The organism is Huintestinicola sp., from assembly GCF_051882455.1.
Lineage (GTDB): Bacteria > Bacillota > Clostridia > Oscillospirales > Ruminococcaceae > Huintestinicola.
In genome coordinates, this window is record NZ_JBJERV010000029.1 from 1 (window position 1) to 47,544 (window position 47,544).

Sequence of the window (47,544 nt, forward strand, 5' to 3'; positions counted from 1 at the left end):
TTGCTGAGGCTAAGGCAGGTAAGATCGAGTACCGTCTCGACAAGACCAACATCATCCACTGCCCCATCGGTAAGGTTTCCTTCGGCGCTGAGAAGCTGGGCGAGAACTTTGAGACTCTTCTCGAGGCTATCGTTAAGGCTAAGCCCGCTGCTGCAAAGGGTACTTACATCAAGTCCTGCACAGTTGCTTCCACTATGGGCGTTGGTATCCCCGTTTCCACTACAAAGTACGGTGTTTGATAACTGATACTGATAGATTTAAAAGGACGGTTCATCTGAGCCGTCCTTTTTTGCGGGTGACGACCCGCGGCGCTCTCGCTTAGATATTTCTCGCGTATTATTTCATTTGCGGCACGGTAACTTATACTAATAACCAATTAACCTATGGACAAAATACGGCGGCTATAATACGCCAACTCTGCGTCAAACTCCCTTGCCGGGCGACAGCCCGCCTGCGGTCGTTTTCCTTGATTTGTCGTATTCTATCCACCGTCTTTATCCATAGAACAATTGGTTATTAGTATTATATCGGGCTGAAAGAGAAAAAATGTCTCCCTCTGCCGCAGGCGGAGTGAGACATTTTTATTATTTACGTGATTTGATGTAGCTGTCAATAAGGTCTGCGGCAGCTTCAAAGGGCAGCCTGTCGCTTTGTATGCACAGCTCATAGCTGTCGGAGGAGCCCCATTTTGTCTCGGCATGGTAATTGTGATAGGAGGCTCTTGCCTTGTCAACTCGTGCAAGCTTTGCGTATGCGTCCTTTTCGGAACAGCCGTCCATCTCCATCACTCTTGCGGCTCTGAATTCCTTTGAGGCGGTGATGAACACGCTTACCACATCGTAATCGTCCTTGAGGATATAATCGGCGCAGCGTCCCACGATAACGCAGGGACCCTTGGCGGCTGCGGCTCTTACGGCGTTTATCTGCGCCTCGTATGCCACCAGCTCAATGGGCTTTCCCATATAAAAGCCGCCCTGCTGAGCGTTCATTACAAGGGAATACAGCAGGCTGGCGGTGGGAGTTTCCTCGAAATTTTCCATAAATTTGTCGCACAGTCCGCTCTGCTTTGCGGCTTCGGTGATAAGCTCCTTGTCGTAAAAGGGCAGTCCCAGCTTCTGGGCAAGGGTTTTTCCTATTATCCTGCCGCCGCTTCCGCAGCGTCTGCCGATGGTGATTATCTGTGTTTTTTCCATATGATATGCCTCCTCCCCGAAAGGTAAAACGGGTCTTACTATTTTGATTATAGCATATTATTTCGGAAAAATCAATAAGAAAAAGATAATTTTGCTTTGATTTTTGTTGCTATTATACATACAGGCGGCTATTTCCTTTTAATGGTAATGTTCCCCAGAGAAAATCCCGATGAATCGGAGGTGTTGTAGGTGACGTGAGAGCGGCTGCGGAATGCCTGCATTTTTTCTCCATCGCTCATATACCGCATTATTTCGGCGGTGTTTCGTGCATCGGCAAGGGCGCCGTGCTCGGTGCCGTCAAAGTAGATGTTAAGCGTTCCCAGAGCGTTTGTGAGACCCATTGACTTGAAAAAGCCCATCTGCCGCTGATATATCCGCTGCAGGTCTATCCAGCGGACGAAAAACATATCATAGCTTTCGTCTTCGGGGCATTTGTAGTCTATCTCGTCAAGCATTACGTTCATATCCGTAAGGCTCCAGGAATAAAAGGAGCAGGGCTCGTCTCCTATCCAGTCCATAAAGCTGTGCATTACCTCGTCAAAGCCCCCGCAGGGCATAAGCCGGTCGTTTGTGATGCCCGTAAGGCTTGATATCTTGTCCTCGACCGTATTGAACTCGGGCTTGATGTATTCGTCAAAGGAGCTTATCTCCCGAAGGTCATCATCAAGCTTTACGGCGCCTATCTCGATTATTTCGTGGCGCATTTTTTCCCGTATCTCGGGAACTCTGACGGGGTTAAATTCCAGATCAAGTATAATTTTGCTGTGATTTTTCGGCACTTATCTCATCTCTTTTCTGTGGTTTATCCGAAAGCAGGCTGTCAAGTTTTTCCTTGAAAAGCTTTGTGAAAAATTTAACGCATACCCCCGTGAATAGAGCCGCTATCACCGTGCCCTCTCTCAGTCCCACTATCTTGAGATCAAACAGAAGCAGAGACAGCACTGCCGCAAATGTCACGTTGGATATGTCGAAAATTATCTTCACGTTTCCGAAATCCTTTCGCGAAACGTCCGAAACTGCCTTCACAAATGCCTCTCCCGAGTTCATTATGACGTTTGCCGCAACCGAGAGGGATATGCCGAAGCCCAGTATCACCGTACCGCAGACTACAGCCCCCAGCCTTGAGATGTATCCCGACACGGGGAGCAGGCGGGCAATGCACATTCCTATATCCGTGAACCACCCGAACAGGAAGGACAAGGGCACCTGCAAAAGCTGTATGAGCTTGAAATTTTTCCTGAGAAGGGCTATCTGTCCTGCTATAAGGATACAGTTCCAGACAATGAGCCAGCTGCCCAGGGACAGGACGGTAAACCTCATACTCATTACGTTGGGCGCAGAGGATATGGGGGACACTCCCAGCTCTCCTCTTTTGGTAACGGCGACCCCCAGCGCCGAGATGAACAGGCTTATCACAAACAGGGCATAACGCCTTATTAGCTCCCTGCGGCTCATTTTTTCTTCCATAAAAACCTCGCAAAAAGGGCGGACAGAAAAAACTGACCGCCCGTTATATCATTTTGTATTGGTGAACTTCCATCTGAATGTGGATATGCGCTGAGCCTTGGTATTATCGTAGGAAATGTTGCTGCAGGCAATGCTCAGGTCGTTGTATCGGTAATCGGTTTTCGCTGCCTTGGAGCCAAACAATGCGGCAGCGCCCTTAACTGCGTCCGAACCGTAATTCCGGGACATTACTGCGCCGATCTTATGGTCATTGCGGAGAGTTTCCACGATCTCCTTTGCCTGTATGGGCTTGGAGTCGCAGACGTTATATACTCCCGGATAGGAGATACCCGCAGGGCAGGTAAGTATGCCGTTTATGAAATCAACGATATTGTAAAGGCAGGTAAATGTATAGCCGTAGTCGCCGTAGCCGTAGACAAATGCACAGCCGTCCTTGGGGTCATATATCTTAGCCTTGAGATTATCGGTGAAATCCTTTGTATATATAGGGCAGACGCGCATTATTACGCCCTTGACGGAAGACTTCTTCAAAGCGGCTGCAAGCGCCTTTTCGGAGTCTGCCTTTAGCTTTGCGTATATGGTGGAGGGCTTCTCCGTCATAGACTCTCTTATAGGCTCTCTTGTTTTCTGAGGAGCGTAAATCTGGTGGGTGCTCATCACTATGATATCCGATACGTTGGCGGTAACTGCCGCTTTGTACAGATATTTATCCACAGCGGCGCTTTCTTTTTCCTCATCGGAGGAAAGCACTGACGGGAAATCGTTGTCAACGGTACAAGCCAGATGTACCAGAACGTCCACCTTGCTGCCGTTTAATATCCCTGTTATTTTATCCTTATCGGTAACGGGACATTGGATATAGCTGAGATTATCATTTCCGCCGAAAGGATCGGGAGCTTTATCCGTTGCTATTACGTTATAACCTTTGGACAGCAGCATTTCCACAACTGCTTTGCCGATCATACCTGCGGCGCCGGTTACAAGTATAGTTTTCATCAAAATTCTCCTTTCCGACGCGTTTTTTTGAAGCAGGCAAATGTGCATACTTCGATACTTATAATAATTATACCATATCCTCAAAAAAAATCAATAGTTTTTTTCATTTCATTTATTAAATTTATACTAACAGAGTGATAATGCATTTGCGCGATCTTTCAGCATCTGCCGTAATGCATTTTTTAAGTTATCCGAAATATTGCTTTTATTTTCGGAATATTTCATCAAAAAAACAATTGACATTTTGTAAAAAATGTTATAAAATAAAATATGTAATGCTTTTCTGCCATTTAATTTCTGGGGATAGTCTTTTGGCGGGGGCATTAAGCGTGATATCAGAAAGGAAAGATATTTGATGAATAAGCTTTTTAAAGCTCTGACAGCTTCGGCGGCAGGCTTGTTTGCGGCGGCGGCTTTGTCCATCACCGTTTGTGCGGAGGATTACGTCTTCGACATTGCCGAGCCTGTACAGTCAAACGGCTCCTGGGGGCAGTCGTTTACCTATTACACCTGCAACGACCAGGGTCACCCCGGCAATTTTGACGCCACATGGATGACCTCGGAGTCGGAGGTGATCGTGGAATATACATACGAGGGCGACAGCTCCTCGAGGGCGCCTCTGGAGCTTATCTGGCAGACCTGGGACGGTCCTATTGAGCCTGACCCCGATGTTAAGAGCACTTGGAACAAGATCTCGCCTTACGAATACGATGAGACCACTGCGAAATTCTCCTTTGAGGATATTGCGGCTGCGTACGGCACGGAGAATTTCGAAACTGTTTATGCCATAAACGTCGGCGACACGGGCGTTAAGCTTACCGTTACGGGAGTTACCATCACAAACTGCAATATAACCGAGGATGAGCCTGAGACGGAAGCAGAGACTGAGGAAGAGACCGAGGCAGAGACCGAGGAGGAAGCTGAGGAGGAGACTGAGGAGGCTGAGGAAGATACCGAAGCCGAGACCGAGGAGGAAGCTGCCGAAGCCGAGACCGAGGAGTCTGAGACGGAAAAAGTGACCGAGAAGGAAACCGAAGCCACGACTACCGTCAAGGAGACAGAAGCTCCCGAGACCGAAGCGGTCACAACCGAGGCAACCACAAACATTGCCGACAATGCACCCAAGGAGGGCGGCGGCGGAGCGGTCGCTTTAACGGTGATAATCATTGTTGTCGTTGTTGCGGCAATTGCTGTGGGCGTTTACTTCATGATAAAAAATAATAAGGGCAAGTATTATTGATACTGCCCCTGCAAAAACAAGACCCGTTCTCAACCGCGAGAACGGGTCTTGCTTTTTTATTCGCTGTCCGTTTCCTTTGTGAGACGGACTCTTTTTTTCTTGAACTCCTGTCTGAGCTGGCGGGGAAGGAAAAGCTCCATGCCGTCGAGTATTTTTTCATTGGGTGTGAAAATAAGGCGGACATTGCCTTCGCTCTTATGGACGAAATCCGCATAGTAATCCTCTCCCGAGCCGCTTGAGGCGAGAACGGTGGTGCCGTCAAAGTCGGGTGCTTCGCTTAATAGTCCGAAGGAGGTGAAATCGGCTATGGAAGCGCTTACGAGACGCTTTCTCTTTCGCTTGCCGATTATCTTGTCGATGTCGAAATCGCCGTTTGTGAGGATATACTCGTATTCGGCATCAATGCCTGTCATAAGGTAATATGCCCCGTAGAATATGCCTGCGATGAGAAACAGGCTTATGGGGAAGAATATAAACCAGAACGCCCCTGCCGCAAGAACTGCGGTGCCAAGCCCTATAAGCACTCGTTTCACCGTATCGCCCCCTGTGGGCGCCTTGCTTACGAGATATTCTGCATAAAAATCATTGTTCATTTTTTTACGTTCCTTTCAGATGATTTGCCCCTTAAATTTAATTATAGCACATTCATCGGGGCTTTTCAAGCGGAATTTGAAAATAGTGATGGGGCGGCTTTTTTTGACATTACTATGCTTGACTTATGCGCATAAATATGCTATAATAACAGCATAATAATCAGATCCTGTCTTCACAAGCATATACGCACGTCTTTTCGGAAAATTTTGCCTTAGACAAAATTATGCTCGAAAATCCGCACACATTTCTTGTGAAGACAGGTTTTCAAATCAGAAAGGGGATATATTATGCCTGCTATCCGTCCTATTACCGAGCTGCGTAATACAAGCGCCATTTCCGAGCTTTGCCACAGGCTCAACGAACCTGTTTTTATTACCAAAAACGGCTGTGAAGATCTGGTTATCATGAGCAGCGAGGCTTACGATAGGAGCCTTTCGGCTGTGAATGCCGCCGAGATATGTCGTGAGCTTCTTTTTTCAATGCGTGAGCTGAGCGAGAGCAAGGGGATCGACGGTATGGAAGTCCTTGAGGAGATGAGGAAGAAATATAATTATGATGTATAGTATTATTTTTGCTCCTCAGTTTAAAAGTGACCTTGAGGAGACCTTTGGATACATCAGCAGTTCTCTCGCTTCTCCGCAGGCGGCAAAAAAGCTGATGGCGGAAATTGACTCAAGCATTGTAAGGACTGCCGATGAACCGTATCTATATCCGCTTTGCCCCGAGCCGTTGAACATTCTCGGACTGAGAAAGATAGTTATAAAGAATTACATAGCGGTTTACTATGTTGATGAAAACAAAAAGTCGGTGAATTTTTTAAGGCTGTTTTACGGCAGACAGAATTATCTTACGTTTTTTAAATAATACTAACTATGGACAAAATACGGCGGCTATAATACGCCAACTCTGCGTCAAACTCCCTTGCCGGTGTCAAGCTTCGCTTGACATATGCCTGCGGTCGTTTTCCTTGATTTGTCGTATTCTATCCACCGTCTTTATACATAGAACAATTGCTATAGTATAATTTTACTCGCTGCTTGAAAGGGCGGCGTTTTTTTATCGATTTGAAAAAATGTTCCGAAAAGCACTTGACAAATCGGTACAAATGTGCTATAATATATACAAAGAAAAACCCGAAAGCTTTTTACTTTCGGGCAGGCTTTTCTTTTCGGGGGGCTTATCACTGATTGTCCTCGATGTACTTAACGATATCGCCCACAGTCTTGATATCCTTAACTGCTTCATCGGGGATCTCTACATCGAACTCTTCCTCGAGGGACATTACCAGGTCAACAACGTCCAGAGAATCTGCACCCAGATCGTCCTGAATGTTTGCCTCTGCTACTACCTTCTCAGCGTCAACGTCGAGCTGATCTGCGATGAGCTCCTTTACCTTATCAAATACCATTTGATTTTCCTCCTTGTGATTGTGTATAATAAAGACTATTGTCCTTACTTTGTGGTTATTATCGGCGGTTTATTCCTCCGGGGATATATTTTCCGCGAACACGCCGATTTTTCTAAATTTATTATATCGTTCATTCAGCAAAACGTCAATATCTTTTTTCATTTTACTGTTCAGCGATTTTACCAAAAAATCAGAGATATTTTCGGCAGCCGCTTCGGGATCGTTATGCGCGCCCCCCTCAGGCTCGGGAATTATGGCTTCTGCAATGCCTAAGCTTACGGCGTCCTCGGCGGTCACACGCATTATATTGCAGGCTTCACGCTCCTTTGATGCGTCCTTCCACAGAATGGATGCAAAGCCTCTTGGTGAAATTACCGAATAAATTGAGTTCTCAAGCATTGCAAGCTCGTCGCACACACCCAGGGCAAGTGCGCCGCCGCTGCCGCCTTCGCCTAAGACCACCGATATGACAGGAGTTTTTAAGACCATAAACTCCGCAAGATTTCTGGCGATGGCTTCGCCCTGTCCTCTTTTTTCAGCCGCCACTCCGCAGAATGCGCCGGGCGTATCTATAAAGCATATTACGGGGCGGTGGAATTTCTCCGCCTGTCGGGCAAGTCTCAAAGCCTTGCGGTAGCCCTCGGGGTGGGGCATTGCAAAGTTTGATGCCTTGTTCTCAAAGATATCCCTGCCCTTGACCTCGGCTATGACCGTTACGGGGATATTGCCCAGTCTGCCTATCCCGCCGAGTATGGCTCCGTCGTCGCCGAAAAGACGGTCGCCGTGAAGCTCGAAGAAGTCGTTGAAGATAAGGGGGAGATAGTCCCTGATAGTGGGGCGCTTCTTGTTCCTGATTATCTCAAGGCGCTCATAGGGCGTGATGCCGGTTGCGATATTTTCCTCAGACACGGATATCCACCTCCTTATAGGGCTTATGGAGACGGATAAGGTGGGCTATAGTGCGGCGGAGATTTTTCCGCTCCACTATCATATCCGCAAATCCGTTTTCAAGCGTAAATTCCGCAGACTGGAAGTCCTCGGGGAGCCTTTGCTTGATGGTTCCCTCGATGACACGTCTGCCTGCAAAGCCCACAAGCACCTTGGGCTCGGCGATTATGATATCGCCAAGGGAGGCAAAGGACGCTGTTACGCCGCCTGTGGTGGGGTCGGTGAGGACGGTTATGTAAAGTCCTCCCGCCTGGGAAAGCTTGGCTGCTGCGCCGCCGGTTTTCGCCATCTGCATAAGGGAGACAAGTCCCTCCTGCATTCTGGCTCCTCCCGACGCGGTGAAAAGCACCAGCGGGAGCTTCTTTTCTGCGGCTGCTTCAAAGGCTCTTGTGACCTTCTCGCCTACCACGCTGCCCATTGACGCCATCATAAAGTGGGAGTCCATTACGCCGATGATACAGCGCTCCCCCTTGATGGTACATTCGCCTGTGACAATGGCTTCGGTAAGTCCCGTCTTTTCCCTGAGACCTGCGATCTTTTCCTCGTAGTCGGGGAAATCTATGGGATTAAGGCTTGTCATATCCTTGTCGTACTCAACGAAGCTGCCCTTATCCACGGTTATGGAAAGGCGTTCCCTGGCGCTTATCCTGCTGTGATAGCCGCAGGAGGGGCATACCCATTTGTTGTCCTCAAGCTCGTCGGCTGTGCAGCTCTCGGAGCAGCGGGGGCATTTGAACTGCTTCTCGGCAGGGGTATCGGGTGCTTTTTCGCTGTCGTCCACGTTAAAGCGGGCGGTGACGACCTTGAACAGATCCTCTAACAATCTTTTCGCCTCAATTCATTTGCTTATTTTCTCTTGACAGCTTTCTGCCCAGATAGCCGATATCGTATGTTCCGCTTTCAAATACGCTGTCTCTTATCAGGGAGAGCTGGAAATCTATGTTGGTATCCACTCCCTCTACGATGAACTCCGCCAGCGCCCATTTCATCTTGGCGATGGCTTCCTCTCTTGTGGGAGCGTGGACTATGAGCTTGGCTATCATACTGTCATAGTAGGGGGGGATGGTGTAGCCCTGATATACGGAGCTGTCCACACGTATGCCGGGACCTCCGGGAATGTGAAGGGCGGTTATCTGTCCGGGACTCGGACGGAAGTTATAATCGGGGTTTTCCGCATTTATACGGCACTCGATGGAATGTCCTGTGAGAGAAATATCCTTCTGGGTGAAGGGAAGTCTCTCACCATAGGCTATCTTTATCTGGTGCTTTACTAGGTCTATGCCTGTTACGGCTTCGGTTATGGGGTGCTCCACCTGGATACGGGTGTTCATTTCCATAAAATAGAAGCGTCTTCCCGAGTCTACCAGGAACTCGATGGTGCCTGCGTTGGTGTAGCCGCATACTCTTGCCGCTGTGACCGCTGCACGTCCCATTTTTTCGCGAAGCTCGGGGGTCATAATGGGGGAGGGGGTCTCCTCCAATACCTTCTGATTTCTCCTTTGCATCGAGCAGTCGCGCTCGCCTAAGTACACGGTATTTCCGAATTTATCCGCCAGTATCTGCACTTCGATATGCTTGGGATTTACGATAAATTTCTCCATATAGACGCTGTCGTCTCCGAAGAAATTCTTCGCCTCCTGCTTTGCGGCGATAATGGCGTCCTCAAGGTCCTCGGGGCGCTCGACCAGACGTATGCCACGTCCGCCGCCGCCTGCGGAAGCCTTTACCATAAGGGGGCAGCCTATCTCGGCGCAGAGCCTTTTGGCGGTCTCCATATCGGGCACCGCTCCGTCGGAGCCGGGAATAACGGGTACGCCTGCCGCCTTCATTGCCTTTTTGGCAGCTGCCTTATCGCCCAGCATACTGATAGACTTGGGTCGGGGGCCTATGAAAACGATATTATTTTCTTCGCACAGACGGGCAAAATCCGCATTCTCGGAGAGAAAGCCGAAGCCCGGGTGGATAGCCTCCGCTCCTGTCATCTTGCAGGCTTCGATGAGAGCTGCGGCGTTTAAATAGCTGTCCTTGGTGGCGGGAGGTCCTATGCATACGCTTTCGTCGGCGATCTGAGCGTGGAGAGCGTGCCTGTCGGCGGTGGAATAGACGGTTACGGTGTGTATCCCAAGCTCCCTGCAAGCTCTGATTATTCTGACGGCGATCTCGCCTCGGTTAGCTATAAGAACTTTTTTAAACATTTTTACTCAGAGCCTTTCGGGTTTACTTTATGGCAAAGGTTATCTCGGCGGTAACTGCTTTTTCGCCGTCAACGGTGCATATGCCCTTTCCTACGCCGATGGGTCCCTTGACCTTGATTATCTCGACTTCTATTTTAAGTCTGTCTCCGGGTACTACCTGTCTGCGGAATTTCGCTTCCTTTATGCCGCCGAAAAAGCCTATCTTGCCCTTGTTTTCGGGGAGGGTGAGCATTGCCGCGCAGCCTGCCTGAGCCATCATCTCAACCATGAGCACGCCGGGCACTACGGGATAATCGGGGAAATGTCCCTTGAACCAGAATTCCTCGGGGGTCATATTCTTATATGCCACCACCCGCTTCCCCGGCTCCAACTCCTCGATCTCGTCAATGAGGAGGAAGGGGTCGCGGTGGGGGATCATTTCCTTTATCTGTTCCTTGTTGTAAAGCATTTGCAGCGTCCTCCTTAACCGATTATCATTATAGGCTGGTCAAATTCCACAGCCTCGCCGTTTTTCACCAGAAGCTTCTTGACGGTGCCGTCAACGGGGCAGGGTATCTCGTTCATTATCTTCATTGACTCGATTATCATTACGATATCGCCCCGCTTTACCTTCTGTCCCACCTGTACGAAGGGGGGCTTGTCGGGTGCGGGTGCGGAGTAGTAGGTGCCTACTACGGGAGCCTTTACGGTCTCGCCCTCGGGAGCCTGCTCAGCGGGCTTTGTCTCAGCTTTTGCAGGGGCTGCTTCGGCTGCCTGTGCTGCCATGGGGGCAGAGATAACGGGCTGCATGGGGGGAGGGGGAGGAACGGGACGTCCCTTGATAACTATCTTTGCGCCGATATCCTCGTCCTCAAGGCGTATCTCGCCCAGGTCTTTTTCGTTTATGATGTCCGCAAGAGCGGAAATATCCTCTATTTCAAGGTCAAAGGGTAATCTGCCCATTTATTTTCAGTCCTTTCGGGTCACGCTTATTCGGCGTATTTCTTGAAGCAAAGTGTGGCGTTATGACCGCCGAAGCCTAAGTTATTGGTGAGGGCGGCGTTTACCGTCATATTTCTGTTGCCGTCGGTGCAGTTATCCAGGTCGCACTCGGGGTCGGGCACCTTGAAGCCTACAGTCTTATGCACAAGGTCATTCTTGCAGGAGAGGGCGGTGACGATCGCTTCTACTGCGCCTGCTGCTCCCAGGAGATGACCTGTCATGGACTTGGTGGAGTTGACCACAACATTCTTTGCTGCGTCGCCCAGAGCAAGCTTTATTGCGGTGGTCTCGCAGAGGTCGTTGAGGTGGGTGGAGGTGCCGTGAGCGTTGATGTAGTTTATCTCCTCGGGGGCAAGTCCTGCTTCCTCATATGCCATTTTTATTGCTGCTGCGGCTGCTTCGCCTGCAGGGTCGGGGGAGGTCATATGGAATGCGTCACAGGTAGCGCCGTAGCCTGCTATCTCGGCGTATATCTTTGCTCCTCTTGCCTTGGCGTGCTCCATTTCCTCGAGAATGAGCATTCCGCTGCCCTCGCCGAGAACAAAGCCGTTTCTTTCGGCGTCAAAGGGTATGGAACATCTCTCAAGGTCGGTGGAACGGGAGAGGGCTTTCATATTATTGAAGCCTGCAAGGGCAAATTCGTTTACGCAGGCTTCCGCTCCGCCTGCTATGCAGACATCGAGATAGCCGTCCTTGATGCGTCTGAAGGCTTCGCCCACTGCGTGGGTGGAGGAGGCGCAGGCGGTGGTGGTGCAGTAGTTTGCGCCCTTGAACTTTGTTTTCATTGAAATTGTGCCTGCTGCCATATTTGCGATCATTGCGGGGATATAGAACACGGAAACTCTTCCGGGTCCTTTTTCCATATATTTTGCATATTCCTGCATTGTGAGGTCAAGTCCGCCTATGCCTACGCCTGCGATAACGCCTGCTCTGTAGGGGTCGATATCCTCAAACTTGGTGCCTGCGTCTGCCATTGCCTCAAGTGCGGCATAGACTGCAAACTGGGTAAATCTGTCAAGCCTTTTGGCTTCCTTCTTGTCAACGTATTTCTCGATGGAAAATTCCTTTACGGGAGCGCCGATACGTACCTCGAAGTCCTCGCTTACCATATCGTCAAGAAAGCTGAAGCCAAGCTTGTTTGCCTTGATATTGCTCCAGAACTCTTCAAGGGAGTTTCCTAAGGGGGATACGACTCCCATTCCTGTAACTGCAACTCTTCTCATATATCCTATCCTTTCATAGTCGGTTTTTCGGGAAAACGGGCAGCGGCGCTGTTACATTGAAATGCCGCCGGAAATTTCGATCACCTGTCCCGTTACATAGGAGGCGTCGTCGGAGGCAAGGAAGGATACCACGCCTGCTATCTCCTCGGGCTCGCCGTAACGCTTCATTGCGATCTGGGCAAGCATTGCCGCTTTCTGCTCCTCGGTGAGCTTGTCGGTCATGGGGGTGTGGATAAAGCCCGGTGCTACGGCGTTGCAGGTAATGTTTCTTGAGCCCAGCTCCTTGGCTACGGTCTTTGTCATGCCGATGATGGCTGCCTTGGAGGCGCTGTAGTTTATCTGTCCGGGATTGCCGTAAAGTCCTGCTACGGAGGCAAGGTTGATGATATGGCCGCTTCTCTGGCGCATCATTACGTTGCCTACGAATTTGGTCATATTGAACACGCTCTTCTGGTTTACGGCGATGACCATATCGTACTGCTCCTCGGGCATTCTTGCCATAAGTCCGTCTCTGGTGATGCCTGCGTTGTTAACAAGGACGTCGATGGTGCCGAAACGCTCCTTGACTGCCTTTACCATTGCTTCGCACTGGTCGTGCTTGGAAACGTCTGCGCAGAAAATCTCCGCTTCAACGCCCATTGCCTTTACCTTGTCCACGATATCGTTGTTTTCAAACATTGTCATATTCAGGTCGTTGAATGCGATGTTCATTCCGTCCTTGGCAAGTCTCAGAGCGATGGCGGCGCCTATTCCTCTGGACGAGCCTGTGATTATTGCTGTTTTTGCCATGGTTCATTCCTCCGTAAATAGAATGTTATTATTTATATATTGACAGAAAATGGGTGTGTCAATCAGAAATCTATGCCCAGAAGCTTGCCTGCCTGCTCGGAAAGCTCGTCCATTATCTGCTTTACGGGCTTTACCTCGTTTATCATTCCTGCGATAAGTCCGCAGAGCATGGAGCCTTCGTCGGTGTTGCCGTCAACTACCGCTTTTCTCAGTGAGCCTACGGTGAGCGCCTCGAAATCCTCGGGGGGAGCGGCTTTCTTTTCCATATCCTGGAGCTGCTTTGTGTACTTGCTCTTTATGCAGCGGCAGGGGCTGCCCGAATAGAAGCCTGTGATGGCGTTGTCGGTGTCCTTTGCCTTGATAACGGCGTTTTTGTAGTTTTCGTGTATCTGACATTCGTCGGAGGCGAGGAAGCGTGTGCCTATCTGAACGCCCTCTGCGCCAAGCATAAAGGACGCGGCTATTCCTCTTCCGTCCGCAATTCCGCCTGCTGCGATGACCGGCACGCTTACTGCGTCAACTACCTGGGGAACGAGGCACATTGTGGTGTTCTGTCCGATGTGTCCGCCTGACTCGGTGCCTTCTGCGATAACTGCGTCTGCGCCGATGCGCTCAAGTCTCTTTGCAAGAGCCACGGAGGGCACTACGGGAATTACCTTGATGCCCGCTTCCTTCCATGCGGCGATGTACTGTCCGGGGTTTCCTGCGCCTGTGGTGACGAAGGACACGCCCTCTTCAATTACCAGCTTTGCAAGCTCCTCTGCGTTGGGGGACATAAGCATTATGTTTACGCCGAAGGGCTTGTCTGTAAGCTCCTTGCACTTTCTTATCTCGCTTCTGAGGTAGTCAATGGGTGCACTGCCGCCTGCGATTATGCCTGCACCGCCTGCATTGGATACTGCGGAGGCAAGCTTGCTTTCTGCTATCCATGCCATACCGCCCTGGATAATGGGTCTTTCAATTCCGAGAAGCTCGGTCACTCTGTTTTTCATATGTGATGTTCCTTTCTGAGTTTATTTCTTCTTTCCTTTAAAATGCCGTATCAGCAAAACTGCGGCGGTTATAACTCCAATAACAAGAATTATGGGCAGGAGAGATCCCGAATCGTTCATTACAGGTGCGTCTACAACGTCCGCAAATCGTGTAAAATATAGTCCGTTCATAGCGCTTCCTTTATCAATACTCGATTATTACCGAGCCGAGCGTCAGTCCTGCGCCGAAGCCTACGAGGCATACCTTCATTCCGCGTTTCAGCACGCCCTTTTCAACAGCTTCGTTGAGGGCGATGGGAATGGAGGCGCTGGAGGTGTTGCCGTGCATATCGATATTGGTGAAGAATTTATCCATTGAGACGCCCAGATTTTTTGCGGCGGTCTCGATGATCCTGATATTCGCCTGGTGGGGAATGAAAAGGTCGATATCCGAAACATCAAGGCTTATCTTGTCCGCTGCGTTCTTTGCGGCGGTGGGGAGAGCCTTGGTGGCAAATTTATATACTTCCTTGCCGTCCTGGATAAGCAGTCTGTGGTCAACGGAGGGGTCGGTCTCGTCGTCGACGGTAAAAGGCTCCTCGGCGGTGAAGGGGCTGTGGGGGTACTGGTTCTTGGCATAGAGGAACTTTGCTCCCGTGCCGTCTGCACCCAGCCAGCTTGTGAAAAGCTTGTCCGATCTTTCGAGTATCACTGCCGCTGCTCCGTCTCCGAAAAGCACGCAGGAGGAACGGTCGGCAAAGTTTGTTATATAGGAAAGGTTCTCGTTTGCACAAACAAGAACATATTTAAGGCTTTCGTCCGTTGCCAGAAAGCGGCAGGCGGTATCTACCGCATACACAAAGCCCGAGCAGGCTGCGCCAAGGTCGAAGGCTGCTGCATTTACCGCGCCTGTCTCACGCTGGATAAGGCAGGCTGCGGAGGGGGTCACAAAATCGTTGGTGATGGTGGAGGAGATTATAAGACCGATATCCTTCGGGTCTATCCCTGCTCTCTCTATCGCCTGCTTTGACGCCATCGCTCCCATATACCAGGTAGGCTCGCCGCCTGACATTCTTCTCTGGCTGATGCCTGTTCGTGTTCTGATCCACTCGTCGTTGGTCTCCACGATCTTTGCCATATCATCATTCGTTACCGCAAGCAGGGGAGCGTAGCCGCCTGTTGACACAATATTTATTCCGCTCATTTGACTTTTATCAATCCTTTCGGGGCTTTCGTCCGAAAAATCGGGAAAGTTTGATTTTCCGGGCGTTATACTATTGTAATTTACGAGAAAATATGTTATTATAATTAGTGTGGCGAATTTGTCCCCACACACAGTACAATACATTATATATTGTAATATATTTTAACGGCTCTTGTCAACTGATATTTTGGTAATTTTGAAAAAATTTACTGATGAATGTTCAAGTGGTACAAAGAATTGACCTGAAATTTGTCACTATCGGCAATTTTTATACGTAGCGTAAAATTATATTATAATAATACTTATTGTGATATCAATTAAAATTTTCGGAGGTTTTGCAGATGACAGCGGAAAAAACAGTATTTTTATTTTCGGGACAGGGTTCTCAGTATGCGGGTATGGGCGTTTCTCTGGTTGAGAAATACCCCGAGCTTAAAGGCATTTTTGACGAGGCAAGCGAGATCTTAGGCTTTGACCTTTTTGACAAGTGCGCAAATGCTCCCGAGGAGGAGCTTGGCAAGACGGTGATCTCCCAGCCTGCTATCATGGCGGTGTCCCTCTGTGCTGCCGAGGCTCTTAAATTAAACGGCATTACCGCTTCTGCGGCGGCGGGCCATTCGCTGGGTGAGTATGCGGCTATGGTATACACGGGAATGGTCTCCCGCGCCGACGGCTTCAGGCTCATCAAGGCGAGAAGCGAGGCTATGCAGAAGGCTGCTGAGGCTAACAAGGGCGCTATGTACGCCATCATCGGCAAGAGCGTTGAGGAGATAGAAAAGGTATGTTCCGAGACTGAGGGCTATGTTCTTCCCGTTAACTACAACTCCTCCGTTCAGACGGTAATTGCGGGAGAAGAGGAGGCTGCAAAGGCGGCTGCGGACGCTCTGGCGGCTATGGGCGCAAGGGCTGTTAAGCTGAACGTTGCTTCCGCATTCCACTCTAAGCTTATGCAGAGCGCGGCTGACGAGTTCAAGCCTGCGGCGGAGAAGATAGTTTTCTCCGAGCCGAAAATAAAGATGTTCTCCAATATTACCGGAAAGGTGCTTGAGGATATTTCCGATATGCCGGAGAGACTTGCTAAGCACATTGTTTCTCCCGTGAGATTTACGGACGAGCTTGCAGCACTCAGCGAGATGGGTTATGATACCTTTATCGAGTGCGGTCCCAACAAGGTGCTGGCGGGTCTTGTGAAGAAAACTCTCAAGGGCGTTGATATTTATAATGTGCAGGACGCTGAGAGCCTGGCGAAAATTTTAGGTTAAATACCATATATAGAAAAAATTTACAGCTATACTATTATATATAGTATTTCATTGAAAGGAATGAAAAATATGAAGCATTACGGTCTGCTGGGATTTCCTTTGAAGCACACCATGTCGCCCCCCATTCATCAGAGGCTTTTTGAGCTTGAGGGCGTTTCCGATTTTGATTACACTTTAAAGGAATACTCTCCCGAGGAGCTTGAGGGCAAAATTTCCGACGTTCTGGCACTTGACGGCTTTAACATCACCATTCCCCACAAGGTGGAGATAATCAAGTATATTGACGAGCTTGCTGACTCTGCGAAGAGATATGATTCCGTTAACTGTGTTGTGAAAAAGGACGGAAAATACATCGGCTACAACACCGACTGCGACGGCTTCCTGCGCTCCCTTGAGGCGGCGGGGGCAAGGCTTGACGGAAAGGTGCTCCAGTGCGGCTGCGGCGGCGTGGGCAGAATGATAGCTATTGAGGCTGTGCGGCATGGGGCTGAGCTTACTGTGTCCGTTCCCGAGGGCTTTGAGGACACGGTGGGGCCTGTTAAGGAATATGCAAGGGCTAACGGCTTTTCCGATGATATCAAGGTAGTCCACCCCAATGAGATAAGCGGTAAGTTTGATCTGCTCATAAACGCTTCACCTGTGGGAATGTTCCCCAAGGTGGAGAATTGTCCCGTTTCGGAGGAGGTCATCAAGGGCTGCGGCTTTGTTTTCGATGTTATCTATAATCCCGAGCGGACAAAGCTTATGCAGACTGCCGAAAGCTATGGCATAAAGACCTGCGGCGGCATGGCTATGCTGGTATGGCAGGCAGTTGTTGCTCATGAGATATGGAGCGGCGCAAAATACAACGACAGCGATATTGCAAGGCTTATTTCCGATATGCATAAGCTGATGGCGGAAAAGGAATGATATGGGCAGGAGATTTTTCAAGGGGGGAGCGCTTATTGCTCCCGTTCCTGCGGCTCTTGTGACCTGCGGCAGCGAGGACGGGAAGAGAAATGTTCTCACCGCTGCCTGGACGGGCATTGTGAATACCCGTCCCCCTATGGCTTATGTTTCAATTCGTCCCGAGAGGCATTCCCACGGCATAATTATGGAGACAGGGGAATTTGTCATAAATCTCACCACCTCCAAAATGGCGAAAGAAGTTGACTTCTGCGGAATGAAAAGCGGAAGCAAGTCGGATAAGTTCGCAAAATGCGGCTTTGAGACTGTGAAGGGGGAGACGGTAAGCTGTCCCGTTATCCTTGCCTCTCCCTTATCCCTTGAGTGCAGAGTCAGGAGCTTTGAGGAGCTGGGCAGCCACACCATGTTCATTGCGGACATTACGGGTGTCACTGCGGACGAGAGGTACATTGACAGCAAGGGGAAGATAAATCTCCAGCAGGCAGGGCTTATGGCTTATTCTCACGGGGAATATTTCGCTCTTGGGCGAAAGCTGGGCGATTTCGGCTTTTCGGTCAGAAAGAAGGGGGCCGGAAAATGAGGATAGTCGACTCTCACGCTCATTATGATGACAGCGCATTTGACAATGACCGGTATGAGCTTCTTGACGAGCTGTTTTCGGGGGATATATGCAAGATAGTCAATGTGGGCTGTTCGGTGAAAAGCTCTTATTCGTCAATTGCCCTTGCGGAGAAATATCCCGGGATATATGCGGCTGTGGGGCTTCACCCCGACTCGGCTGACGAGATCGAACACATTGACGAGATACGGGGATTATGCAGCCATGAAAAGGCTGTGGCTGTGGGTGAGATCGGTCTCGATTACCACTATGAAAACCACAGCAGAGAGGTCCAGAAGCGTGCCTTTGAGGAACAGCTGAAGCTTGCTTCGGAGCTTCAATTGCCCGTTATAATCCATTCCCGTGACGCATGGGAGGATACCCTCGATATACTGAGAAGATACCGTCCCACAGGCGTTATGCACTGCTTTTCGGGGTCTGCCGAAATTGCGCGGGAGATAGCCCGCATGGGTATGTACGTGGGCTTTACGGGAGTGGTCACATTTAAAAATGCGAAAAAGGCGCTGAAAGCCCTTGAAGTCATTCCCGCGGACAGGCTCCTTGCCGAGACGGACTGCCCCTACATGGCTCCCGAGCCGAACAGGGGAAAACGGAATTTCAGCGGATATATGCCATATACGATAGCGGCTATGGCGGCGGCAAAGGGAATATCTCCCGAGGAAATGGCTGAGATAACGGCGGAAAATGCCGAAAGGCTTTTCAGAATATAATTATTTTAGAAAGGAATATATATAATGGTAAAATATCATATTGCGGAATCGGAAAAAAGCGTCAGCCTCAATCTTGCTGTGGCGGACATATTCAGGACAAGACCTGAATTATTCAGAGATGATATCCGGATCGCCTCCTTCTTCGGCAGCCCTGCGGTAATGTGGAACGGCGGAAGAATGCTGCTGGGACCCTATAATCTCAATAAGACCAAGGCTATCCTGGACGGCTACAATTCCAGAGGGATACCCTACAGATTTACATTTACAAATCCCTGTCTTACGGAGGAGAGCCTGAAGGACAAGGACTGCAATGAGCTCCTTAATGTGGCGGACAACGGCATCAACGAGGTCATTGTCAACTCGCCGCTTCTGGAGGATCACATCAGAAAGACCCACCCCAATATGAAGATAACCTCTTCGACCTGCAAATGCATCACGGATATCGACGAGCTGAAGGCAGAGCTTGCAAAGCCCTACAGCCTTGTTGTGGCGGATTTCAATTTCAACAATAATTTTGAGCTGCTTGAAAAGCTGACTCCCGAGGAGCGCAAGCGCTGTGAGCTGCTTATAAACGCCCACTGCGTTCCCGGCTGTCCCAGGAGAAAGGAGCATTATCAGTACATCGGCGAGGTAATGCTCAGAGTTGACGAGATAAGAAAGATGACAAACGAGGAGAGGGCAAGAGCGGGCATTGAAGAATGGGAATGCAAGTACAGAGCCTTCAATCCCTTCTCCGAAACAAAAACAAAGCTGGAGATAGCTCCCGACGATGTTACGGGAAAATACGCCGAAATGGGCTTTGAAAACTTCAAGATCGAAGGCAGAGCTACCAATATAATGATACTCTGCGAGCAGATCGTGCAGTATATGGCTAAGCCCGAGAAAAAGGACGAGCTGAGATATGCGCTTATGATATCGGCGATAGAGTTCATTTATCTGAATTTCTGATAGATAATGATCTGCCGCACGGCTTTTACACAAGTCGTGCGGCAGCACTCGTTTACAAAAACGATGTGAAAATCATATGAAAATTTGTGCATAAAATCAATTGAAATTAAAATCAAAATGCTGTATAGTTATAGCATACCACGAAAACAACGCTGACAGGAGCGCAAAAAACTCCCGAAAACGAGGTTTTTGGGCAAAAAGTGTGCATAAAGGATAAAAACTGTGATTTAAATTTGTTGTTTATGTACATTGACATATCTGCCCGCAGGTGGTACAATAATATCGTGATACAACGTGAGCAGAAGCACGGTATCACAGCTATATTTGATTTCCATACATATTTGGAAATAAATAAAGAAAACCAAAACAAAACAAGGAGGAATTTTTCATGAACATGAAAAAGTCAATTGCCGGCGTAATGGCTGGCGCAATGGCCGTATCTGCAATGGCTGCTGTTGTATCCGCTGACCAGGATGCAATTTCTCTCACCTATGACCTCAAGACCTATGTAAACAATCCTAACCAGGACTCTGCTAAGGTTACTGTTGTAGCTAACTACGAGGGTTCTACAATCTCTGATGAGTCTGTAGCTGACGGTTACGTTACATTCGGTGTAAACAACGGTTTCATCACCGGCGATCCCCTTTACAACAAGAACGGCGTTAAGATCGGCGAAATGCACCTCGTTGGTCTCATGAAGGAGTTCGAGTTCACAGCTCGTCCTTACGCTGACGTTCACGATGAGAACAAGATCCTCGAAGAGAAGTACCAGACATATAAGGCAACAGGTTATGCTGATAATGTTGACGGCGCTTACTACAGAAAGGACCTCGATGACGGCGTTGCAGCATTCAACATGCCTATCGGCACAGGCGATGCTGTATACGGCAAGTTCGATCTCAGCAAGTATGACCTCTTCACTCTCGGTTACTCCGTTCCTGCAAACGCAGATGCTGCAGGTCTCGCACCAGTAACTAAGACTACTTACGGCGTAAGAGATGCAGTTGCTAAGATGACTTACACACTTCCTCACACTGTTTCCATCAACCAGGCTAACGGCTGGGGCTGGGGCGGTGACTACATGAACTGGAGCGTATGGCCCGCAGTTGGCGTAGTTACTGAGGAGCAGATCGACAAGATCGCACTTGAGTACTTCGGCATTTCCACATACGGCGACGTTACAATGACAGCTGACCTCTTCGTAAAGGGCTTCTGGACTGACGTTGCAGGCGTTAAGAAGGGTCTTATCTGGAACGATCACACCCTCGTTTCCGCTCCTACAACAGTTTCTGTTGGCGCTTTCAAGGAGGGCGGCGCTGCTGAGGCAGTTATCCCCTTCAAGACAACTCTCAAGCCCGGTTCTTCCACTTGGACTGTAAACAATGCAAAGGGCGAGGAAGAGAAGTATGTTACTAAGGAGAACGATGTAATCTGGGCTCTCCAGTCCCGCAAGGCTGGCGGTAACTACTACACAAGACCTCTCGCAGTTATCAACGACGCTATCGCTAACCACGACAACGTTGTATTCACATTCACTTCCTACAATGGTTATGTTGGTACTGAGAAGTCCCACATCATGAACCAGTGGGTAAACATCGACCAGGGTTACACATACCAGACTTCTTCCTATGACTGGTACAATCCTACCTTCGGTCAGCACCTCTACACAAACGTTGCTGACGGCTACAGCCTCTTCGACTCCAACGAGTACGATATGTACGGTTCTTACAGCTCTGCTTGGGGCATCAACCTCTTCACAGGCGCTGTTGTAGTTAACAAGGACCTCACAATGCAGCTTTCTGATACCGATACCTTCAACTGGGGCAACAACACCCTCTCCTTCGACTGGTTCGATATCATTGACGAGGGCAAGATCACTGACGCTAAGACATTCCTCAACACTATGCTCCTCTACACACCTGTTGACTGGTACTGGGATAGCCTCACAGTAGTAGTTTCCGATGATGAGGAAGAGGATATCGATGCTGGCGAGGGTCTCGACGGTGAAGGCGATGTAATCGAGGACGAAGAGCCCGAGGTAATCGAGGAAGAGCCCGAGATCGAGGAAGAGCCCGAGGACGTAGAGCCCGAGCCCGCTCCTGTTGAGCCTGCTCCCTCTCCTGCAACCGGCAACGCTCCTGTAGCTCTCGCAGTTATCCCTGTAGCTCTTGCTGCAGCTGCTGTAGTAGCTAAGAAGAGAGGCTAATCTCTTATCGAGATAAACCGAACTTCGGCGTAAGCTAAATAAGTTCAGCCGCCATCTGAGTTTTCAGATGGCGGCTTTTTATCTTGTGGGGTTATATTGCTGTCCTCTGCAAAAAATGCGGAGGATATTTTTTTATACAGTTTGAATAATTTCATATACACATATATGAGCAAAAAAATATACTAAAAGTAAATTTGACCAATAACTTAATCGTTTAACTGTACGAAATGACTAAAAAATCACAGCCAAATTATATACAAAAATCTGCATACTGACTTGACAACAGTTAGTGAAATTGTTATAATTATTATACGGGTCCATAGTTTTTCATTGTTCTCACTGAATATTTTTGTAAAATTACCATAAAGCTGTCACTTTGGGTAAGATAGCAAGTCCGTCAGAAGTCGTTTACATAACGGCCTGTGCTCTCGGTGATGATATGATAAAAATATCAAGAGTCCCTATTCTATACGAAAGGTGGTCAATCTTTTGTCAAGGAAATCAAGTCTAAAAAGGCTGCTGTCCGGTCTCACGGCTCTGATCATGTGCGCAACGGCGTTCCCTGCAACCGTTTTTGCAGAAAACGATGTGCTTACAAAAGCATCCGAAGCCTATGAAAATCCCGTTATCTCCTATGAGAAACAGACGACCTACAGCGAGTATTTCAACGAGTATTCCGACAAGGCCAGACCCAGAGACGAGATACCTCTCGAATATGTCTCCTGCGCAGACGGTGCTGAGGTCGAAGTCGGCAGCTACGAGGGCAAAGACGACGTAATTATCTGGTCAAATGAGGACGGCTCCCTTGATTTCAGCGTTAATGTTGAAAAAGCGGGAGCATATAATGTGGAGGTGTGCTACTATCCAATCACGGGCGGCAATACTACCTCCGAGATGTCCGTTCTTATCGACGGCGTGAGCCCCTTTGACACTGCAACGCGAATAAGCTTCCCCAGAACCTGGAAGTCTGCGTATCCTATAACGCCAAACGAGCGTGACAACGAAACACGTCCTCCTCAGATCGAGACTCCCATGTGGATAACCACTCCCTTCAATGATGCGGACGGTCTGTTCAATGAGCCTCTTTATTTCTATTTCGATGAGGGCGAGCATAAGGTAACTCTCAGCTCCGAAAAGGCTTCTGTGGCTATTGCCTACATCAAGCTCTATCAGTATGAGCCTGCTCCCGCATACACAGCTCCCTCCGACGACGAGCTTCGTGCAAATGCTGGTGCTGAGCCTATCCGTCTTCAGGGCGAGAATTATGCTTATACCAATTCTCAGACTATCTTCCCAACCTATGACAGAGGTACATATCTCACCGAGGACCATACCGGCAATCAGTCCCACCCCGTTAAGGAGCGCTATAATACCGTTGGCGACGGCACCTGGGATACTGCGGGACAGAAGGTCACCTGGGAGATGGACGTGCCTGCTGACGGATATTACAAGATCGGCATCAAGGGCAGACAGGACGTTATGAGAGGTCTGTACTCCAACCGCCGCATTTATATTGACGGTGAAGTGCCCTCTGAGCCCTTTGAGCAGGTAAAGTTCCCCTATGATACCAACTGGATAATGGTTTCGCCTACTGACAGCACAGGCGAGGACGCTTATGTTTACCTCACCGCGGGCAAGCATACCATTACTCTTGAGGCTATACCCGGAGAGATCGGTGACTCTATGCGCCGTCTCGACGATATTGTTTACGAAGCAAACCAGTACTATATGAAGATACTTATGATAACGGGCCCCAATCCCGATAAGTATACGGATTATTATGTACATAAGGAGATCCCCGAGCTTCTCGGAGTATGCGCAGAGCTTTCCGAAAAGCTCAAGGAGGAGCAGGAAACTATCGAGACACTTTCTCAGCAGAAAGGCTCCGAGGCTACCGCTCTTGCAAGACTTGCAGACGTTTTTGACCGCTGCATCGAAAAGCCCAATAAGATCCCTACCTATATTTCCAACTCCTCCATCAAGGATAACATCACATCTGTTTCCTCCTGGATGAGAGAGTACAGAGACCAGCCCCTTGAGATCGACTACATCGAGCTTATCCCCAAGTATGACGCTAAGGGCAAGGAAAGCAAGTTCACCACAGTCAAGGAGAATTTCTTCAAGGCTATGGGCTTCGGAATAAGAGGCTTTGTAGGTTCCTTCTTCGAGGATTATACCGTTCTTTCCGACTCCACCTCCGAGTCCATCGTTGTATGGTGCGGTCTCGGACGTGACCAGACTACTGTTGTAAAGCAGCTCACCGAGTCCGAATTTACTCCCGAAACAGGCGTTGATGTTTCCATCAACCTGGTTCAGGGTACCATTATGGAGGCAGTTCTTGCAGGAAAGGGCCCCGACGTTGCAATGTTTGTCGGCGGTGAGTTCCCCGTTAACCTTGCTATCAGAGGACTTCTCGTATCGCTTGACGATATGGAGGGCTTTGACGAGGTAGCAAGCCGCTTCCAGGATACCGCTCTCGTTCATTATCAGTATGACGGCAAGACCTATGGTATCCCCATTCAGCGTACATTCCCCATGATGTTCTACAGAAAGGACACCCTTTCCGAGCTTGGCATCGAAAATCCCCCCGAGACATGGCAGGATCTTATCGACATCCTTCCCGCTCTCCAGCGTAAGTATATGCAGCCCGGTCTTATCCTTCCCGGAAACGTAAACGGTACTGCCGTTGCGCCTTCCACCGAGGTAGGTCACACATTCGCAATGCTTATGCTCCAGTCCGGTCTCAACTACTATACTCCCGACCAGACCTCCACAAATTTCGATACCGTTGCAGCAGTTGACGCATTCGATATGTGGACAAGGTTCTATACTACCTATAATTTCGACCAGCAGTATGACGCATTCACCCGTTTCAGAACAGGCGAGGCTCCTATCGTTATCCAGAACTACTGCTCCTTCTACAATCAGCTGAATGTAGCCGCACCCGAGATCAAGGGCGCATGGGATTTCTGCCCCGTTCCCGGAACAAGACGTGAGGACGGCACCGTTTCCCACGCTGCAAACTCCTCAGGCTCAGGCTTTATCGTCCTCAAGGACTGCAAAAACGTTGAAGGCGCATGGAAGTACATCGACTGGTTCACCTCCACCGATACAATGGTTGAGTACGGTCAGAACGTTGAGGGCGTAATGGGTCCCCTCGGAAGATTTGAGTCCGCAAACGTTGAGGCTCTCCAGAAGCTCAACTGGGCAAAGTCCGACCTTGCAAAGATCAACGCTCAGCTTGCAGAGCTTGACGAGATCCCCATCATTCCCTCGTCCTACGTTGTTACACGAAGCATTATGAACGCATTCCGTTCAGTTGTTAACGACAACGACAATGCCCGTGAGACCCTGCGCTGGTACAACAAGGACATCAACGCCGAGATCACACGTAAGCGCAAAAATCTCGGTCTTGACGATTAAAATGAAGGAGGGCAATTACTTTGGCTGAAAATACCGTTAAAAAAGAAATTCTGCTCCCTTCGGAGAGAAAAATGTCAAGAAAGGAAAAGTGGGATTATACCCTTCACGAGATGAAGCGCAACTATATGTGCTACATAATGCTTGCGCCCTTTATGCTCCTTTTCCTGGTATTTACCGTTGTACCTGTTGTAATGTCGCTGCCTATGGGCTTTACCGACTTCAATATGGCAAGTCTCCCCAAGTGGGTAGGCTTTCAGAATTTCTACACAATGTTCCTTGAGGACGATGTTTTCATTCAGTCCATCAGAACAACACTTATCTTCGCAATATTCACAGGTCCCCTCAGCTATGCAATGAGCTTCCTGCTCGCGTGGCTCATCAACGAGCTTCATCCAACGCTGAAGACCATTTTCACACTTATATTCTACGCTCCCTCAATGGCAGGAAACATCTACTTCGTATGGCAGCTCATCTTCTCGGGCGACCAGTACGGATATCTGAACGCTTTCCTTACAGAGCTCGGAATTACCTCCAGCGCTATCCAGTGGCTCACCGACGGCAACTACGTTCTTCCCTGTGTTATCATCGTACAGCTCTGGGTATCCATGGGTGCAGGCTTCCTTGCAATGCGTGCCGGCTTCCAGGGCATCGACAAGTCCATGTATGAGGCAGGCGCTATCGAGGGTATCAAGAACCGCTGGCAGGAGCTTATCTACATCACCATTCCCTCAATGGGACCCTCCCTTATGTTCGCGGCTGTAATGCAGATCGTATCCGCATTCACTGTTGATATCGTGGGACGTATGCTGGCAGGCTTCCCCTCCACAGACTATAAGGTACATACCATTATGACTCACGCCTTTGACTACGGCTGGGTAAGATACGAAATGGGTTATTCGTCCGCCGTATGTTTTGTTTTGTTCGTTGTAATGCTTGTCTGCAATAAGCTCGTCGGCAAGCTGCTCGGCAAATATGTAGACTGAGTAAAGGGGTGAGCTAAAGTTGAAGAAAAACAAGAAAAATCTCAAGCCCTCAGAGCTTGCCGCTTTGCAGGCGGAGGAAAATGCAGCCGCCCTTGAAGCGCTGAGAAAAAGACGTGAAAAAGAGCATAAGAAAATGCTCAAGTCCAAAGGCTCCAACAAGCGAGTAGGCAAATCCTGGAAAAACGATATCGGAATTTTCCTTCTGCTTACCTTTATGGGACTGTTTATGATATTCCCCATCTATCTGGCAGTCGTAAACTCCATCAAGCCCGTTCAGGAAGTATTCCTTATGCCTCCTAAGCTCTATGCAATGGATCCTACCCTCAATAACTTCCAGGATCTGTTCAAGATCGCGAACAATTCCTGGGTACCCTTCTCAAGAAACGTATTCAACAGTATTATGGTAACAGTAGTCGCTACCGTTTTCCACGTGCTGTTTGCGTCCACAGCGGCATTTGTGCTTTCCAAGTGCAGATTTCCCGGAAATGCGCTTCTCAATGAGATAGTTGTCGTAGCCCTGCTGTTCAACTCTACCGTACTCTACATCATGCAGTACATGGTAATGGCATCACTGGGCATGATCAACACCTATTCCGCACTTATCCTGCCCATAATCGCAACGTCAATGGGTCTCTACCTTATGCGTCAGAGCATGACCACCATTCCCGACGCAATGATAGAAGCAGCCAAGGTTGACGGCGCGGGACTTATGCGTATATGCTGGGGCATAGTAATGCCTAACTGTAAGCCTGCTCTTATGACCATCATCATCTTTGAGTTCCAGACCTCCTGGAACCAGGCGGGAGGCGGTCTTGTATACGACGAGGCTCTCAAGACTATCCCTGTCGTAGTTCAGCAGATCGCCGCAGCGGGTATCGCTCGTCAGGGCGCAATAGCGGCTTCCGCAGTCGTACTGATGATCCCTCCCCTGCTGGTATTCGTTCTGGCACAGAGAAACGTTATGGAAACAATGGCACACGCAGGTATGAAGGACTAATTTCATACTGCCACAACTTAAAGAAAAGGGTGATGATATGAAAAGCTTGAAAAAGCTGATCGCCGCAGCAGGCGCAGGACTTATGCTTGCGTCAACACTTGCGGCAAATGTGACCGCTATGGAAAGCTATGACCCTTACAGCTATGACAGATGGGGCGACGCAGTCGCTTCACAGGTTGGATATGCCGCAGAGAAATTTGTGGACGGACAGTCCATAAAGGGTCTTACCGACTACGTGTCCTCAATGGAGGGCTACGAAGCGGCAAAAGCGGAATGGAAGGATAAAATGGGCCTTAAAGAGCCTGCTGACCTTTATCTTGCAGAGGATACAGGATATCTTTTCAAGGAAAATTCCGAAAAGAACCCCGGTACCTATATGTTCATAGCCGACAAGGGCAATGACAGAATAATCGTGACAGACCTTGAGTTCAATATGATAAAATATTTCGACAGATTTACCTACAACGGCGAGGAGCTTACCCTGAAAAAGCCCGAGGGCGTTTTCGTGGATAAGTATACAGGCTTCATCTATGTCTGCGATACCGAAAACAGCCGTGTATTAAAGACCGACATCGACGGAAACGTGGACTACATCTTTGAAAAGCCCACCTCAGAGGTTTATTCCCAGGACCTTACCTACAATCCCCGCAAGGTGGCTGTGGATAAGGCAGGAAATGTTTATGTGGTAGTAAAATCCGTAACAAAGGGTGCGGTAATGTATGATATAAACGGCGATTTCCTCGGCTTCTACGGTGCGAACCGAGTTGAGGCGACCTCCGAGATCATTATGAACGCTTTCTGGAACACCATCGCAACCGAGGAGCAGAGAGCACGTTCAACAAAAACCACCCCTATCGGCTTCTCAAACTTCGATATCGACGATGACGGCTTTATCTATACCGTTACAGAGTCCACCGAGGTAAGAACGGATACCGTCAAGAAGCTGAACCCCAGAGGCTCCAATATCCTTGCCTCCATCACCGCAAATGAAGTTACCTTCGGTGATATTTCCCCCGCATACTACTCCATCTACACCAAGCAGTCCACCCTCACCGACATCGACATCGGACCCAACGGCGAGCTGAATATCCTGGACTTTGCTCACGGCAGAATATTCCAGTACGATAAGCTTGCAAACCTGATGTTCGTAATGGGCGGCACAGGCGAGCAGCTTGGAACCTTCCGAAGCGCAGTTGCTATCGAGAGCTATGACAATATGCTTTATGTTCTCGATTCCAGAAAGAACAGCATTACCGTGTTCAGACGCACTGCATTCGGCGAGATCGTTACCGAGGCTACAAACCTCTATAACTCAGGCTACTACGAGGAATCCGAGGAGCCCTGGAGAAACGTTATCAAGTATGACGGCAACTACCGCCGCGCATACATCGGTATAGGCAACGCACTTCTCAATAAGGAGGAGTACAAGGAGGCAATGAAGTACTTCAAGATCTCCATCAGCCGAAACCGCTACAACAAGGCATACGAGGGCTACAGAGACCAGATCCTTCAGAAATATTTCACTCCTGCGATCATCATTATCCTTGTAGTGATAATTGCGTGGACGGTTCTCAAAAAGCTTAATCAGAAGGGAATAATCACATTCCCCTGGCAGAGAAGGAGAGGTGCGTAAAGTATGTTGGATCTTACCCAGGGACAGTTTGTCAAGCACGTAGTTATGCACCCCTTTGAGGGCTTCGAGGATCTGAGATGGAAAAAAGCAGGCTCTATGAAGATAGCCATCGGCATCGTCTGCCTGCTGTTTATCCAGTCGCTGGCATACAGCAGACTGTACGGCTTCCAGTATTATTCGGATTATGACAAGATTTTCAACATTGTTCCTTATATATTCCAGAGCTTCGGAATATTCCTGCTCTATGTGGTCTGCAACTGGGCGATGTGTACCCTGTTCGACGGCGAAGGCTCTATGAAAAATATTTTCATAGTCACAGCATATTCGCTGATACCGTACATAGCAGGCTATCTGATAGGAACGGTCCTTTCCCATTTTCTCATCAGAGACGAGTATATTTTCATACAGTGCTTTGAGATAATCGGAACGGCATGGACGGTGGTGCTGTTTGTTTCGGCAATGAAAGCCGTTCATCAGTTCACATTCGGAAAGACTCTGGCGCTTATCCTGCTCACATTGGTGGCAATGGTGCTGGTAATATTCCTGCTGGTTCTTCTTCTTACTCTTTTCCAGCAGGTGCTCATATTCCTCTTTACCATCTATACTGAGCTTTCCTACAGATTGAGAGTATAAAATTCATAAGGAAAAGTGGTGAAAACAATGCATTCAAAGCTTAAAAGATCTCTTTCGTTTCTTCTCTGTTTATCAATGCTCCTGACAACGGGAGCCGCAAGCGTGTTCTGTGAGGACGCTCCCGAGGAAAGCGCAGCTTCCGAGGAGGCAGAGTCTGCTGAAGAAGCTGACAGCTCCGACAAAGAGGACAAGGAGGAAAAAACTCCCCGAACAGAGGATGAAGCATTCGAGCTCATGGAGGAGGTTGACTCCAACGAAAACCTGAAGCTCTATATGAACACGAAAGAGAATACAATAATGCTGGAGGACCTTAATACAGGAGAAAAATGGTGGTCAAACCCCGTCGATCTCCAGACCTCCAACGCAAAGAAGGGTCAGAAGGACGAGCTTGCTTCGGGAATGACCCTGATATACGCATCCCCTGCCGACCGAGCAACTACCATTCTTAACAGCAAGGGCAAGGGCAAGACAAAAATGAAAAAGTCGGGCAAGACTATCGAGATAACCTACACCTTCTCCGACCCCGGCATAACCGTTCCCGTTACCATATCCCTTGAAAAGGATCATATGAAGCTGTATGTGGACACTGCCGCAATTGAGGAGCAGAATCCCTCCACCGTCAGCGGAAAGCTTACAACAGACCTTGCTTTTATGACCACCTTCGGCGCAGCAGGCCTCGAGGAAGACGGATACTTTGTAGTACCCGACGGAAGCGGTGCCATAATCAACTTCAATAACGGCAAAACAGGTCTCAAGACCTATACAGGCAAGGTATACGGCAGAGACATCACCGCCGTAAAGACTCAGAAGCAGGCTACCGTTCAGAAGGTAAGCCTCCCGATGTACGGCATTGTTAAAGGAAACAGCGCAATGATGGTAGTAGCCGATAAGGGCGACGCCTGCGCAAGCATCAACAGCTATGTTTCCAACCAGAACAATACCGACTATAACTCCACCTACTTCGATTTCGAGCTCAGAACTCAGGACGAGTACCTGATGGGCGGCGAATCCAGCCCCCTGAAGGTTTTCGAGAAGAGAGGAATACGTATCCCCGAGATCGAGCTTCGCTACTATCCCGTATCCAGAGAGGACAAGAGCGATGTGGACTATACCGATATCGCAGCCCGTTTCAGAAAATATCTTATTGATGAGAAGGGCGTAGAGGATAAGGATCTTACCGATAAGAACTCCCTTTACCTGGATATCTACGGCGCAACACTGAAAAAGGAGTCTGTAGCAGGTCTCCCCGTTACAGTAAAGCAGCCCGTTACCACATTTGCAACAGCCAAGTACATACTTGAGTGCCTCAACGGTATGGGCGTTGACGATATGGTCGTTGCATACAACAACTACAACAATGACAATATCGGCGAGAAGATAGCGGATTCCTTCAATCCCTCCTCAAAGCTGGGCGGCAAGAGCAAGTACAATGCTCTGAGCGAATATGCGTCCGCAAATAACATCGCCCTCTTCCCCGTTGTGGACAATCAGCAGTTCAAAACAGGAAACGGCTACTGGAATATGACCAACACCTCCATCAGAGTGTCCAACGCATACGCTCAGATACCCGTTTTCGACCTTGCTCACGGCATCGAGAACAAGTATTACAAGTCACTTTCCCTCTTTACCCCCGCTTCCTATGACAGAGCCTTCGGTAAGCTCATCAAGAGCTATAACAAGAAGAATGTGACAAACTTCTCCTTCGGCTCCCTGGCAAATACGATCTACGGCGATTACGGCAAAAAGGCTGTTTCCCGTGAAAATGCAAAGGAGATCGTTCAGGGAATTTACAGCAGCGCAAAGCAGTCAGGCTCCGTTCTTTCGGATAATCCCGCGGCATACGTTCTGCCCTACACCGATTACATCACGAACGTTCCTCTCTGCTCCAGCAAATTCGACATTTTCGATGCAGATATCCCCCTCTATCAGATGGTGCTTCACGGCGTGACTCCTTACTCCTGCACCGCAGTAAACGGCGACGCAGACCTTGATATCGCTTCCCTTATGGCAATAGCTTCGGGCAGCAATATCGGCTTCGATATGGTTGGAACGGAAGCCAGCGAGTTGAAGGACACCAAGCTTGACAAATACTTCTACGGCTACTACGCAAACTGGGTAAACGAAGCCGCAGGACTTTACAAGCTGGCAGACGATGTGCTTTCACCCGCAGCGGACAGCACCATTTCCTCCTACACTGTTTCGGAGGACGGCAGCGAGATCACAACGGTCTACGATAACGGCTATACCACCGTTGTTGACCTTGATGAGCGCACCGTAAAGGCAGACGGCAAGACCTATAAGCTTACCGACTATATCGGAGAGGAGGTAATCGGCGAATGAGACTGAATTTATCCTATGAGAAGAAAAAGGGACTTTACGGCTACGGCTTCATAGCACTGTGGTTCATCGGTTCCCTGATGTTCTTCATCATTCCCGTTATCAAGTCCTTTATCTACTCGTTCTTTGACGTAAAGCCCGATGTAGGAGCTCTTGTAATGAGCCCTGTGGGTCTTGACAACTACAAGAGAGCCTTTATGGTAGACCCCGACTTCCGCAAAAACCTTATGGAAGTGCTGGGAGCCACCCTCTGGCAGACACCTATCATCATCATATTCTCCCTCTTCGTTGCGATAATCATCAACCAGAAGTTCAGAGGACGTACCTTCGCAAGAGCGGTATTCTTCCTCCCCGTAATCATTGCAACAGGTCCCGTATACGCTATCATCACCAATAACCTGGACACCAGCGGAACAGCGGACGCGGACCAGTTCTCCACAATGTTCTCCGCAGATATGGTAGACCAGCTGCTTGAGTTCGTGGGAATTTACGGCTTCAACGATAAGCTGACGGAAATGCTCTCCACAATGACCTCGGATATCCTGAACCTTGTATGGAAGTGCGGTATCCAGATAATCATCTTCCTTTCAGCCCTCCAGGGAATACCCACATCGGCAAAGGAAGCCGCAGCCATCGAGGGAGCTACCTCCTGGGAATTTTTCTGGAAGATAACACTTCCCTATGTATCCCCTATGATCCTTGTAAACCTTGTTTATACCATCATCGACACCTTCACAGACCCCACCAACGTGGTAATGGAGCAGGTGCTTTCGGTACAGGACGACTGGAAATACGGTTTCTCGGCGGCAATGGCATGGAGCTACTTCGCCATAGTGCTTGCGGCAGTAGGAATTATCTTCCTCATTATGAACAAGATCGTTTACTACGATGACTAAGTTAAGGAGTTGGAAAAAATGGCAGAAAACACAATAAAAGCAACAGCTTCCGACTTCCTTAAAAAGGTCAAGCCGGAGAAGCCTCCCAAGGAGGTAAAGCGTTCCCGCAAGGAGGAGCGTGAACGCTTCAAGAAGCGTCTTTCCACCCTCACCCCCGCAGAGCAGAAGTATCTCAAAAGGAAAAGAGCCTTTGAGACCCTCTGGCCCATCTGCCGAGGACTGCTGGTGTTCGGACTCTGCTTCGTAATCATCTATCCTCTCATCTATATGATAACAGCGGCATTCCGTCCCCGTTCGGAGATGAATGACCCCACCATCATCTGGATATCAAGGACCTACACTCTCCAGAACATCAAGGACGTTATCCGAGTAATGGACTTCTGGAAGACCTTAGGAAACACCCTGTTCATCAACATCGGCTGTTCCATAGTACAGGTAATAACCTGCGCCATCACAGGCTACGGCTTCGGAAGATTTAACTTCAAGGGCAAGAACATTCTCTTCGGCGTGGTCATTCTTATGATCCTCATGCCTGCGCAGATCATTCTTATCCCCCAGTATATGTTCTTCCGTTACTTCAACCCCCTTGGCATATGGCACGCCGTAACAGGCAACTACATCAACCTCATCGACAACGCCCTGACAATGTATATGCCTGCCCTCATGGCAAACGGACTTCGTGCAGGTCTGTTCATCTTCCTCTTCCGTCAGTCCTTCCGCGGACTGCCCAAGGAGCTGGAGGACGCCGCATATCTGGACGGCTGCTCACCTCTGGGCACATTCGTAAAGGTAATGATACCCAACGCAGGCTCCACCTTCCTCACCGTATTCCTTCTTTCCGTTGTATGGTACTGGAACGACTACTACATCTCCACCTCGTTCTTCACCAACAACAGCACCATCGCTCTCCAGCTCAAAAACCTGAACGCTTCTCTTACAAGAGTGCTGTTCAACAACGGTACCATAAAGGTAAACGCAAGAGAGCTTATCGTGTGGATGGAGTCGGGCTGTCTGCTTTCCATCACGCCTATCCTTGTAATGTACATCTTCCTGCAGAAGAACTTTACCGAGGGTATCGCCCGTTCGGGTCTCACAGGTATGTAATACTCCCCGAGTTGAAAACGGCGTAAAGAAAATTTGCTTCAAGATATCCTGCGGCAGGAGTTGCTGCCGCAGGGTAAATATAAAAGTGAATAAAAAAGAAGTGCCGATTTAACCGTTATTTAATTATGCGATTAAACCGGCAGTTCCTTTTTATTCAAAAAAAGAATACATCGGAGGATAAATTATATGAACTCTCAGAATAATAAATTTGACCCATCAAAGGATCTCTGGTACACCCGCCCCGCCGCAAATTGGGACGAAGCATTGCCCGTAGGAAACGGACGAATGGGCGCAATGATATTCGGAAAGCCCGAAGACGAGCTGCTGCAGCTCAACGAAGACTCCATATGGTCGGGAAGCTTCCGAAACAGAAACAACCCCAAAGCATATGATAACCTTGAGAAAATACGTGAGCTGATAAGCGAGGGAAAAACCGAGGAAGCGGAAGCAGTCTGCTCAGATGCATTTTACGGTACCAATGACCAGCAGCGCCACTACCAGCCCTTAGGCGACCTGCACATCTGGCAGAATGCCCCCGAATACAGCGGATACAAAAGAGGACTTTCCCTTGATAAGGCAGTTTCCGGGACTTGCTTTACATCTGAAGGCGTGACCTATACCCGTGAAGTTTTCGCCTCCCACCCCGATGAATGTATGATCGTCCGTTTCACCGCCGATAAAAAGGGCAGTATATCCTTTACCGCAGCCATCGACGGCAGAGACGACAATTACGATAAAAACGAAGCCTATGACGATAAGACTGTCCTCTTCACCGTTTCCGACGGCATACCCTATGCCTGCGCCATTACGGTAGCATCGGTGGGCGGCGAATGCGGCACCGACGCAAACCGCCTTGTCTGCAAAAATGCCGACGAAGCAATGCTTATAATAGCCGCTCAGACCGCATTTCGCACAGGCGAATACGAAAAGCTCTGCGTATCTCAGGCAAAAAGAGCCGCAAGAATGACCTCCGAACGCCTCTTAAAGCGGCATATCGAGGATTACTCCGCCCTTTTTGACCGCTGCTCATTTTTCCTTTACCCCGGGGACGGAGTAAATTCCGACCTCCCCACCGACGAGCGCCTCAAAGCCGTAAAAGAGGAAAATGCAATTGACAACGAGCTTGTTGCTCTCTATTTCAACTTCTCCCGCTATCTGATGATATCAGGCTCAAGAGAGGGCACCCTTCCCCTTAATCTCCAGGGACTCTGGAACAAGGATATGTGGCCTGCCTGGGGCGGAAAATACACCGTCAACATCAATACCGAGATGAACTACTGGGGAGCCGAGCTTCAGAACCTTTCCGAATGTCATACCCCTCTCTTTGACCACATCGAGCGAATGAGAGAAAACGGCAGAGTGACCGCCCGAACAATGTATCACTGCGGCGGAACTGTCTGCCACCACAATACCGACATCTGGGGCGACACCGCCCCCCAGGACAAATGGCTTCCCGCAACTCTCTGGCCCATGGGAATGGCATGGCTCTGCACACACATATGGGAGCATTACCTTTTCACAGGCGACAAGGACTTCCTTTCGGAGAAATTCGACACCCTCTGCGAAGCCGCAGAATTTTTCGCAGATTTCCTCACCGAGGACGAGAAGGGCAGACTGGTAACAAACCCCTCCGTCTCCCCCGAGAACACCTACTACGTAAATAACGGCAGCGGCAAAACGGGAACTCTCTGCAAAGGTCCCTCAATGGACAGTGAGATACTCTATGTGCTTTTCACCGCCGTAATATCCTCCTCAGCAATTCTGGGCGAAAGAAAAGACTTTGCGGATAAGCTTTGCGGTATGAGAGACCGTCTCCCCAAGCCCGAGATAGGCAAGTACGGTCAGATAATGGAATGGGCGGAGGACTATGACGAGGTAGAGCCGGGACACCGCCATATCTCCCAGCTGTACGCCCTCTATCCCGCCGATATGATAACCCCTACCGATACCCCCGACCTTGCGAAGGCAGCAAGAGCGACCCTTGAGCGCAGGCTTTCCCACGGCGGCGGACATACAGGCTGGTCGAGAGCATGGATAATCAATATGTGGGCAAGACTTCTTGACGGCGAAAAGGTGGGAGAAAACGTTCATGCGCTCCTGGCTCACTCTACAAGCATAAATATGTTCGATATGCACCCCCCCTTCCAGATAGACGGAAATTTCGGCGGCGGCGCAGGCATTGCCGAAGCGGTAATGCAGAGCCGATATGATGCCGTATCGGGCATTGCTAAAATAAGCCTGCTCCCCGCACTTCCCCCCGATTGGAAGCACGGCAGCGTGAGAGGAATGAAAGCCCGCGGCGGCTTCACAGTCCATTTTGACTGGTCAGATGGCAGGATCACAAAAGCCGAGCTGATTTCCCACTGCGCAAACAGGGTATCCCTGCGTGTAAAGGGCGATATCCTCGTCACCTGCGGCGGAGAAGAGGTACAGCTTACTGAAAATAAAGGCGCATTTGAATTTGATACAGAGGTCGGAAAGCGCTACAGCATTTCGGCAAGATGATTTTCGGAGAATGATATGATAGAATTTTACAAGCCCGACAGGCATACAAATCCTGCTCCCCAAGAGGAGCGTGAAACCCGAACAGCCTATGCGGAACCCGAGAATATCCGCATAGTTGTGGATAATGATACCCCCCCGAGAGAAGCGGATACCATCGGTCAGACAGCGCCGACCCGACAGGGCAGCATACCCTCGCCCGCATCGGCGCAGCAGACCTATTCCCCTCTCGACGACATAGCCGACACCGCCAGAGCATACGGCGAGCGGATAATGGAGGAGATAAACCCCGGGGCAGGTGGCTTCAGCACCAAGCTCAAGAATAAAAACATATCCATCCTGCTCTGTGTCCTGTTCGGCATTTTCGGAGCCCACAGATTTTACGAGGGAAAGATCGCCACGGGAATACTCTGGGCTTGTACGGGAGGCGGCTTTGGCATCGGCTGGATAATCGACCTTATAATCCTTATCAACAAGCCGAAGTATTACGAGCCCTGAAAAACTCAAGGAAAGGACGGTTAAAAAAATGGCTCTTAACAGCTTTGCGGATTTCGGCGAAATGCAAAGATCCGTTTTACAGGAAATATGCAATATGGGAGCAGGCAATGCCGCTACCGCCCTGTCCGAGATGATATCCGCAGCAACGGATATCTCCACCCCCCAGGTAAAGGTGCTTCCCACAGCGGAGGCAGGAAAAATAGCCGACCTTCTCAGCAGAGGAACGGAAGCTTTTCTGATAAAGCTCAGCTGCGATATGCAGGGAGCGGTGCTTTTCATATTTCCCTATGCATTTATCGAGCGGCTTGCAGGTACATTTTTTCCGGGAGCGTCGGTAAAGGGGAAGGGGGACGTTGATGAGATGGTCTCCTCGGTGGTGAGGGAAACGGTGAACATCTGCGCCGCCTCATACGCCAACAATTTCTCCATAATGTCGGGAATGACGGTGGACATATCCGTCCCACAGAGCGTGACCGCCCCCTCGGCTGAGATAACGGCGGTAAATCCGGGAGCGGTAAATTCCTGCTTTGTGAACAACTCCATAACCATAAACGACAGCGGCAAGTCCTTCAATATCCTCTTTTTCCCCGAGCTGAAAACCATACAGGATTTTATGGGCAGGATAGGAGTAGAGTGCTAAACGGCTTTGCGGGCTTAGATTTATTATAGCACAAACGTGTCAAAATGTCAATAAACAAATTGTAAACATTTGTGCGAATGTGCCGAACAGCTTAACATAAAAAATCTGAGGGAATAAAAAATATGAAGAACAACAATGAAATTCTTGAAGCCCTGCTTGAAGAAAGCATAAAAATATTTCCCGAGCATTATGCTCGTATCGAAGAAAAAGCCCGTACGCTTTACCTTGAATTCAGTAACCGGGAAGAGGGAAAGCCAAAAGAGATAACAATGCATACAGTAAGGCAGATATACCCCTGCATTGCATTTTATAAAGCTGTTATCGACCAAACGGGTCAGCAGGAAACGGCATATAATATAATAGACGGATATTTTAAAAAACGCGCCGGAGCGTCCGCAAAATTTTTGCAAAAAATTTTAAAGATACCTTTTGTGTATAATATTGTCCCGAATATTATGACCGTAGTTATCCGCAAAATATTCGGCAGAAAATCGGGATTTGAAATGACGGAGCATAAAACAGAGGGAAAAGTGTGCCATATCGATATGCTCATATGTCCTTATTATTCGGCTTGTTCTGCCTGTGGGTGTGCCGAGCTTACTGTGGCATTTTGCAATTCGGACGACGTGGCATACGGAAATTTACACCCAAAGCTTTCATGGGAGCGCAGGAAAACTCTCGGAAGAGGCGATGACTGCTGTGATTTTATATTAAGGGTCAAGTGACAGCAGGCTGAGCCTGCTGCCGCTCGTTCTATAATTTATCCGGGCGGCAAACGGGCGGCTCGGTAACGTTAGTATGAGTAAAGCTATGGAGGTCGTTCAGATGAATGAGCAGGTAAAAGAATATATAGAAAAATATCCAAGTGAGATAATTGAAATGTTCAATAATTTAAGAAAGACCATTTTTGACAGCATTTCAAATGAACCGCAGGAAAGCTTATGGGCGAAACTGCCAAGCTATTATGTCGGTGAAGCGTTCGTGAGACTTATTCCCTTTAAAGACCATATCAACATTGAGGCACAGGCGGCAGCCGGTCATAAGGAAGAATTGGCAGGCTATAAAATGACTCCAAAGGGAATGGTGCAGATATATTTAAAACAGGATATACCATATGAAGCCCTGAAACAGATATTTGCAGAAACCTTAGAGCAGCAAACTTCGGTTTTATCAAGCAAATGATCGTTACCGAGCCACAAACTTAAAAAATTTATCAATACTTACTAACGCAGTCGCCGCGGGGCGTCCCCCGCCGTCGCGGGTCGTCACCCGCATATTCCGATTTATGTTGCCAACAAATAAAAGTTACCGAGCCACAAATTAAAAATTTTTATCAATACTTACCAACGAGGTCGCCGCGGGGCGTCCCCCGCCGCTGCGGGGCGTCACCCGCATATTCCGATTTATGTTGCCAACAAATAAAAGTAACCGAGCCACAAATTAAAAATTTTTTTCAATACTTACCAACGAGGTCGCCGCGGGGCGTCCCCCGCCGTCACCCGCAAGAAAGGAAGAATAGCTATGAAGCTTCTTGCAATAGATGGAAACAGTATAATGAACCGTGCGTTTTACGGTATCAAAGCCCTTTCGAATAAAAAGGGCGTGTTCACCAATGCGCTTACGGGATTTATGAACATCTATCTGAAAACCGCCGCAGAGCTGTCTCCCGAGGGCTGTGCGGTGGCGTTTGACTTGAAGGAGCCCACCTTCCGCCACAAGGCAAACGCCGCATATAAAGCCACAAGGCACGGTATGCCCGATGAGCTTGCGATGCAGATGCCCCTTATCAAGGAGCTGCTTACCGCTCTGGGCGTAAAAGTTCTGGAGTGCCCGGGCTTCGAGGCAGATGACATTCTCGGAACCCTCTCCACCCTCGGAAACGACACCGACCGCGTTTATATCCTGACGGGGGACAGGGACAGCTTGCAGCTCATAAACAAAAACGTCACCGTCCTGCTCCACACCACAAAGGAGCTTATCACCTGCACTCCCGAGAAATTTGCCGAAATGTACGAGGGACTTTCACCCCTTCAGCTTATCGACCTGAAAGCCCTTATGGGCGACAGCTCGGACAATATAAGCGGCGTCAAGGGAATTGGCGAAAAGACCGCGCTTTCCCTTATCAAGGACTATTCCTCCGTTGAGGAGCTTTACGAAAAGCTTGCCGCAGAGGAGGTCAGCGCCACAAGATCCGTTCTTGCAAAGCTCACCGCAGGCGAGGCGGACGCAAAGGAAAGCAAATGGCTTGCCACCATTGTAAAAAATGCTCCCATTGCCCTTTCTATGGCGGATTACGCATACGGCGAGCGTGACGAAGCGGCTTTGTCCCGTCTCCTTACCGAGCTTGAGATGACAAAGCTTATGGAAAGGCTGAATGTAAAGCCCTCTGCCGCATTAAAGGACATTCCCGAAGCCCAAAAGGAAAAGACTGTTGATTATAAAATAGCTCCCCAAAGCGTTTCGGACATAAAGGGCAGCTTTGCATTTATTTTAAAGCGCACCGAAACGGGAGCGGCGCTGTACACTGCCTATGAGGACAAGCTGAGCGTGTTTGAGAATGAGGACGATATCATCTCTCTCCTGTCCTCGGGATCTGAAAAGCAGACCTTCGGCGCAAAGCCTGCTTACCGATATATGCTCGAAAAGGGTGCGGAGCTTAAAAATATCGTTTCGGACGCGGACATTTCGGGATATCTTCTCAATGCCTCCGCCTCGGAATACACGATAAAGGGACTTTGCGCCGAGTACGGCTGTCCCGATTATGAAAACCTCGGAGAATATTCGGACATTGCGGCAATAAGCGGACTCTGCCGCCGCCTTGACAGGGAGCTTTCGGAAACGGGAGCGGAGAAGCTGTGCAAAGAAATAGAGCTGCCCCTTACCGAGGTGCTTGCGTCAATGGAACACTTTGGCGTAAAAGCGGACACCGAGGGCATAAGAAAATTCGGCGAGACCCTGACCGAGGAGATAGACGGGCTTGAGCAGCAGATATATTTCCGTGCAGGCAAGCAGTTCAACATCTCCTCGCCCAAGCAGCTGGGAGTTATCCTCTTTGAGGAAATGGGACTGCCCTCGGGCAAAAAGACCAAAACGGGCTATTCCACAGGCGCAGAGGTCCTGGAGGAGCTTCGCGACAAGGACCCCATCATAGATATGATACTCACCTACCGCCAGTACACAAAGCTGCGCTCCACCTATGTTGAGGGGCTTTTAAAGGCAGTGGGAGAGGACGGACGGATACATTCCGTATTCAAGCAGACCGAAACGAGAACGGGGCGCATATCCTCCACCGAGCCGAATTTGCAGAATATCCCCGTCCGCACCGAGCTTGGACGGAATATGAGAAAATTTTTCGTAAGTGAGGAGGGCAGAGAGCTTATCGACGCGGACTACAGCCAGATAGAGCTTCGTATCCTTGCCCATCTGAGCGGAGACAAAAATATGCAGGAAATTTTTAATGGCGGCGGCGATATCCACACCTCAACGGCGGCTCAGGTATTCGGAATGCCCGAGGATATGGTGACGCCCGAAATGCGCCGTGCGGCAAAGGCTGTTAATTTCGGCATTGTTTACGGCATAAGCGCATTTTCCCTTTCAAAGGACATTGACGTTTCCGTTGCAAAGGCGGACAGGTATATTAAGAGCTATCTTAATAATTTCAGCGGAGTGGCGGCGTTTATGGACAAGGCTGTTTCCGATGCCGCGGAAAAGGGCTATTCGGAAACTATTTTCGGCAGGAGACGGTATATCCCCGAGCTTGCAGCGAAAAACAAGAACATTCAGAGCTTCGGAAAGCGGGCGGCAATGAACGCACCCGTTCAGGGAGCGGCGGCTGACATCATCAAGATAGCTATGGTGAAGGTCTACCGCAGGCTCAGAGAAGAAAACCTTGACGCGCACCTTATTTTGCAGATACACGACGAGCTTATAATCGAGGCTTCGGAAAAGGACGCTGCCAGGGCGGCAGAGGTGCTGGGCGAGGAAATGCGCGGGGCTGTAAAGCTTGACGTTCCCCTCACCGCAGATGTGGAAACGGGTAAAAGCTGGTTTGAATGCCACTGATACTAATTCTAAATCGTTCTATAGACAAAGCCGACAGATAGAATAAGTCCAGTCTAGGAAAGCGACCGCAGGCGGGCTTGCCGCCCGGCAAGGGAGCTTGACGACGAATGGGCTTATTCTAGCCGAGGATTTGTCTATAGGTTGATTGAGAATTAGTATGAGAGGATTGGAAGGAAACAGGTAATGAAAATCAAATATTCAAAAGATGCATTGAAATTTCTTGCCAAGGTTCAGAAACCCATAGCCCAAAGTATAAGAGAAGCCATAAACGGATTGACACTTATTCCGCCTGAAGGAGATATAAAGGTTTTACAGGGGTATAACGATGGACGGCAGAGACTTCGTGTTGGAAAATACCGTATCATATATCGGTTTGATATTGACAATGAACTTAAAATATTGTATATTATAGACATAGGCTCAAGAGGCGATATTTATAAGTAGAAGGAGGTCTTTTGTATGTCACCAAAAACTAAACAGCTGATATTGATGTTTGAAATGCTTCCCGAACAGGAGCAGGAGCTTGCCTATGAAACAGTCAAGCGTTTTGTGCTTGCGTGGGACCCGGATTTTACAAAGGTAACTCCCGAGGAGCGGCAGCACATAGATGAAGCTGAAAAAAGCGGCTTTATTTCCGATGATGAGATAGATTGGGACAATTTGGAAAAATATGCAGATTGACCCGTCGCATGGAGCGGTGAAATATCCGCTCCTGTTTTTAAGTGAATTTTCCGGAAGGGCGGTAACAAAAAAATGGAAATAAAATTTCATCTCCCCGATTTTATGAGACATTGCAGGCTCAATCTCACCATGGCGGAGTATATGAAAAGAAATCCTCACAAATTCCGTGAGGGCGTGAAAATCGGCTCGGTCTACGGTTCATTCCCCAATATGCTCTGGAACGGCGGACGATACTTTCAGGGAAACTGCGACCCCCGTATCCCCGGCGAGGTGATAAAGCAGTTCAATCAGCGGGGCATACCCTGCCGCTTTACTCTCACAAATCCCCTGCTTACTCCCCAGCACCTCTCCGACCCTCTCTGCAACGCTATCCTCAAGGCGGCGGACAACGGAATGAACGAGGCGATCGTCTTTTCTCCCATGCTCGAGGACTACATCAGGGAGCATTTCCCGGATATGCCCATAACCAGCTCCACCTGCAAGCAGATCGAGGACTTTGACGAGCTTTGCACCGAGATGGAGAAGGATTATTCCCTTGTTGTCCTGGATTACAATCTCAACAACGATTTTGAGCTGCTCGGAAAGCTTCCTCACAAGGAAAAAGCCGAGCTGCTGATAAACGCCTGCTGCGACCCGGGCTGCAAGCGCAGGGGAGAGCATTACCGCTCCATCGGCAGAAGCCAGATCGCTCTCACCGAGCATATGATGAAGAAAACGGGCACGCCCTACACCCCCGAGCCCTTTGAGTGCCCTTGTATGAGGAAAACGCTGTATCAGACGGTCGATTCTCCTCTGCACATATCTCCCGAGGCGATATATGAGAAATATGTGCCTATGGGCTTTACAAATTTCAAGATAGAGGGCAGGAGCGTTCCCGATGTGAATGTTCTGGAAAATTATGTATATTATTTGGCAAAGCCCGAGTACAAGGACGAGGTCAGACTTGATATACTTATCATGCTTACGGGAAAATTTAAATATTTTGGCTGATATGTTCCGATTTTGCGCTTCGCACTTGAACGAAAATGAATAGAATTTTGAATTTTTGGGAAATTTACGATATTATTTTGTTAAATTTACAATCCGTTAATGATATATGCGATAAAAGTTTATAAACTGTGCCGCCTTTTATTATATAATAAAGATATATTATGTTGGAATATTTCGGACATTTTTTGCAGACGTATTGTGTGCATAATTCCGAGAATTTTAAATGGGAGGAATTTTGATATGTCACTTGGTAAGGTTCTTGTTGTTGATGACGATAATAACATCTGCGAGCTTCTGAAATTATATCTGGAAAAGGAAGGCTACGGCGTTATGGTCTCCCATGACGGCGATGAGGCTGTTGTTAAGTTCAATGCGCTCAAGCCCGATATCGTTCTTCTCGACATTATGCTTCCCGGCCTTGACGGCTGGCAGGTATGCCGCGAGATCAGAAAGAAATCCAATGTGCCCATTATTATGATAACCGCCAAGAGCGAGACCTTCGACAAGGTGCTGGGTCTTGAGCTGGGCGCTGACGACTATGTTGTAAAGCCCTTTGACACCAAGGAGGTAATTGCCCGTATCAAGGCAGTTTCCAGAAGAATTGGCCAGTCCTCCTCCGAGTCCGAGATCAGAGAGGTCAAGTATGACAAGCTGGTCGTTAATATGACAAGATACGAGCTGAGAGTGGACGGCAAGGTAATGGATACTCCTCCCAAGGAGCTGGAGCTTCTTTTCTACCTCGCTTCCAACCCCAACAGAGTTTATACAAGAGATCAGCTCCTCGACGAGGTATGGGGCTTTGAGTATTACGGCGATTCCCGTACCATCGACGTTCACATCAAGCGTCTCAGAGAAAAGCTTGAGGGCGTTTCCGACAAGTGGGCGCTCAAGACAGTATGGGGCGTAGGCTACAAGTTCGAGGCTGAAGAGGAAAATGCGTAAAAGCATTGCCGCAGAGTATTTCAGCTTATCGGCAGCGCTGGTTGCGGCGTCGCTCATATTCATGGCAACGCTTATAATCAGCTTTTCCGTATCCACCTACAAAAGCGACCGCAAAAATCTGCTGGAGCAGCTGACTGAGGAAGTCCGCGTCAGCGTTTCCGCATATCTGACCGGCGGACCCGACGGGGTCTCCGCTCTTCGTGAGATTTTGCCCTCGGTCTCTGCAAGCACGGGTGCGGACTATATTTTGTTTGACAGTGAGGGTGATGTTTTGGCTTGTTCCGAGGCATCACCTTGTTCACATACGGGGACTTTGAGCGCTCAGTCCATGAAAAAGGCTCTCCCACAGGGGGCTTTTGCTATGGACAGTATGGGCGGCTTTTATCCCGTATCCTGCCTCAATATGCTCTATTCCCTGAACTGCGGCGGGGAGGAATATTATCTTGCGGCAAGCCTCAGCGCCAAGGGCTTTACGGATTATCTGAGGGCTATGGTGGTGCTTTTTCTTGCGGCTTTCGCAGTCATTATGCTGGCAGTCTTTCCGCTGCTCAAGTATACCATTGACCGCATCCTTACTCCTCTCAAGGAGATGACATTGGCGGCAAAGCGGTTCGGAGAGGGGGATTTCTCGGAAAAGGTCTGCGTTTCCGACCAGAACGAGATGGGCTTTCTGGCAAACACCCTGAACGATATGGCAAGCTCCCTTGAAGCCATCGAGGAGAACAGAAAAAGCTTTATCTCCAACGTTTCCCACGAGCTGAGAACGCCCATGACCACCATCGGCGGCTTTGTGGACGGAATACTTGACGGCACTATCCCCGAAAACAGGCACAGGGAATACCTGAGAACGGTCTCCGAGGAGATAAACCGTCTGGCGAGACTTGTGCGCTCAATGCTCAACATATCCAAGTACGAGGCAGGCGAAATGCAGCTCCAGACCGAGGATTTTGACATTACCGAGCTTACGGTCAAGACTGTGCTCCTTTTTGAAAAACGTATCGAGGGAAAAAATATCGACATCAGAGGTCTTGACACGGACAGGTTTTTTGTCAATGCGGATATGGACCTTGTTCAGCAGGTCATTTACAATCTTACCGAAAATGCGGTGAAGTTTGTGAACGAGGGCGGATATATCTCCTACAGCTTCCGTGAAGAGGAGGGCGCTGTGGCGGTGGTTATCCGAAACAGCGGCGAGGGTCTGAAGAAAAATGAGATAAACAAGGTATTTGACAGATTTTACAAAACCGACGAGTCAAGGGGCAAGGACAAGACCGGCGTGGGTCTCGGTCTGTCCATCGTGCGCTCGATCATCAAGCTGCATAACGGCTCGGTGCTTGTCCGCAGCAAAACAGGGGAATACACCGAGTTTGAATTTACTCTGCCATCGGGCAGCCGCCCTTGATCGGCAAAACCTTAACGGAGGTCGGTATGGAAATATACGAAAACGGGTCGTCACCCGAAAACAATAACGAGAATGATAAGCCTGTCAATCCCGATCTGAACAGGGGGGGCGGCGTTTTTGCGGAGGAGGATCTTTCGGAGAAGATGCCGGATGCTCCTGCCAATAATTATCCTCCCTATCAGACGTATCAGCCCTACGGCGCGCCGACGGGAAACGGTTATCCCCAAAGTTACGGGGGTGCTGCATCGCCTGCGGACGCTGCTTACAGGCAGATGTATTCGGGGGTGGCTCCCGATCGCCGCGGTTATTACGGCAATGCTCAGGGTATGATGGGAAATGCTGCTCAGTACGGACCGTCCCAGAATTATTCTGCTGCGGATAACGGCTCGGGCGGCTATGTCCCGCCTCAGAACGGCAATGTTTCCGGCTATGCGGGGGGCAATGCGTCAGGCTGTGCAGGAGGCAATGTGTCCGGCTGTGCAGGAGGCAATGCGTCCGGCTGTGCAGGAGGCAATGTGCCTTACGGTGGATATTATTATCAGCCCCAGGTGGGAGCGGTGTCTGCTTCTATGGGCGAAGGCGAGATGAAAAAGTCCTCAAAGGGCTGGATAATTGCGGCGGTCATTATCGTTGTGCTGATGTTCTCGGCGGTAATGCTGCTGCTGGCTTTCGGTCATAAGGACGAGGGGCTGACCCTTGATACGAATGAAACGGGAAGCGGTTCGGCTCAGAACGTTTCTCAGAGCGGCTCTGAATCAAAAGGCGTGACTGTTAATATCAATGTGGCTCCGAAGCCTGTGGAGAATGAGGAGTTTTATCAGAACAAGGAAACGGGTCTGCTGACGCCTGCGGGTGCGGCAAATCAGGTCCTGCCCTCTATCGTTAATCTCTACGGCTATACCACGACCACTGTGCAGCCTTATAACGAGGCTTCGGGCATTATCATCTCCGAGGACGGATATATTATCACCAATGCCCATGCCACCGAGGATATTTCCCGTTTCAAGGCTAAGCTCAACGATGAGCGCGAGTTTGAGGCAAAGCTTATCGGTGCGGACACACGGACCGACCTGGCTGTTCTGAAAATAGAGGCTGACGGGCTTGTGCCTGCGGTCATCGGCAGCTCGTCGGATATGATACAGGGCGAAGAGGTCATTGCCATCGGAAATGCAGGCGGCTTCAACGATACGGTCACGGTGGGAAATGTTTCCTATGTTGACCGTGAGATCAAAAGCTATACGGGCTATCCCATCAAATGCATTCAGACCGATGCGGCGCTTAATTTCGGCAATTCGGGCGGCGCGCTGGTCAACCTCTACGGTCAGGTGGTCGGCATCGTTGTGAGCAAATACAGCTCCACGGGCAGCGAGAATATCGGCTTTGCCATTTCTACGGATTTTGCGGTCCCCATAGTCGAGGATATTATGGAAAAGGGCTATGTGACAGGCAGAGCGAGGATAGGTATACTTTATAAGTTCATTTCGCCAGACAGCGCGGAGAGTATGGGAATAAAGCCCGGGCTCCTGGTGGCTGAGATATCCGATGACTGCGACGTGTCAAACACCGACCTGCAGAAGGATGATATCATTATGGAGATAGACGGAATCCCGATGATAACCGAGAACAGCGTCAAGGAATTCCAGAATACTCACAATGCGGGAGATGTGGTCACGGCTAAGGTGTACAGGCTTGAATTTAACGGCGAGGCAAAGGAATTTGAGATATCCTTTACGCTTGAGGAACAGAAATAACAGGAGCGGACAGTGCGCGGGCGCTGTCCGCATTTCTATGCGCTAAGTTGCAAGGTGAAATTGCACATTTTACAGCAGCGAAAGGACAAGCGAAAAGGCAAAATAGCCAAACTCAAAAATATAGTCGAAAAAGGCTTGACATTTGTGAGCAGGTGTGGTAAAATAAAAAAGCTGTCGGTGATGCAAAGGTCACAAAGATAGCGGCACTCG

45 protein-coding genes and 1 pseudogene are annotated in these 47,544 nt (G+C 49.2%); 30 read left to right on the top strand and 16 right to left on the bottom strand.

The genetic code is table 11. The features are described 5' to 3' along the window. Nucleotides 1-239 (top strand): annotated as a pseudogene (locus tag ACI4J0_RS03640) (50S ribosomal protein L1); the annotation flags it as partial. 345 nt (nucleotides 240-584) lie between these two features. Here ACI4J0_RS03640 and ACI4J0_RS03645 read toward each other — a convergent pair. From ACI4J0_RS03645 to ACI4J0_RS03660, 4 genes are all read right to left on the bottom strand, one after another. Further along, entirely contained in the window at nucleotides 585-1,193 is a 609-nt protein-coding gene (locus ACI4J0_RS03645) for an AAA family ATPase (protein WP_439764458.1), read from the bottom strand. 128 nt (nucleotides 1,194-1,321) lie between these two features. Beyond that, entirely contained in the window at nucleotides 1,322-1,972 is a 651-nt protein-coding gene (locus ACI4J0_RS03650) for an exonuclease domain-containing protein (RefSeq protein WP_439764459.1), read from the bottom strand. Further along, nucleotides 1,941-2,660, bottom strand: a complete 720-nt coding sequence (locus ACI4J0_RS03655) for a YczE/YyaS/YitT family protein (RefSeq protein WP_439764460.1) — start codon at nucleotides 2,658-2,660, stop codon at nucleotides 1,941-1,943. Before ACI4J0_RS03655 ends, ACI4J0_RS03650 begins: the two co-directional genes overlap by 32 nt. Before the next feature lie 48 nt (nucleotides 2,661-2,708). Beyond that, complete coding sequence (locus ACI4J0_RS03660) at nucleotides 2,709-3,656, bottom strand: NAD-dependent epimerase/dehydratase family protein (protein WP_439764461.1); 948 nt, start codon at nucleotides 3,654-3,656, stop codon at nucleotides 2,709-2,711. A 355-nt stretch (nucleotides 3,657-4,011) separates the two neighbouring features. Between ACI4J0_RS03660 and ACI4J0_RS03665 the strand changes: the two genes are divergently transcribed. Continuing rightward, the gene (locus ACI4J0_RS03665) at nucleotides 4,012-4,896 is read left to right on the top strand and encodes a hypothetical protein (RefSeq protein WP_439764462.1); all 885 of its coding nucleotides are present in this window, start codon (nucleotides 4,012-4,014) and stop codon (nucleotides 4,894-4,896) included. A 56-nt stretch (nucleotides 4,897-4,952) separates the two neighbouring features. On the opposite strand, the gene ACI4J0_RS03670 is transcribed toward ACI4J0_RS03665, so the two are convergent. Next, a complete protein-coding gene (locus ACI4J0_RS03670; RefSeq protein ID WP_439764463.1) occupies nucleotides 4,953-5,489 on the bottom strand; it encodes a hypothetical protein in 537 nt (178 codons plus the stop codon). 288 nt (nucleotides 5,490-5,777) lie between these two features. Between ACI4J0_RS03670 and ACI4J0_RS03675 the strand changes: the two genes are divergently transcribed. Then, nucleotides 5,778-6,053, top strand: coding sequence for a type II toxin-antitoxin system Phd/YefM family antitoxin (locus ACI4J0_RS03675; RefSeq protein ID WP_439764464.1), 276 nt, complete (start codon nucleotides 5,778-5,780; stop codon nucleotides 6,051-6,053). Then, nucleotides 6,043-6,354: a type II toxin-antitoxin system RelE/ParE family toxin gene (locus tag ACI4J0_RS03680; protein ID WP_439764465.1), complete on the top strand. Its 312-nt coding sequence runs from the start codon at nucleotides 6,043-6,045 to the stop codon at nucleotides 6,352-6,354. Before ACI4J0_RS03675 ends, ACI4J0_RS03680 begins: the two co-directional genes overlap by 11 nt. 316 nt (nucleotides 6,355-6,670) lie before the next feature. On the opposite strand, the gene ACI4J0_RS03685 is transcribed toward ACI4J0_RS03680, so the two are convergent. The 11 genes from ACI4J0_RS03685 to ACI4J0_RS03735 all read right to left on the bottom strand — a co-directional run bounded on the left by ACI4J0_RS03685 (nucleotide 6,671) and on the right by ACI4J0_RS03735 (nucleotide 15,209). Beyond that, on the bottom strand, nucleotides 6,671-6,898 hold the full coding sequence (locus tag ACI4J0_RS03685) for an acyl carrier protein (RefSeq protein WP_432650823.1): 228 nt from the start codon (nucleotides 6,896-6,898) through the stop codon (nucleotides 6,671-6,673). Nucleotides 6,899-6,967: 69 nt separating this feature from the next. Beyond that, nucleotides 6,968-7,807: an acetyl-CoA carboxylase carboxyltransferase subunit alpha gene (locus ACI4J0_RS03690; protein ID WP_439764467.1), complete on the bottom strand. Its 840-nt coding sequence runs from the start codon at nucleotides 7,805-7,807 to the stop codon at nucleotides 6,968-6,970. Continuing rightward, nucleotides 7,800-8,669 carry an acetyl-CoA carboxylase, carboxyltransferase subunit beta gene (gene accD, locus ACI4J0_RS03695; RefSeq protein WP_439764468.1) on the bottom strand — a complete coding sequence of 290 codons (870 nt, stop codon included), beginning with the start codon at nucleotides 8,667-8,669 and terminating at the stop codon, nucleotides 7,800-7,802. Before accD ends, ACI4J0_RS03690 begins: the two co-directional genes overlap by 8 nt. Nucleotides 8,670-8,679: 10 nt before the next feature. Beyond that, on the bottom strand, nucleotides 8,680-10,041 hold the full coding sequence (locus ACI4J0_RS03700) for an acetyl-CoA carboxylase biotin carboxylase subunit (protein ID WP_439764469.1): 1,362 nt from the start codon (nucleotides 10,039-10,041) through the stop codon (nucleotides 8,680-8,682). 22 nt (nucleotides 10,042-10,063) lie between these two features. Then, nucleotides 10,064-10,489, bottom strand: coding sequence for a 3-hydroxyacyl-ACP dehydratase FabZ (gene fabZ, locus ACI4J0_RS03705; protein WP_439764470.1), 426 nt, complete (start codon nucleotides 10,487-10,489; stop codon nucleotides 10,064-10,066). Nucleotides 10,490-10,503: 14 nt separating this feature from the next. Further along, nucleotides 10,504-10,983: an acetyl-CoA carboxylase biotin carboxyl carrier protein gene (gene accB, locus ACI4J0_RS03710; protein ID WP_439764471.1), complete on the bottom strand. Its 480-nt coding sequence runs from the start codon at nucleotides 10,981-10,983 to the stop codon at nucleotides 10,504-10,506. Nucleotides 10,984-11,009: 26 nt separating this feature from the next. Beyond that, nucleotides 11,010-12,245, bottom strand: a complete 1,236-nt coding sequence (fabF, locus tag ACI4J0_RS03715; RefSeq protein WP_439764472.1) for a beta-ketoacyl-ACP synthase II — start codon at nucleotides 12,243-12,245, stop codon at nucleotides 11,010-11,012. 51 nt (nucleotides 12,246-12,296) lie between these two features. After that, nucleotides 12,297-13,034: a 3-oxoacyl-[acyl-carrier-protein] reductase gene (gene fabG, locus ACI4J0_RS03720; protein WP_439764473.1), complete on the bottom strand. Its 738-nt coding sequence runs from the start codon at nucleotides 13,032-13,034 to the stop codon at nucleotides 12,297-12,299. A gap of 62 nt (nucleotides 13,035-13,096) precedes the next feature. Further along, nucleotides 13,097-14,026, bottom strand: a complete 930-nt coding sequence (gene fabK / locus ACI4J0_RS03725) for an enoyl-[acyl-carrier-protein] reductase FabK (RefSeq protein WP_439764474.1) — start codon at nucleotides 14,024-14,026, stop codon at nucleotides 13,097-13,099. Nucleotides 14,027-14,047: 21 nt separating this feature from the next. After that, complete coding sequence (locus tag ACI4J0_RS03730) at nucleotides 14,048-14,197, bottom strand: hypothetical protein (protein ID WP_439764475.1); 150 nt, start codon at nucleotides 14,195-14,197, stop codon at nucleotides 14,048-14,050. 13 nt (nucleotides 14,198-14,210) lie between these two features. Further along, on the bottom strand, nucleotides 14,211-15,209 hold the full coding sequence (locus ACI4J0_RS03735; RefSeq protein WP_439764476.1) for a beta-ketoacyl-ACP synthase III: 999 nt from the start codon (nucleotides 15,207-15,209) through the stop codon (nucleotides 14,211-14,213). Between the two features lie 341 nt (nucleotides 15,210-15,550). On the opposite strand from ACI4J0_RS03735, the gene fabD reads away from it, so the two are divergent. From fabD to ACI4J0_RS03865, 26 genes are all read left to right on the top strand, one after another. Then, the gene (gene fabD, locus ACI4J0_RS03740; protein ID WP_439764477.1) at nucleotides 15,551-16,471 is read left to right on the top strand and encodes an ACP S-malonyltransferase; all 921 of its coding nucleotides are present in this window, start codon (nucleotides 15,551-15,553) and stop codon (nucleotides 16,469-16,471) included. 60 nt (nucleotides 16,472-16,531) lie between these two features. Continuing rightward, complete coding sequence (locus tag ACI4J0_RS03745) at nucleotides 16,532-17,380, top strand: shikimate dehydrogenase family protein (RefSeq protein ID WP_439764478.1); 849 nt, start codon at nucleotides 16,532-16,534, stop codon at nucleotides 17,378-17,380. 1 nt (nucleotide 17,381) lies between these two features. Beyond that, nucleotides 17,382-17,957, top strand: a complete 576-nt coding sequence (locus ACI4J0_RS03750) for a flavin reductase family protein (protein WP_439764479.1) — start codon at nucleotides 17,382-17,384, stop codon at nucleotides 17,955-17,957. Continuing rightward, the gene (locus tag ACI4J0_RS03755) at nucleotides 17,954-18,706 is read left to right on the top strand and encodes a TatD family hydrolase (RefSeq protein WP_439764480.1); all 753 of its coding nucleotides are present in this window, start codon (nucleotides 17,954-17,956) and stop codon (nucleotides 18,704-18,706) included. Before ACI4J0_RS03750 ends, ACI4J0_RS03755 begins: the two co-directional genes overlap by 4 nt. Nucleotides 18,707-18,730: 24 nt before the next feature. After that, nucleotides 18,731-19,654 carry a hypothetical protein gene (locus tag ACI4J0_RS03760; protein WP_439764481.1) on the top strand — a complete coding sequence of 308 codons (924 nt, stop codon included), beginning with the start codon at nucleotides 18,731-18,733 and terminating at the stop codon, nucleotides 19,652-19,654. A 676-nt stretch (nucleotides 19,655-20,330) separates the two neighbouring features. Then, nucleotides 20,331-21,860, top strand: coding sequence for a hypothetical protein (locus ACI4J0_RS03765; RefSeq protein ID WP_439764482.1), 1,530 nt, complete (start codon nucleotides 20,331-20,333; stop codon nucleotides 21,858-21,860). A 489-nt stretch (nucleotides 21,861-22,349) separates the two neighbouring features. Continuing rightward, complete coding sequence (locus ACI4J0_RS03770) at nucleotides 22,350-25,283, top strand: extracellular solute-binding protein (RefSeq protein WP_439764483.1); 2,934 nt, start codon at nucleotides 22,350-22,352, stop codon at nucleotides 25,281-25,283. A gap of 20 nt (nucleotides 25,284-25,303) precedes the next feature. Next, complete coding sequence (locus ACI4J0_RS03775) at nucleotides 25,304-26,266, top strand: carbohydrate ABC transporter permease (protein ID WP_439764484.1); 963 nt, start codon at nucleotides 25,304-25,306, stop codon at nucleotides 26,264-26,266. 19 nt (nucleotides 26,267-26,285) lie between these two features. Next, complete coding sequence (locus ACI4J0_RS03780; protein WP_439764485.1) at nucleotides 26,286-27,263, top strand: carbohydrate ABC transporter permease; 978 nt, start codon at nucleotides 26,286-26,288, stop codon at nucleotides 27,261-27,263. A gap of 37 nt (nucleotides 27,264-27,300) precedes the next feature. Next, nucleotides 27,301-28,896: a hypothetical protein gene (locus tag ACI4J0_RS03785; RefSeq protein WP_439764486.1), complete on the top strand. Its 1,596-nt coding sequence runs from the start codon at nucleotides 27,301-27,303 to the stop codon at nucleotides 28,894-28,896. Nucleotides 28,897-28,899: 3 nt separating this feature from the next. Then, entirely contained in the window at nucleotides 28,900-29,529 is a 630-nt protein-coding gene (locus ACI4J0_RS03790) for a Yip1 family protein (RefSeq protein ID WP_439764487.1), read from the top strand. A gap of 27 nt (nucleotides 29,530-29,556) precedes the next feature. Then, nucleotides 29,557-31,869 (top strand): DUF5696 domain-containing protein, encoded by a 2,313-nt coding sequence (locus ACI4J0_RS03795; protein WP_439764501.1) that lies wholly within the window; start codon nucleotides 29,557-29,559, stop codon nucleotides 31,867-31,869. Next, nucleotides 31,866-32,762 carry a carbohydrate ABC transporter permease gene (locus tag ACI4J0_RS03800; protein ID WP_439764488.1) on the top strand — a complete coding sequence of 299 codons (897 nt, stop codon included), beginning with the start codon at nucleotides 31,866-31,868 and terminating at the stop codon, nucleotides 32,760-32,762. The genes ACI4J0_RS03795 and ACI4J0_RS03800 overlap by 4 nt, the downstream gene beginning before the upstream one ends. A gap of 18 nt (nucleotides 32,763-32,780) precedes the next feature. Beyond that, nucleotides 32,781-33,866: a carbohydrate ABC transporter permease gene (locus ACI4J0_RS03805; protein ID WP_439764489.1), complete on the top strand. Its 1,086-nt coding sequence runs from the start codon at nucleotides 32,781-32,783 to the stop codon at nucleotides 33,864-33,866. Nucleotides 33,867-34,052: 186 nt separating this feature from the next. Then, the gene (locus tag ACI4J0_RS03810; RefSeq protein ID WP_439764490.1) at nucleotides 34,053-36,371 is read left to right on the top strand and encodes a glycoside hydrolase family 95 protein; all 2,319 of its coding nucleotides are present in this window, start codon (nucleotides 34,053-34,055) and stop codon (nucleotides 36,369-36,371) included. A gap of 15 nt (nucleotides 36,372-36,386) precedes the next feature. After that, entirely contained in the window at nucleotides 36,387-36,866 is a 480-nt protein-coding gene (locus ACI4J0_RS03815) for a TM2 domain-containing protein (RefSeq protein WP_439764491.1), read from the top strand. Between the two features lie 28 nt (nucleotides 36,867-36,894). After that, nucleotides 36,895-37,506 (top strand): chemotaxis protein CheC, encoded by a 612-nt coding sequence (locus ACI4J0_RS03820; RefSeq protein WP_439764492.1) that lies wholly within the window; start codon nucleotides 36,895-36,897, stop codon nucleotides 37,504-37,506. Between the two features lie 122 nt (nucleotides 37,507-37,628). Next, nucleotides 37,629-38,231: an L-2-amino-thiazoline-4-carboxylic acid hydrolase gene (locus ACI4J0_RS03825; protein ID WP_439764493.1), complete on the top strand. Its 603-nt coding sequence runs from the start codon at nucleotides 37,629-37,631 to the stop codon at nucleotides 38,229-38,231. Between the two features lie 100 nt (nucleotides 38,232-38,331). Further along, nucleotides 38,332-38,688, top strand: coding sequence for a DUF1801 domain-containing protein (locus ACI4J0_RS03830; RefSeq protein ID WP_439764494.1), 357 nt, complete (start codon nucleotides 38,332-38,334; stop codon nucleotides 38,686-38,688). A 339-nt stretch (nucleotides 38,689-39,027) separates the two neighbouring features. Continuing rightward, on the top strand, nucleotides 39,028-41,568 hold the full coding sequence (polA, locus tag ACI4J0_RS03835; RefSeq protein WP_439764495.1) for a DNA polymerase I: 2,541 nt from the start codon (nucleotides 39,028-39,030) through the stop codon (nucleotides 41,566-41,568). 183 nt (nucleotides 41,569-41,751) lie between these two features. Beyond that, a complete protein-coding gene (locus tag ACI4J0_RS03840; protein ID WP_439764496.1) occupies nucleotides 41,752-42,012 on the top strand; it encodes a type II toxin-antitoxin system RelE family toxin in 261 nt (86 codons plus the stop codon). Between the two features lie 15 nt (nucleotides 42,013-42,027). After that, nucleotides 42,028-42,249, top strand: coding sequence for a hypothetical protein (locus ACI4J0_RS03845; RefSeq protein WP_439764497.1), 222 nt, complete (start codon nucleotides 42,028-42,030; stop codon nucleotides 42,247-42,249). A 72-nt stretch (nucleotides 42,250-42,321) separates the two neighbouring features. Beyond that, nucleotides 42,322-43,239 (top strand): hypothetical protein, encoded by a 918-nt coding sequence (locus ACI4J0_RS03850; RefSeq protein ID WP_439764498.1) that lies wholly within the window; start codon nucleotides 42,322-42,324, stop codon nucleotides 43,237-43,239. A gap of 240 nt (nucleotides 43,240-43,479) precedes the next feature. Next, nucleotides 43,480-44,181: a response regulator gene (locus tag ACI4J0_RS03855; protein ID WP_178726962.1), complete on the top strand. Its 702-nt coding sequence runs from the start codon at nucleotides 43,480-43,482 to the stop codon at nucleotides 44,179-44,181. Then, complete coding sequence (locus ACI4J0_RS03860) at nucleotides 44,174-45,583, top strand: HAMP domain-containing sensor histidine kinase (RefSeq protein ID WP_439764499.1); 1,410 nt, start codon at nucleotides 44,174-44,176, stop codon at nucleotides 45,581-45,583. The genes ACI4J0_RS03855 and ACI4J0_RS03860 overlap by 8 nt, the downstream gene beginning before the upstream one ends. Before the next feature lie 26 nt (nucleotides 45,584-45,609). After that, a complete protein-coding gene (locus ACI4J0_RS03865; RefSeq protein WP_439764500.1) occupies nucleotides 45,610-47,334 on the top strand; it encodes a S1C family serine protease in 1,725 nt (574 codons plus the stop codon). Nucleotides 47,335-47,544 lie beyond the last annotated feature (210 nt).

Bases quoted from the DNA above. Each gene is read 5' to 3' on its own strand.
- ACI4J0_RS03645 (WP_439764458.1), bottom strand. From the start codon at position 1,193: ATGGAAAAAACACAGATAATCACCATCGGCAGACGCTGCGGAAGCGGC.
- ACI4J0_RS03655 (WP_439764460.1), bottom strand. From the start codon at position 2,660: ATGGAAGAAAAAATGAGCCGCAGGGAGCTAATAAGGCGTTATGCCCTG.
- ACI4J0_RS03660 (WP_439764461.1), bottom strand. From the start codon at position 3,656: ATGAAAACTATACTTGTAACCGGCGCCGCAGGTATGATCGGCAAAGCA.
- ACI4J0_RS03665 (WP_439764462.1), top strand. From the start codon at position 4,012: ATGAATAAGCTTTTTAAAGCTCTGACAGCTTCGGCGGCAGGCTTGTTT.
- ACI4J0_RS03670 (WP_439764463.1), bottom strand. From the start codon at position 5,489: ATGAACAATGATTTTTATGCAGAATATCTCGTAAGCAAGGCGCCCACA.
- ACI4J0_RS03675 (WP_439764464.1), top strand. From the start codon at position 5,778: ATGCCTGCTATCCGTCCTATTACCGAGCTGCGTAATACAAGCGCCATT.
- ACI4J0_RS03680 (WP_439764465.1), top strand. From the start codon at position 6,043: ATGATGTATAGTATTATTTTTGCTCCTCAGTTTAAAAGTGACCTTGAG.
- ACI4J0_RS03685 (WP_432650823.1), bottom strand. From the start codon at position 6,898: ATGGTATTTGATAAGGTAAAGGAGCTCATCGCAGATCAGCTCGACGTT.
- ACI4J0_RS03700 (WP_439764469.1), bottom strand. From the start codon at position 10,041: ATGTTTAAAAAAGTTCTTATAGCTAACCGAGGCGAGATCGCCGTCAGA.
- fabZ (WP_439764470.1), bottom strand. From the start codon at position 10,489: ATGCTTTACAACAAGGAACAGATAAAGGAAATGATCCCCCACCGCGAC.
- accB (WP_439764471.1), bottom strand. From the start codon at position 10,983: ATGGGCAGATTACCCTTTGACCTTGAAATAGAGGATATTTCCGCTCTT.
- fabF (WP_439764472.1), bottom strand. From the start codon at position 12,245: ATGAGAAGAGTTGCAGTTACAGGAATGGGAGTCGTATCCCCCTTAGGA.
- fabG (WP_439764473.1), bottom strand. From the start codon at position 13,034: ATGGCAAAAACAGCAATAATCACAGGCTCGTCCAGAGGAATAGGCGCC.
- fabK (WP_439764474.1), bottom strand. From the start codon at position 14,026: ATGAAAAACAGAGTGACCGAGCTTCTCGGAATTGAAAGACCCATTATC.
- ACI4J0_RS03730 (WP_439764475.1), bottom strand. From the start codon at position 14,197: ATGAACGGACTATATTTTACACGATTTGCGGACGTTGTAGACGCACCT.
- ACI4J0_RS03735 (WP_439764476.1), bottom strand. From the start codon at position 15,209: ATGAGCGGAATAAATATTGTGTCAACAGGCGGCTACGCTCCCCTGCTT.
- fabD (WP_439764477.1), top strand. From the start codon at position 15,551: ATGACAGCGGAAAAAACAGTATTTTTATTTTCGGGACAGGGTTCTCAG.
- ACI4J0_RS03745 (WP_439764478.1), top strand. From the start codon at position 16,532: ATGAAAAATATGAAGCATTACGGTCTGCTGGGATTTCCTTTGAAGCAC.
- ACI4J0_RS03750 (WP_439764479.1), top strand. From the start codon at position 17,382: ATGGGCAGGAGATTTTTCAAGGGGGGAGCGCTTATTGCTCCCGTTCCT.
- ACI4J0_RS03755 (WP_439764480.1), top strand. From the start codon at position 17,954: ATGAGGATAGTCGACTCTCACGCTCATTATGATGACAGCGCATTTGAC.
- ACI4J0_RS03760 (WP_439764481.1), top strand. From the start codon at position 18,731: ATGGTAAAATATCATATTGCGGAATCGGAAAAAAGCGTCAGCCTCAAT.
- ACI4J0_RS03765 (WP_439764482.1), top strand. From the start codon at position 20,331: ATGCACCTCGTTGGTCTCATGAAGGAGTTCGAGTTCACAGCTCGTCCT.
- ACI4J0_RS03785 (WP_439764486.1), top strand. From the start codon at position 27,301: ATGAAAAGCTTGAAAAAGCTGATCGCCGCAGCAGGCGCAGGACTTATG.
- ACI4J0_RS03790 (WP_439764487.1), top strand. From the start codon at position 28,900: ATGTTGGATCTTACCCAGGGACAGTTTGTCAAGCACGTAGTTATGCAC.
- ACI4J0_RS03795 (WP_439764501.1), top strand. From the start codon at position 29,557: ATGCATTCAAAGCTTAAAAGATCTCTTTCGTTTCTTCTCTGTTTATCA.
- ACI4J0_RS03800 (WP_439764488.1), top strand. From the start codon at position 31,866: ATGAGACTGAATTTATCCTATGAGAAGAAAAAGGGACTTTACGGCTAC.
- ACI4J0_RS03805 (WP_439764489.1), top strand. From the start codon at position 32,781: ATGGCAGAAAACACAATAAAAGCAACAGCTTCCGACTTCCTTAAAAAG.
- ACI4J0_RS03810 (WP_439764490.1), top strand. From the start codon at position 34,053: ATGAACTCTCAGAATAATAAATTTGACCCATCAAAGGATCTCTGGTAC.
- ACI4J0_RS03815 (WP_439764491.1), top strand. From the start codon at position 36,387: ATGATAGAATTTTACAAGCCCGACAGGCATACAAATCCTGCTCCCCAA.
- ACI4J0_RS03820 (WP_439764492.1), top strand. From the start codon at position 36,895: ATGGCTCTTAACAGCTTTGCGGATTTCGGCGAAATGCAAAGATCCGTT.
- ACI4J0_RS03825 (WP_439764493.1), top strand. From the start codon at position 37,629: ATGAAGAACAACAATGAAATTCTTGAAGCCCTGCTTGAAGAAAGCATA.
- ACI4J0_RS03830 (WP_439764494.1), top strand. From the start codon at position 38,332: ATGAATGAGCAGGTAAAAGAATATATAGAAAAATATCCAAGTGAGATA.
- polA (WP_439764495.1), top strand. From the start codon at position 39,028: ATGAAGCTTCTTGCAATAGATGGAAACAGTATAATGAACCGTGCGTTT.
- ACI4J0_RS03840 (WP_439764496.1), top strand. From the start codon at position 41,752: ATGAAAATCAAATATTCAAAAGATGCATTGAAATTTCTTGCCAAGGTT.
- ACI4J0_RS03845 (WP_439764497.1), top strand. From the start codon at position 42,028: ATGTCACCAAAAACTAAACAGCTGATATTGATGTTTGAAATGCTTCCC.
- ACI4J0_RS03850 (WP_439764498.1), top strand. From the start codon at position 42,322: ATGGAAATAAAATTTCATCTCCCCGATTTTATGAGACATTGCAGGCTC.
- ACI4J0_RS03855 (WP_178726962.1), top strand. From the start codon at position 43,480: ATGTCACTTGGTAAGGTTCTTGTTGTTGATGACGATAATAACATCTGC.
- ACI4J0_RS03860 (WP_439764499.1), top strand. From the start codon at position 44,174: ATGCGTAAAAGCATTGCCGCAGAGTATTTCAGCTTATCGGCAGCGCTG.
- ACI4J0_RS03865 (WP_439764500.1), top strand. From the start codon at position 45,610: ATGGAAATATACGAAAACGGGTCGTCACCCGAAAACAATAACGAGAAT.